The 57,309-nt window shown below is 69.1% G+C and carries 49 protein-coding genes, 2 tRNA genes and 2 pseudogenes (1 of these 53 cut by a window edge); 29 read left to right on the forward strand and 24 right to left on the reverse strand.

What is annotated here, in order from left to right; genetic code table 11:
* On the reverse strand, positions 1–40 hold the start of the coding sequence (locus HKK74_RS21450; RefSeq protein WP_187245047.1) for a hypothetical protein. Its footprint begins 737 nt before the window's first position; only the first 40 of its 777 coding nucleotides appear in the window; the start codon lies at positions 38–40; the stop codon falls past the left edge of the window.
* A gap of 1,234 nt (positions 41–1,274) precedes the next feature.
* Here HKK74_RS21450 and HKK74_RS41520 point away from each other — a divergent pair.
* Positions 1,275–1,571, forward strand: a complete 297-nt coding sequence (locus HKK74_RS41520; RefSeq protein WP_312881657.1) for a tyrosine-type recombinase/integrase — start codon at positions 1,275–1,277, stop codon at positions 1,569–1,571.
* A gap of 71 nt (positions 1,572–1,642) precedes the next feature.
* Here HKK74_RS41520 and HKK74_RS21460 read toward each other — a convergent pair.
* Together HKK74_RS21460 and HKK74_RS21465 are read right to left on the reverse strand one after the other, a co-directional pair.
* Positions 1,643–1,715, reverse strand: a tRNA-Thr gene (locus tag HKK74_RS21460).
* Between the two features lie 59 nt (positions 1,716–1,774).
* Positions 1,775–3,292 carry an alpha/beta hydrolase gene (locus HKK74_RS21465; RefSeq protein WP_312881658.1) on the reverse strand — a complete coding sequence of 506 codons (1,518 nt, stop codon included), beginning with the start codon at positions 3,290–3,292 and terminating at the stop codon, positions 1,775–1,777.
* A 282-nt stretch (positions 3,293–3,574) separates the two neighbouring features.
* Here HKK74_RS21465 and HKK74_RS21470 point away from each other — a divergent pair, with 282 nt between their 5' ends.
* The 3 genes from HKK74_RS21470 (at position 3,575) to HKK74_RS21480 (ending at position 7,037) form a co-directional block, all read left to right on the forward strand.
* Positions 3,575–4,321, forward strand: a complete 747-nt coding sequence (locus HKK74_RS21470; RefSeq protein WP_187245048.1) for a response regulator transcription factor — start codon at positions 3,575–3,577, stop codon at positions 4,319–4,321.
* Positions 4,318–5,700, forward strand: coding sequence for a sensor histidine kinase (locus HKK74_RS21475; protein ID WP_187245049.1), 1,383 nt, complete (start codon positions 4,318–4,320; stop codon positions 5,698–5,700). The genes HKK74_RS21470 and HKK74_RS21475 overlap by 4 nt, the downstream gene beginning before the upstream one ends.
* Positions 5,701–5,822: 122 nt before the next feature.
* A complete protein-coding gene (locus HKK74_RS21480) occupies positions 5,823–7,037 on the forward strand; it encodes an esterase-like activity of phytase family protein (protein ID WP_187245050.1) in 1,215 nt (404 codons plus the stop codon).
* A gap of 27 nt (positions 7,038–7,064) precedes the next feature.
* Here HKK74_RS21480 and HKK74_RS21485 read toward each other — a convergent pair whose 3' ends face one another.
* From HKK74_RS21485 to HKK74_RS21505, 5 genes are all read right to left on the reverse strand, one after another.
* A complete protein-coding gene (locus tag HKK74_RS21485; RefSeq protein WP_187245051.1) occupies positions 7,065–7,772 on the reverse strand; it encodes a hypothetical protein in 708 nt (235 codons plus the stop codon).
* Between the two features lie 88 nt (positions 7,773–7,860).
* On the reverse strand, positions 7,861–9,156 hold the full coding sequence (locus tag HKK74_RS21490; RefSeq protein ID WP_187245052.1) for an ABC transporter permease: 1,296 nt from the start codon (positions 9,154–9,156) through the stop codon (positions 7,861–7,863).
* On the reverse strand, positions 9,153–9,899 hold the full coding sequence (locus HKK74_RS21495; protein ID WP_187245053.1) for an ABC transporter ATP-binding protein: 747 nt from the start codon (positions 9,897–9,899) through the stop codon (positions 9,153–9,155). Before HKK74_RS21495 ends, HKK74_RS21490 begins: the two co-directional genes overlap by 4 nt.
* Positions 9,896–11,131, reverse strand: a complete 1,236-nt coding sequence (locus HKK74_RS21500; RefSeq protein ID WP_187245054.1) for an efflux RND transporter periplasmic adaptor subunit — start codon at positions 11,129–11,131, stop codon at positions 9,896–9,898. The genes HKK74_RS21495 and HKK74_RS21500 overlap by 4 nt, the downstream gene beginning before the upstream one ends.
* Before the next feature lie 163 nt (positions 11,132–11,294).
* Positions 11,295–12,092, reverse strand: coding sequence for a GH12 family glycosyl hydrolase domain-containing protein (locus tag HKK74_RS21505; protein ID WP_187245055.1), 798 nt, complete (start codon positions 12,090–12,092; stop codon positions 11,295–11,297).
* A 508-nt stretch (positions 12,093–12,600) separates the two neighbouring features.
* Here HKK74_RS21505 and HKK74_RS21510 point away from each other — a divergent pair.
* The 3 genes from HKK74_RS21510 (at position 12,601) to HKK74_RS21520 (ending at position 16,219) form a co-directional block, all read left to right on the forward strand.
* Positions 12,601–13,260: a SigE family RNA polymerase sigma factor gene (locus HKK74_RS21510; protein ID WP_187245056.1), complete on the forward strand. Its 660-nt coding sequence runs from the start codon at positions 12,601–12,603 to the stop codon at positions 13,258–13,260.
* A complete protein-coding gene (locus HKK74_RS21515; RefSeq protein WP_222722562.1) occupies positions 13,260–14,033 on the forward strand; it encodes a hypothetical protein in 774 nt (257 codons plus the stop codon). Before HKK74_RS21510 ends, HKK74_RS21515 begins: the two co-directional genes overlap by 1 nt.
* A 131-nt stretch (positions 14,034–14,164) precedes the next feature.
* Entirely contained in the window at positions 14,165–16,219 is a 2,055-nt protein-coding gene (locus HKK74_RS21520; protein ID WP_187245058.1) for a glycosyltransferase family 39 protein, read from the forward strand.
* A gap of 46 nt (positions 16,220–16,265) precedes the next feature.
* Here HKK74_RS21520 and HKK74_RS21525 read toward each other — a convergent pair whose 3' ends face one another.
* Positions 16,266–17,009: an SDR family NAD(P)-dependent oxidoreductase gene (locus HKK74_RS21525; RefSeq protein WP_246491833.1), complete on the reverse strand. Its 744-nt coding sequence runs from the start codon at positions 17,007–17,009 to the stop codon at positions 16,266–16,268.
* Positions 17,006–18,214, reverse strand: a complete 1,209-nt coding sequence (gene kynU / locus HKK74_RS21530; RefSeq protein ID WP_187245060.1) for a kynureninase — start codon at positions 18,212–18,214, stop codon at positions 17,006–17,008. The genes HKK74_RS21525 and kynU overlap by 4 nt, the downstream gene beginning before the upstream one ends.
* 165 nt (positions 18,215–18,379) lie before the next feature.
* Here kynU and HKK74_RS21535 point away from each other — a divergent pair, with 165 nt between their 5' ends.
* The 3 genes from HKK74_RS21535 (at position 18,380) to HKK74_RS21545 (ending at position 20,348) form a co-directional block, all read left to right on the forward strand.
* Positions 18,380–19,156 carry an alpha/beta fold hydrolase gene (locus HKK74_RS21535; RefSeq protein ID WP_187245061.1) on the forward strand — a complete coding sequence of 259 codons (777 nt, stop codon included), beginning with the start codon at positions 18,380–18,382 and terminating at the stop codon, positions 19,154–19,156.
* A 212-nt stretch (positions 19,157–19,368) separates the two neighbouring features.
* Complete coding sequence (locus HKK74_RS21540; RefSeq protein ID WP_187245062.1) at positions 19,369–19,713, forward strand: PadR family transcriptional regulator; 345 nt, start codon at positions 19,369–19,371, stop codon at positions 19,711–19,713.
* Positions 19,714–19,718: 5 nt separating this feature from the next.
* Positions 19,719–20,348, forward strand: a complete 630-nt coding sequence (locus HKK74_RS21545; protein ID WP_187245063.1) for an HAAS signaling domain-containing protein — start codon at positions 19,719–19,721, stop codon at positions 20,346–20,348.
* Positions 20,349–20,412: 64 nt separating this feature from the next.
* Here the strand turns inward: HKK74_RS21545 and HKK74_RS21550 are convergent, their stop codons facing one another.
* From HKK74_RS21550 to topA, 8 genes are all read right to left on the reverse strand, one after another.
* Positions 20,413–21,258 carry a PSP1 domain-containing protein gene (locus HKK74_RS21550; protein ID WP_187245136.1) on the reverse strand — a complete coding sequence of 282 codons (846 nt, stop codon included), beginning with the start codon at positions 21,256–21,258 and terminating at the stop codon, positions 20,413–20,415.
* A 93-nt stretch (positions 21,259–21,351) separates the two neighbouring features.
* The gene (locus HKK74_RS21555) at positions 21,352–22,383 is read right to left on the reverse strand and encodes a WD40 repeat domain-containing protein (protein ID WP_187245064.1); all 1,032 of its coding nucleotides are present in this window, start codon (positions 22,381–22,383) and stop codon (positions 21,352–21,354) included.
* Positions 22,384–22,490: 107 nt separating this feature from the next.
* A complete protein-coding gene (locus tag HKK74_RS21560) occupies positions 22,491–23,354 on the reverse strand; it encodes a fructosamine kinase family protein (RefSeq protein WP_187245065.1) in 864 nt (287 codons plus the stop codon).
* Positions 23,351–23,839 carry a low molecular weight protein-tyrosine-phosphatase gene (locus HKK74_RS21565; RefSeq protein WP_187245066.1) on the reverse strand — a complete coding sequence of 163 codons (489 nt, stop codon included), beginning with the start codon at positions 23,837–23,839 and terminating at the stop codon, positions 23,351–23,353. Before HKK74_RS21565 ends, HKK74_RS21560 begins: the two co-directional genes overlap by 4 nt.
* A gap of 93 nt (positions 23,840–23,932) precedes the next feature.
* Entirely contained in the window at positions 23,933–25,648 is a 1,716-nt protein-coding gene (locus tag HKK74_RS21570; protein ID WP_187245067.1) for a S8 family peptidase, read from the reverse strand.
* A gap of 205 nt (positions 25,649–25,853) precedes the next feature.
* Positions 25,854–27,020 (reverse strand): DNA polymerase III subunit delta', encoded by a 1,167-nt coding sequence (locus tag HKK74_RS21575; protein ID WP_187245068.1) that lies wholly within the window; start codon positions 27,018–27,020, stop codon positions 25,854–25,856.
* A 29-nt stretch (positions 27,021–27,049) separates the two neighbouring features.
* The gene (tmk, locus tag HKK74_RS21580) at positions 27,050–29,092 is read right to left on the reverse strand and encodes a dTMP kinase (RefSeq protein WP_187245069.1); all 2,043 of its coding nucleotides are present in this window, start codon (positions 29,090–29,092) and stop codon (positions 27,050–27,052) included.
* A 27-nt stretch (positions 29,093–29,119) separates the two neighbouring features.
* Positions 29,120–31,819, reverse strand: coding sequence for a type I DNA topoisomerase (topA, locus tag HKK74_RS21585; RefSeq protein ID WP_187245070.1), 2,700 nt, complete (start codon positions 31,817–31,819; stop codon positions 29,120–29,122).
* Positions 31,820–32,035: 216 nt separating this feature from the next.
* On the opposite strand from topA, the gene HKK74_RS39170 reads away from it, so the two are divergent.
* Positions 32,036–32,221 (forward strand): DUF5703 family protein, encoded by a 186-nt coding sequence (locus tag HKK74_RS39170; RefSeq protein ID WP_222720580.1) that lies wholly within the window; start codon positions 32,036–32,038, stop codon positions 32,219–32,221.
* A gap of 234 nt (positions 32,222–32,455) precedes the next feature.
* On the opposite strand, the gene HKK74_RS21590 is transcribed toward HKK74_RS39170, so the two are convergent.
* The 3 genes from HKK74_RS21590 to HKK74_RS21600 all read right to left on the reverse strand — a co-directional run bounded on the left by HKK74_RS21590 (position 32,456) and on the right by HKK74_RS21600 (position 36,852).
* Entirely contained in the window at positions 32,456–34,162 is a 1,707-nt protein-coding gene (locus HKK74_RS21590; RefSeq protein ID WP_187245071.1) for a chaplin family protein, read from the reverse strand.
* Between the two features lie 136 nt (positions 34,163–34,298).
* Positions 34,299–35,351, reverse strand: coding sequence for a hypothetical protein (locus HKK74_RS21595; RefSeq protein WP_187245072.1), 1,053 nt, complete (start codon positions 35,349–35,351; stop codon positions 34,299–34,301).
* 190 nt (positions 35,352–35,541) lie between these two features.
* The gene (locus HKK74_RS21600) at positions 35,542–36,852 is read right to left on the reverse strand and encodes a M20/M25/M40 family metallo-hydrolase (RefSeq protein WP_376771543.1); all 1,311 of its coding nucleotides are present in this window, start codon (positions 36,850–36,852) and stop codon (positions 35,542–35,544) included.
* Positions 36,853–36,983: 131 nt separating this feature from the next.
* Here HKK74_RS21600 and HKK74_RS21605 point away from each other — a divergent pair.
* Positions 36,984–37,069: transfer RNA gene (locus HKK74_RS21605), tRNA-Leu, on the forward strand.
* Here HKK74_RS21605 and HKK74_RS21610 read toward each other — a convergent pair.
* Both HKK74_RS21610 and HKK74_RS42175 read right to left on the reverse strand, forming a co-directional pair.
* Positions 37,034–37,771: a recombinase zinc ribbon domain-containing protein gene (locus tag HKK74_RS21610; RefSeq protein WP_312881662.1), complete on the reverse strand. Its 738-nt coding sequence runs from the start codon at positions 37,769–37,771 to the stop codon at positions 37,034–37,036. The two genes, HKK74_RS21605 and HKK74_RS21610, sit on opposite strands and share 36 nt — an antisense overlap.
* Positions 37,772–38,041, reverse strand: a pseudogene (locus HKK74_RS42175) (recombinase family protein); the annotation flags it as partial.
* 286 nt (positions 38,042–38,327) lie between these two features.
* Here HKK74_RS42175 and HKK74_RS21615 point away from each other — a divergent pair.
* Entirely contained in the window at positions 38,328–39,794 is a 1,467-nt protein-coding gene (locus HKK74_RS21615) for an FAD-dependent oxidoreductase (RefSeq protein ID WP_187245075.1), read from the forward strand.
* A gap of 121 nt (positions 39,795–39,915) precedes the next feature.
* Positions 39,916–40,677 (forward strand): FadR/GntR family transcriptional regulator, encoded by a 762-nt coding sequence (locus tag HKK74_RS21620; RefSeq protein WP_187245076.1) that lies wholly within the window; start codon positions 39,916–39,918, stop codon positions 40,675–40,677.
* A gap of 30 nt (positions 40,678–40,707) precedes the next feature.
* On the opposite strand, the gene HKK74_RS21625 is transcribed toward HKK74_RS21620, so the two are convergent.
* Positions 40,708–42,096, reverse strand: a complete 1,389-nt coding sequence (locus tag HKK74_RS21625) for an SLC13 family permease (RefSeq protein ID WP_187245077.1) — start codon at positions 42,094–42,096, stop codon at positions 40,708–40,710.
* Positions 42,097–42,476: 380 nt separating this feature from the next.
* Here HKK74_RS21625 and HKK74_RS21630 point away from each other — a divergent pair, with 380 nt between their 5' ends.
* From HKK74_RS21630 to HKK74_RS41955, 15 genes and pseudogenes are all read left to right on the forward strand, one after another.
* Positions 42,477–43,265 carry an SDR family NAD(P)-dependent oxidoreductase gene (locus HKK74_RS21630; RefSeq protein WP_187245078.1) on the forward strand — a complete coding sequence of 263 codons (789 nt, stop codon included), beginning with the start codon at positions 42,477–42,479 and terminating at the stop codon, positions 43,263–43,265.
* A 77-nt stretch (positions 43,266–43,342) separates the two neighbouring features.
* Positions 43,343–45,058: a methylmalonyl-CoA mutase family protein gene (locus HKK74_RS21635; protein ID WP_187245079.1), complete on the forward strand. Its 1,716-nt coding sequence runs from the start codon at positions 43,343–43,345 to the stop codon at positions 45,056–45,058.
* Positions 45,055–45,798, forward strand: coding sequence for an enoyl-CoA hydratase/isomerase family protein (locus tag HKK74_RS21640; protein ID WP_187245080.1), 744 nt, complete (start codon positions 45,055–45,057; stop codon positions 45,796–45,798). The genes HKK74_RS21635 and HKK74_RS21640 overlap by 4 nt, the downstream gene beginning before the upstream one ends.
* Positions 45,785–46,216 (forward strand): cobalamin B12-binding domain-containing protein, encoded by a 432-nt coding sequence (locus HKK74_RS21645; protein WP_187245081.1) that lies wholly within the window; start codon positions 45,785–45,787, stop codon positions 46,214–46,216. Before HKK74_RS21640 ends, HKK74_RS21645 begins: the two co-directional genes overlap by 14 nt.
* On the forward strand, positions 46,209–47,420 hold the full coding sequence (locus HKK74_RS21650) for a CaiB/BaiF CoA transferase family protein (protein WP_187245082.1): 1,212 nt from the start codon (positions 46,209–46,211) through the stop codon (positions 47,418–47,420). Before HKK74_RS21645 ends, HKK74_RS21650 begins: the two co-directional genes overlap by 8 nt.
* Positions 47,417–48,010: a cysteine hydrolase family protein gene (locus HKK74_RS21655; RefSeq protein WP_187245083.1), complete on the forward strand. Its 594-nt coding sequence runs from the start codon at positions 47,417–47,419 to the stop codon at positions 48,008–48,010. Before HKK74_RS21650 ends, HKK74_RS21655 begins: the two co-directional genes overlap by 4 nt.
* A gap of 5 nt (positions 48,011–48,015) precedes the next feature.
* Complete coding sequence (locus tag HKK74_RS21660) at positions 48,016–48,777, forward strand: SDR family NAD(P)-dependent oxidoreductase (RefSeq protein ID WP_187245084.1); 762 nt, start codon at positions 48,016–48,018, stop codon at positions 48,775–48,777.
* Between the two features lie 24 nt (positions 48,778–48,801).
* The gene (locus HKK74_RS21665) at positions 48,802–49,767 is read left to right on the forward strand and encodes an NAD-dependent epimerase/dehydratase family protein (RefSeq protein ID WP_187245085.1); all 966 of its coding nucleotides are present in this window, start codon (positions 48,802–48,804) and stop codon (positions 49,765–49,767) included.
* The gene (locus HKK74_RS21670) at positions 49,764–50,555 is read left to right on the forward strand and encodes a crotonase/enoyl-CoA hydratase family protein (protein WP_187245086.1); all 792 of its coding nucleotides are present in this window, start codon (positions 49,764–49,766) and stop codon (positions 50,553–50,555) included. Before HKK74_RS21665 ends, HKK74_RS21670 begins: the two co-directional genes overlap by 4 nt.
* Entirely contained in the window at positions 50,555–51,691 is a 1,137-nt protein-coding gene (locus tag HKK74_RS21675; RefSeq protein ID WP_222722564.1) for an acyl-CoA dehydrogenase family protein, read from the forward strand. The genes HKK74_RS21670 and HKK74_RS21675 overlap by 1 nt, the downstream gene beginning before the upstream one ends.
* Positions 51,688–52,710 carry an acyl-CoA dehydrogenase family protein gene (locus HKK74_RS21680; protein WP_187245088.1) on the forward strand — a complete coding sequence of 341 codons (1,023 nt, stop codon included), beginning with the start codon at positions 51,688–51,690 and terminating at the stop codon, positions 52,708–52,710. The genes HKK74_RS21675 and HKK74_RS21680 overlap by 4 nt, the downstream gene beginning before the upstream one ends.
* A gap of 19 nt (positions 52,711–52,729) precedes the next feature.
* Positions 52,730–53,470 (forward strand): FadR/GntR family transcriptional regulator, encoded by a 741-nt coding sequence (locus HKK74_RS21685; protein ID WP_222722565.1) that lies wholly within the window; start codon positions 52,730–52,732, stop codon positions 53,468–53,470.
* Positions 53,471–53,474: 4 nt separating this feature from the next.
* Entirely contained in the window at positions 53,475–54,398 is a 924-nt protein-coding gene (locus tag HKK74_RS21690; RefSeq protein WP_187245090.1) for an SMP-30/gluconolactonase/LRE family protein, read from the forward strand.
* The gene (gene meaB, locus HKK74_RS21695) at positions 54,388–55,350 is read left to right on the forward strand and encodes a methylmalonyl Co-A mutase-associated GTPase MeaB (protein ID WP_312881659.1); all 963 of its coding nucleotides are present in this window, start codon (positions 54,388–54,390) and stop codon (positions 55,348–55,350) included. The genes HKK74_RS21690 and meaB overlap by 11 nt, the downstream gene beginning before the upstream one ends.
* Positions 55,351–56,105: 755 nt before the next feature.
* Positions 56,106–56,654, forward strand: a pseudogene (locus HKK74_RS41955) (IS701 family transposase); the annotation flags it as partial.
* Between the last annotated feature and the right edge of the window lie 655 nt (positions 56,655–57,309).

The raw sequence follows: 57,309 nt of genomic DNA on the forward strand, positions 1-57,309 counted from the left end.
CCAGGGCCATGAGTAGGACGGCGATGATACGAGCGCGCACGTGCTCTCCCTTGGAGACGGTAGGCGTGTCGGAAAGATCATCTACCGGCGCCCGGCGATCATCTGCGATCTGGCCGGCACTGGACAGCCGAGGATCCCTACTATCGCGGGCATGGGTCGCAACTTGATCCACGCGCTCGTAGAGCGCAGTTTCCCCCGGCCTGATCTTCCCGTCTGCTGTCGTCCCGCGCTGTGCGCTATCGGGCCAAGTCAGGGGCTGTCTCGGTGGAGCTCCCGATGGAAGAACGACCGAGACAGCCCCTGACTTGGTCTGGTAGATCTGTGATCGGGATGGCGGCAGACGGGACGATCAGGCTTCCACCTGGACCTCGGATTTCCCTGCCCTTCGGGAATGATCATCCCGGAGCTGGAGTGCCCCCGCCGGAGGCACCCACGAGATGACGCGGGCTCTGACCACTTCCAGCACCCCCATCCACTCCCCTCATTCGGCTCGGCTCTGGTTTCCGGTCCGGCCCACCTCCGGAGGATCCCCTCGGATGGTGTCGGCTCACCTGGCCCTCCGGTCCGCCGATCCCCTTCTCTGATCTACGACAGGGGACCGACCCTGAAGCGCCTTGGCGCTGGCCGGCCGCGCCCGCTCGCCGCCGGAACGAGCGAGCGAAAGCGGAGCGCGAACCGGCCCGGTTCGTAACCGAGATCCTGCTTAGCTGGACTCCGGCCCACTCGACAACGATCGACCGTGGCTGATCGCGAGCTATCCGCCGATGACATGGATTGCTGGCTGGTCGCAAAGTCCGATGAACTCGGCACGGATACTCTTCGGCAGCTCAGGTCGATCCTCAAACGCGCGGTCGAACGGGCCCAGGCCCGCGACAAGGTCAAGCGCAACGTCGTCCTCCTCTGCGAGGTCCCACAAGGGCGAGAAGGGCTCCCCTCGAAAGCCCTCACGCTCCAGCAGGCCGTGGCAGTTCTGACGGCGGCCGAAGGCACCCCTATGTACGCCTACGTCGTCTCGTCGCTCCTCATCGGCGCACGGACCGAGGAACTTCGAGCACTTACCTGGGCACATGTCGATCTCGACGGCGTGCCCGATGCCGAGCCACCGTCAATCATGGTCTGGCACTCGGTCCGCGCCGGCCGGGACACCAAGACCAAGAAGTCCCGCCGGACGCTGGCGCTGCCCGCACGCTGCGTCGAGGCACTGCACAACCACCGCGAGCTTCAGCAGTCCGAGCGCAAAGCCGCGGGGAAACGCTGGGCAGGATCACGGGCTGGTGTTCGCGTCACGGGTCGGGACCGAGCGCAGCCCGAACAACGTCCTGCGCTCCTTCCGGAGCGTCCTCGCGAAGACCGATCTCGACCCAAAGGAGTGGACACCCCGCGAGATGCGGCACAGCTTCGTCTCGCTGCTTTCGGACTCCGGTGTTCCGCTGGAAGAGATCTCTCGTCTGGTCGGCCACGCCGGCACGATCGTCACGGAGAAGGTCTACCGCAAGCAGATCCGTCCGGTACTGTTGGCCGGCGCCGAGACGATGGATGAGATCTTCGCTGAGCAGGCCACTGATGGATAGTCACTCAGTTGGTCACTCACTCGGCAGCAGAAGGCCCCTCCCGAAAGATCGGAAGGGGCCTTTGAGCTGCGAGCCGCCTATCGGAATCGAACCGATGACCTATTCATTACGAGTGAATCGCTCTGCCGACTGAGCTAAGGCGGCGCGCCGTCCCCGGACAGCGGCAAGAGTCTACCGGGTCCGGGAGGCGTTCCGCGCATGGGTTATCGGCAGACCGTCCCCTGCTGTGGGGCCTGTTCCTTGATCAGGTAGTTCTCGACCGCCCGGCTGATGCAGGGGTTGCCTTGCAGGTAGGCGGTGTGCCCGTCGCCCTCGAGGGTGAGCAACCGGCCGGACGACAGCTCGCTCGCCAGGCCCTCGGCCCACTTGTACGGGGTCGCCGGATCGCGGGTCGTGCCGACCACCACGATCGGGGCGGCTCCCTTCGCGGTCAGTTCCTTGACCTCCTGGGTGGTCTTGGCGGGCCAGTAGGTGCACGGCAGGCTGCCCCACACCACGAACGGGCCGAACCGCGGCGCGATCCTCTTGGCCTGTGCGGCCACCTGCTCGGCCGCCTTGAGATCGGCGGGGTAGGGCTTGTCGACGCAGTTGATCGCCATGTTGGCCTCGGTCTGGTTGGTGTAGCGGCCGTCCTCGCTGCGCTCCACCAGGAGATCGCCGAGCCTGAGGAGCATGCTGCCGTCGCCCTTCATGGCCTGCTTCAGGGCCATCCTCAGCGCCGCCCAGCTCTGCTTGTTGTAGAGGGCCGTGGCGATTCCCAGGGTGGCCAGGGCCTCGGTGACCTGCCGGCCGTCGCCCGTGGTGTTCTTCAGTGGCTTCTGGTCGGCCCGCTGCTGAAGCTCGCTGACCTTCCTGAGCGCCTCGTCCACGCTTCCGGTGCCGAGCGGGCAGTCCGGGCTCTTCACGCAGTCGGCGGCGAAGGCGCGCAACGCGGTCTCGAAGCCCTTGGCCTGCTCGAGGTTGATCTCGTCGGACGACAGCTTCGGGTCGACGGCGCCGTCGAGCACCAGGGCCCGCACGTTCTTGGGGAACTGGTCCGCGTAGAAGGCGCCCAGGTAGCTGCCGTACGAGAAGCCGATGTAGGACAGCCGCTTGTCACCGAGCGCGGCGCGGAGCACGTCCATGTCCCGGGCGGCGTCGAGCGTGCCGATGTACGGGAGCGTCTTGCCGGCTCTGGACTCGCATCCCTGCGCGAAGTGCTTGCCGATCGAGACGAGGTTGTTCTGCTCCTGCTGGTTGTCGGGCGATGAGTCCGTGGCGAAGTATCGGTCGAGATCCTTGGGCTCGAGGCAGCGCACCGGGTCGCTCTCGCCCACGCCACGCGGATCGAACCCGACGAGGTCGAAACGATCGCGCAGGGCCTTGCCGAACGCCTGGCCCGACTCGCGGACGAACTTGACTCCGGAGCCACCCGGGCCGCCCGGGTTGGTCAGCAGCGAGCCGATCCGCTGAGCCTTCTTGTCATGGGCGGGCAGGCGGATCACGGAGATGCTCAACTCGCCGTCACCGGGGTTGCGGTAGTCCTTGGGCACCTTCAGTTTCGCGCACTGAAAGCCGTCCTTACAGTCCGTCCAGGACAACTTCTGTTCGTAGAACTGCCGCAGTTCAGGAGACGACCCGGACGGCGGCGACGCCACCGGCGCGGCACCACCCGATGCGGTGCACGCGCTCGCCGTCATCGCCGCGATCACCGCGACGGCCATCCCACGAAGTGACTTCACCAGACTCCCCCTCAACCGGGCGTGTTCTCTCTGTGATTACACATACTCGTACGGTAGTGTCCGAACATCCAGCCGAATCGCTGACGGACTTTCCAGGTCAACGAGCTGCGAGGCCGACCGGCACCCGCGACCGGCATCCACGGCTGGGGCCCGCACCGTCGGCCTGCCAGGCGAGTGGCGGTTGAGGGCTCCCTCAATAGTTCATGAGACTTGGATGAAAAGCCACCTGACCTCCGGCTGGGTGGGCTGACTGGCCGAATCGCCCGGTTAGCTTGGTATTTCATGGATACCCGGAAGGCCGATGCCTCGGGCGAGCCGGAGCGGCGTGCCCGGATCCTGGTCGTCGACGATGAGCCGGCCGTGCGCGAATCGCTGACCAGCAGCCTGGTGTTCGAGGGCTACGAGGTCGTCGAGGCCGGCGACGGCGTGGCCGCCCTGGAACAGGTCGAGCTCCAGGAGCCGGACCTCATCGTGCTCGACGTGCTCATGCCGCGCATGGACGGCCTGACGGCCTGCCGCCGGTTGCGGGGGCGGGGCCGTACGTCCCCCGTTCTCATGCTGACCGCCCGGGACATGGTCGGTGATCGTGTCACCGGGCTGGACGCCGGCGCGGACGACTACCTGGGCAAGCCGTTCGAGCTGGACGAACTGCTCGCGCGCATCAGGGCGCTGCTGCGGCGCAGCGCGGCGACCCAGGGCATGCCCGATGCCGAGCAGGGCGACGTACTCGCCTTCGGGGACCTGCGGATGAACACCGTGAGCCGGGAGATCATCCGCGCGGGCCGGCGGCTCCAGCTCACCCGTACGGAGTACACGCTGCTGGAGATGCTGCTGCTCCACCCGCGGCAGGTGCTCACCCGGGAGCAGATCCTCCAGACGGTTTGGGGGTTCGAGTTCGAGCCGGCGTCCAACTCCCTCGACGTGTACGTGATGTACCTGCGCCGCAAGACCGAGGTCGACGGGCTGCCCCGCCTGATCCATACGGTGCGCGGGATCGGCTACGTCCTGCGCGCGGCGGCCACGCCATGACCCGCCGGCTGACGCTCCGCGCGCGCCTGACCCTGCTGACGGCGGTGGCCGTCGCGGTCGCGGTGACCTCCTGCGCGGCGGTCAGCTGGTTCCTCACCCGCAACCAGCTCTACCGGCAACTCGACCAGACCCTCGTCAAGACCCCCGCCGGGCGCCCGGACGACATCGCGAACGCGATCCTCAACTGCGGCGGGGGCACCGCTGAGCCCACCCGGCCGAACCCGCTGCGCTACACGGTTCAGCTGGTACGGCCCGACGGCACCCGGTGCGCGCTGCCCAGCTCCCCGCAGTCGCTCGTCGTCACCCGCTCCGACGTCCAGGTCGCGACCGGCGAGCGGGCGGAGGTCTTCCGCAACGGCGTCACCACCGACGGCGTCCCCATGCGCATCCTGACCCGCCGTACGAGGGGCGTGGTCACGATCTCCATAGCGCTTCCCCTGCGCGAGGTGCGGGAGTCGCTGAACAACCTCGCCCTGCTGCTCATCCCTGTCTCGCTGCTCGGTGTGCTCGGCGCCGCGTCGGCCGGGCTGCTGATCGCGCGTGCGGGGCTCCGGCCGGTGGACGAGTTCACCGATGTCGTCGAGCACATCGCCCGTACGGAGGACCTGGACACGTTCATCCCGGTCGACGGCAAGGACGAGATCACCCGGCTGGGCAGCTCGTTCAACACGATGACCCGGGCGCTGGCCGCCTCCAGAGACCGCCAGCGGGCGCTCATCGCGGACGCGGGACACGAGCTGCGCACGCCGCTGACGAGTCTGCGGACCAACATCGACCTGTTGCTGCGCAGCAAGGCGGCCGGACGCGACCTTCCCGCGGACGCCAAGCACCGGTTGCTGGTCAATGTGAAGGCCCAGCTCCATGAGCTGTCGAGCCTGGTCGGTGACCTGCTCGAACTGGCCAGGCCGGCCGAGAACGAGCGGGCGACCGAAGTGGTGGCGCTGCACGAGGTGGTCGGTCACGCGGTCGAACGCGCCAGGTTGCGCGGCCCCGGCCTGCGGGTCGACGCCTCGGTGGAGTCCTGGCAGGTACGGGGCGACGCCGGCCAGCTGGAGCGGGCCGTGATGAACCTGCTCGACAACGCCGTCAAGTTCAGCCCACCCGGTGGGGTGGTCGACGTGCGCCTGCGGAACGGCGAGCTGACCGTACGGGACCACGGGCCGGGCATCGCGCCCGAGGACCTCCCGCACGTCTTCGACCGGTTCTGGCGCTCGCCGTCGGCCCGGAGCCTGCCCGGCTCAGGGCTCGGGCTGTCCATCGTCGCCCTCGTCGTCCGCGAGACCGGGGGGCGGATCTCGCTGGAACCCGCCGGCGGTGGCGGGACGCTCGCCCGGATGCGCCTGCCGGGGACGGCCGGCCGGCGTGCGCCATCGGCCTGACCATCCGCGCCGGCCCCCAGGCAAAAATCGGCCGATATCCGCAGATAACCCTTTGAAGATCCACGCCGTCACGTAATGTCGTGTGCTCCTCCGGTCCGAAGTCCATGCTCGGGAGTCGATCCATGCGAAAGCCCGTCCTCGGTCTGATCATCGCCTGTGGTGTCACCGCCGCCCTCATCGGTTCCGGCAGCGCGTCATCGGCGGCGACTCCACAGGGCGCCGCAGCCGCGGAGAGCGATCCGAACCGGGCGGAACTGACCGGATTCGCGCGACTGCCCGCCGAGTCCTTCGTCCCCGGCAGTGAGCCGTCCGGGTCCGCGCTGGGCACCGAGCCGATCAACGGAGTGCGACCTCCCTTCGCCCATCAGCCGATCCAGGGCTTCAGCGGCGTCATCCGCAACCGGGACGGCTCGTTCGACGCTCTGTCCGACAACGGGTTCGGTGCCAAGGCCAACAGCGCCGACTTCCAGCTGCGCATTCACCGGATCGCGCCGAGGTTCTCGACCGGCCTGATCCAGGTCCGCGGCGGTCTCACCCTCAGCGACCCGAAGGGCTTCGTGCACTTCCCGCTCACCAGGGCCGACCGGGTGCTCACCGGCGCCGACTTCGACCCCGAGTCGATCGTGCGCGCACCTGACGGCACGTACTGGATCGGGGAGGAGTTCGGCCCCTACCTGCTGCACTTCGATCGCGCCGGGCGGCTCCTGCAGAGGCCCATCCCGGTGCCCGGCGTGAAGACGAAGAACAGCCCGGATCTGGTGCCCGGGGAGACGCCCAACCTCGGCAACAGCAAGGGGCTGGAAAGCCTCGCGATCTCCCCGGACGGCTCGAAGCTGTACCCGATGCTCGAGGGGCCGGTCACCGGGGACGATCCGCAGCACCTGCGCCTGTACGAGTTCGACCGCCGCGACGCCGCCTTCACCGGACGCCGCTGGACGTACCGGATGGAGGCCCCCGGCCTCGCCGCCGCCGACCTGGTGGCCGTGGACGAGAACCGGTTCGTGGCGATCGAACGCGACAACCTGCAGGGCGACGCGGCCGCGGTCAAGAAGATCTATCTGGTCGACACGACCGATCAGGACGCGGAAGGTCAGGTCGACAAGTCCGAGGTCGTCGACCTGCTGAACATCGCCAATCCGCACGGACTCGGCGTCCCTGGCGAGACGTTCCGGTTCCCGTTCTTCACCATCGAGGCCGTCGTCGTCCTCGGCGACCGGACTCTCGGCGTGCTGAACGACAACAACTTCCCGATGGACGCCGCCCGGACGCCGGGCAGCGCGGACGCCAACGAGTTCATCACCGTCCGGCTGCCCGAACGCCTGACCTCTCGCCGCTGACCCCTCGTGCCGAGGCGGCGGCCTTCGTCAGGGGGTACCGTCCCCGGCCGGCCGCTGCCGGAGCCCGCCGAACGCACCTCCCTCGGCGATGTTGGTGGCCGTCACGGTGCCGTCCTGACCGGGAGTGCCCTGTACGACGACGGACGATCCACTCTTCACGTCGCGCAGGGCACCGTCCTTCGTCACGCGGACCTTGGTGGATCCGTTCGTCGTGACCTTCACGACCTGGCCGCTCGCGGTCTGGAGGTAGATCGTGTCGCCGCTCACCCGCTGAACCGTGCCGGCGGTCACGCCGCCGCCCGCGGCCGGGCCGCCACCGGGCCGCTGTCCTCCCTGGCCGCCGAAGCCGCCCGGACCCGCCTGGCCGCCGCCGGGGCCACCGGCGCCCGGGCCCGCCTGGCCGCCGGCCTGCCCACGCGCGGCGCCAGCGGCGGCTTCGAACGGCGACCGCGCGGCGGAGTCCTCGCCGCCCCACGTCTTGTTCGCCTGGATGCCGGCGATGAATCCGGCCACCGCCACGAGAGCGGCGCCAAGGCAGAGCGTCAGCCCCGCCGGTCCGGCCCGCCGCGGCCGGGCCGCCAGCTCGGCTTCGAGATCGTCATCGAACGGGGAGGTGGCCAGCACCTCCATGTCCCGCCGGCCGCCCGGCGCTCCGTCCGCCTCGGCACCGGGGTCGGTGACCGCCGGGCGATCGGGCTCCGGCTCGGGCGTCGGCTTGCGCCGCATCGTGCTCACGTCGTCGTACTCCTCGGTCGGGGGCGCGGATAGGGGGCGCCGGTCGGGACTCGGTCGGTCGGGTTCGGTACGGGCCGGGCGGGGCGGATCACTCATGGCGCAGGGCCTCGATGGGGCGAAGGGAGGCCGCTCGGCTCGCGGGATAGCTGCCGAAGAACAGGCCGATCGCGACCGAGACGCCGAGGGCCAGCAGGATCGACGACGGGACGATCACCGGCGTGACCCCGACGATGCTGAACTGGGCGCCGATCACCCCGGCCGCCACGCCGGCCAGCCCGCCCACAAGGCTCAGCACGGTCGCCTCGGCGATGAACTGGCTCAGGATCGCGCCCTTGGGCGCGCCGATCGCCTTGCGGACGCCGATCTCCCGGGTCCGTTCGGTGACCGTCACGAGCATGATGTTGGTGATGCCGATCCCGCCCACCAGCAGGCTGATCGCCGCGACCGCTCCCAGCAGCACGGTGAAGGTCCGGGTCGCCTCTCCGACCGCCGACTGGACACTCGCCTGGTTCATGACCTGAAAGTCGTCGGCCGCCCCGCCGGTGATGTCGTGGCGCTGCTGGAGGATCGCGGTCACCTCGCTCTGGGCGGCGTCGACCACCTCGGAGGCCCTGGCCTCGACCACGATCTGGTCGAGCCCTCCGTACCCCGTCAGGCTCTCCTGTACGGCCGGCAGCGGTGCGATCGCGACGCTGTCGGCGTCCTGGAAGGCGGACGAGGAGGAGCCCGACTCCTCGAGCACGCCGGTGACGATGAACCGGATGCCACCGACGTTGATCTGCTTGCCGAGCGGGTCGACGGTGCCGAAGAGGTCGTCGGCCAGGCTGCTGCCGATCACCACGACCTTGCGCCCGCTGGTCACGTCATCGGCGGTGAACGAGGACCCTCGTGCGATCGACTTGTTCGCCGCCGTGAAATAGGCGGGGTGGGTGCCGACGAACTGGTTGATCGTCGCGCTCGTGCCCACGTACGTGGCGGGCGTGGCCGGGGCGTTCACGACCGGGGACGCGCTCTTCACCGATGGGGCCTCGCCGGTGCCGGTGAGGGCCTGCGCGTCCGCGAGGGTGAGGTCGTGCGCCTGGGTACGGGGGCCGCTGCTCTGCTGCTGCGCCGCGGCTCCGCCGCCGAACCGGCCCGCGCGTCCGCCGAACCCGGCACCGGGCCCGCCGAACCCGCCTCCCGTGGTGGACTTCGTGATCGTCAGCGAGTTGGCGCCCAGCCGCTGGATGCTCTCCTTGATCTGCACTGACGAGCCGTTGCCCACGGCGACCAGCAGGATCACCGCGCCGACCCCGATCAGTATTCCGAGGGTGGTGAGGCCGCTGCGCAGCTTGTTCGCCGCCAGGCCGCGCAGGGCGAACCGCAGCACCTCCACGGCGCTCATTTAGCGCTCTCCGCGAGGCCGTGGCGGGGCGGATGACCGGTGACGGGCACCTGCCGCCGGTCCTCGGCGATCCGGCCGTCCACGAGCCGGATGATCCGCTTGGCGTGTGCGGCGACGTCGGCCTCGTGGGTGATGACCACGATGGTGCGCCCGGCCAGGCTGAGCCGATCCAGGATGTTCAGCACGTCGGCGGTCGACCTGGTGTCGAGGTTGCCGGTCGGCTCGTCGGCCAGCAGCAGAGCCGGCGCCGTCACCAGCGCCCGCGCCACCGCCACGCGCTGCTGCTGCCCGCCCGACAGCTCGTTCGGTTCGTGATCGACGCGGTCCGCCAGCCCGACCTGCTCCAGCGCCGCCAGCGCGCGTCGCCGCCGGGGTTCTCTGCGCACCCCGCCGTACGCCAGCGGCAGCTCGACGTTCGCCAGCGCGGTCATCCTGGGGATCAGGTTGAACGACTGGAAGATGAAGCCGATCCTGCGGTTGCGCAGGATGGAGAGGCGGCGTTCGTCGAGGCGGCCGACATCGATGCCGTCCAGGCGATAGCGGCCCTCTGTCGGCACGTCCAGGCAGCCGAGGATGTTCATCAGCGTCGACTTGCCCGAACCCGACGCCCCCATGATCGCCACATGGTCGCCCCGTTCCACCACCAGCGACACCCCGCGCAGCGCGTGCACGGCCGTGTCGCCGGTGCCGTACACCTTGGTCGCCTCACGTACGTCCAGGACCGGCGGCACGGCGGCGCTCATCCGCGACCCCCGCCGCCGCCGCCGGCACCGCCACCGCCGAGACCGCCGCCGACGCCGCCGGGCGGGCGGCCCCCCTGACGGCCACCGCCGGGGAATCCTCCGCCCGGCTGGAGGCCGCCTCCCGTGCCGCCGGTAGTGATCGGGATGACCACCTCTTCGCCCTCGGCCAGCCCGGATCTGATCTCGGTGCCCTGGGCGCCCGTCACGCCGATCTGGACCCTCTTGGCGACCGGCTCGCCGTTCTCCCGCACCATGACCATGCTCTGGCCGCCCGCCGTCCGTACCGCCGCCGAGGGGACGTACAGCACATTCGAGGCCCGGGCGACGACGATCTCGATACTCGCCGTCTGGCCGAGACGCACCGCCGGCGGGGTTCCGGTCAATGTGATCGTCGCGCCGTACCGTACGACGTTGTCGGTGGTCGTCGGGGCCGGGGCGATCGCGGTGACCTTGCCCTCGGCGGTGACCCCGGTCAGCGCGTCGAACGAGACGGTGGCGGGCTGGCCCGCCTTCAGCTTGGTGGTGTCCGTCTCGGTGAAGCTTCCCTCGATCTGGAGCTTCGTGGTGTCGGCCAACTCGATGAAGCCGGTCCCGGTGGAGGAGCCGGACGACGACCCGGCGGACGACGAGGAGCCCGCACCGTTCGGGTTCCCGGTCGCGCCCGTCGTGTTCGAGCCTCCCGAGGACGTGGTGCCGGAGGCCGACGAACCGCCACCCGATCCGCCCGAGGCACCGCCCACCGTCCCGTTGACGGCCGTGACGGTGCCGGAGAACGGGGCCTTCAACACCGTGCCGTCGACCTGCCGGACCGCGCTGTTGTAGGCGTTCTTCGCCGACACGTAACTGGAATACCCCTGCGGGGTGGACGTGTCCGCGTCCTCGGCCGCTGCCAGGTTCGCCTCGGCCGCAGCGAGGTTCTCCAGCGCCTCCGTCCGGTCGAGCCGGGCGAGCGCCGCTCCCTTTTTGACCTTCTGCCCCACCTTTACGTTGATCTTGGCCACGGTCCCGGATGTCGTGAAGCTCAGCGAGCGGGTCGCGGCGCTCTCGACCGATCCGGAGGCGGTGACCGACTGCTGCACCGTGCCGCGCATGACCTGGGCGGCCCGGGTCGCCGCGTCGGCGCTGCCGCCGTCACCGGCGAGGGCCAGGCAGGCGATGCCGACCCCACCGGCCAGCAAGACGCCCAATGTGCCGTTGAGCAGCACATTGCGACGCCTGTAGTCGAATTTCATGTCAACCGAGGGTGGCGGTCGCCGCTTGGGTAACCGTGATGGCTGCATGAAAGTTCGATGAGATCTTGGGACCGGGACAGAACGCATTGCGGGCCGCGACCTCGCCGGCGCAGCAGGCGATCGTGTGGGCGCGGGCGGACGGTGAGTGGCGGCTCTCAGGACGTCACGCGGTTCCCGCCCTGCGCCGCGGTTCGCGGCCTCCGACGCTCGAGTAGTACGACGTCGTGCTGAGCTGGCCCGAGCCGGTGAAGACGCCGGCGCCCGCCTCGACGCCACTGAGGTACTTCCCCGAGCTAAGTCCCAGGTTGGAGCGGAGGTAGTCGAGGAAGTCCCCGAGGTCGAGGTTGACCGACGAGGTGTTCTCGCTGCGGACGAACGTGTAGACCTGCCAGCCCTTCACGCCCTCGTAGAGGTCCCACGTGGTGTCGTCGACACGTACCGCGCCGATTCTGTTGCCCAGCGGCTGCGTGCCCCCGGAGCGGTAGAGCCAGACCGCGACCTCGTCGGTCGGCGACGAGTCGGCGCCGGGCTTTGCCTCGTCGTGCAGCCACAGGTCGTAGCCGATGGTGAAGCGGCCTGAGGACGGCGGCTGGAATCTCCATGCGCTCTTGACGCTGCGGTCTTCCGACAGCCGGGTCGGCAGCCCGGTGCCCGAGGTCTTCCATCCCCAGCGCCAGCCGAGCACGCTGCCGGTGAAGGACTTGACCGATTCGGGCCGGCCGCTCCAGCTCCAGCTGGTGCCCCAGCCGATCGCCGAACGAGTCCGCCAGTTGTCCCAGACGCACTGCCAACCCTTACCGGCGGCCGCCTCGATGTCGTTGACGAGCCAGTACCTGCCGGTGACGATGGAGCCGCCCGGCGAACACGTGGTGGTCGCCCGCCCTGGCGCCGCAACGGCCAACGGCGCGAGCGCCAAGGGGCCGGCCAGCGCGACGCGGGTCAGGAGCCGACGAAGTCGCATGAGCGCGTCCCCTGCCTGTGAGTGTCGACCGGTGCCCGGTGACGGCGGTGGCCGCCGCGCGCGTGGCGGCCACCGCCGAGCGTCCACCCGGCGTGGTGACGGTGATCTTCTCGAAGATGACGGCCCGCCGGCACGCGGTCCGGCGAAGGCCGATGGCGACGGAAACCTCGCCCACGTCCTCTCACCATACGTTTCGCCAGGCGGCGGGGACAGCCGGACCGCCTGCCCGGGGTGGCGGGCGCGCGGCAGGCCGACACCCGGTCGCGGAGCCGCGCCCCACGGGCCTGACAGAGGCACGTCGCACGTCCACGCGGTCAGAATGTGGGGTTATTGCCAATAAAGTTTGGAAATATCCCGTACTGCGGCATACGCCCTGTGTCCAGCCGAATGCCGCCGCGGAGTACTGCTACGCTCACCCATCCGGTGGCATCGCCGAATCTCCTTGCCTGCCCCCACGGTGCCATCACACGGTGTCACTGCTGGAGACGCCACGCGAGGAGTGCCCCTGGTGAGATCGGACCGCGGTGCCGAGGAGGAGTTCCACCGGTTCTTCGAACGGCACCACCGAGAACTCGCCCGGCTGGCGTATCTGCTCACCGGGGACCCGGACGCCGCCGACGATCTCGCGGCGGACGCGCTGGCGGCGGCCTGGCGCCGCTGGGACCGGGTCGGGTCCGCGGACCAGCCCCTCGCCTACGTACGCAAGATCGTGGTCAATCTGGCCGGCAGCCGCGTTCGCGGGCTGATCCGGGAGCGCAAGAGGCTGAGCGTCGTCAGGGCCATGGCACAGGAACGTATCGAGGCGCCGGACGTGCCCGCCGCGATCGACGTTCGCGCCGCGCTCCAGCGGCTCCCCGCGCGCAAGCGGGCCTGCGTCGTGCTGCGGCACGCCTTCGACCTGTCGGAGCAGGAGACGGCCCGCCTGCTCGGCATCTCGGTCGGCACGGTGAAGAGCCAGACGTCCAAGGGCGTCGCGGAGCTGGAGAGGGTGCTTCGGGCCCAGCATGAGGCGATCGGTGCCGACGGTCGTGTCCCGCCCGTCACGCCCCCGGGCGGGCGGCAACCTTTCGGCCCGCGTGAATCGACTTCATCGGCAGAAGCCTCTTCGTCTTCGAACACCGCGTCTTCGAACACCGCGTCAGGCCCCGGCCACAGAAGGGAGCCATGATGCGTTCCGGCGACAGGACCTCCGAATGGCTGAGCTCTGCCCTGCGCGCAGAAGCCGACCGGCACGAGCCCGACACCGCCCGGATGCGGGCCAGGGTCCAGGCGGCCACAACTCCGCGGGCCCGCTGGACGCCGCTGCGTACGGCCGTGACGTCTCTCGCCGCGGCCGGCACCGTGGCGGCGATCACGATCGCCACCTGGCAGGGCCTGTCGGGGCTCGGACGCGAAGACGCCGGTCACTCCGGACCCGTCGCCGGCGGCTCCGTGCCCTCGTCACCGGCACCGCACACGCCGACCGCGCACACCGGTAAGGGCGGCTCGACGAGCACGTCCGGTATGTCGGCGCCCCAGTCCGGCTCGGACTCCCCGGTGACGCCGCGTTCGTCCGCGAAGCACCGGTTCCTGACGGCGGCGGGAGCGGTCGACCCGAACCCCAACGCCCACTGGACGCAGGAGAACCTCACGCTCGAGACCGAGCGACGGCTCGTCGAACTCACGGTGTCGGTACGGGTCGCCAGGACCGGCGCGGTCAGCTCGACCGGTTCCTGGCTCACCCTTCCCCGCGAGGACTTCGACCTCGCCGTGCGCGAGGAGCCTGACGCGCTCGTCTACGCGTTCGTCCTGAAGCAGGGCCGCTCTGTTCCGCCTGGTGAGTACACCTTCGCGGTTCAGTACGACCACGCACCAGGGGTACGCGACGGCCGGCTGGACTCGTTCAGCGCGACGGCCACCGCCGAGCGCGGTGAGACGGCCATCGTGCGCGGCGGTTTCTGAGTCATCAACGGTTTCTGAGTCAGCGGTTTCTGGGTCAGCGGTTTCTGAGTCAGAGGCCCGGGTCCCGGTTCTCACGAAGCCTTCATCCAGGCGCAAGGAACCTCTGAGTCGCGGAGCCGAGGCTCGACCTCATGACCTCCTCGCCCGCCACGACCTCCCGGCCGCGCTGGGCCCTGCCCGCGCTGGTCGGCCTGCTCGCCGCGACCGCCGCACTGTATTTGTGCGGCTTGAGCGCGTCCGGCTGGGCGAACGCCTTCTACTCGGCAGCCGTGCAAGCGGGCGCCACCAGCTGGAAGGCGTTCTTCTTCGGTTCCTCCGACGCGTCGAACTTCATCACCGTCGACAAGACCCCCGCCGCACTGTGGCCGATGGCGCTGGCCGCCCGGATGTTCGGGTTCGGCCCCTGGAGCGTTCTCGCGCCGCAGGCGCTGATGGGCGTGGCCACCGTCGGCGTTCTGTACGCCACCGTGCGCCGCACCCTCGTCGCTTCGCTCGGGCCGCGTGGCGCGACCGCGGCGGGCCTGCTGGCGGGCGCGGCGCAGGCGCTCACCCCGGTGGCGGCGCTGATGTTCCGCTTCAACAACCCGGACGCGCTGCTCGTACTGCTGCTCACCTTGGGGGCCTACGGGATGGTGCGCGCACAGGAGCGCGGGAGCACCCGCTGGCTGGTGTTCGCCGGGGCCTGCGTGGGCTTCGCCTTCCTCGCCAAGATGCTGCAGGCGTTCCTGGTCGTGCCGCCCTTCGCGCTGGTGTACCTCGTCACGTCGCCCGCCCCGGTGCTCAGAAGGCTGTGGCAACTGGCGCTCGCCGGCATTGCAATGATCGTTTCGGCCGGATGGTGGGTCGCCATCGTCGCCGCGACCCCCGCCTCCTCTCGCCCGTACATCGGAGGCTCACAGCGCGACAGCGTGCTGGAGCTGGCATTCGGCTACAACGGCCTCGGCCGGCTCACCGGAAACGAGGTGGGCGGGCTGGGTAACCTGAACCAGCAGGCCGGCTGGACGCGGCTGTTCGCCAGCGAGCTGGGCGGTCAGATCTCCTGGCTGCTGCCCGCCGCGCTGATCTTGCTCGCGGCGGGGCTGTGGGCGACCCGCTACGCGCCGCGCACCGACCCGATGCGGGCCGCGTTCGGGCTGTGGGGCGGCTGGCTGCTGGTCACCGGCGCGGTGTTCAGTTTCATGCAGGGCATCTTCCACGCCTACTACGCCGTCGCGCTCGCACCGCCGATCGCCGCACTCGCGGGAATGGGCGCCTGCCTGATGTGGCGGCTGCGAGCCGAGCCCGCGGCGTCGACGGTACTGGCGGCGACCTCGGTGGTGACCGCCGTGTGGGCGTACGTGCTGCTCGGCCGCACTCCGAACTGGTACCCATGGCTGCCGTACGTGGTCGGGGTCGGCGGGCTGCTCGCCGGCGCGGGACTGCTCGTCCGTGGCAGGCGCATGGGGCGGGTGCTCGCCGTGGCGGCGGTGGTCGCGGTGGTGGCCTCGCTCTCGGGCCCGGCGGCGTACGCGCTGGACACCGCCGGCACGCCGCACCGGGGGGCGATCCCCTCCGCGGGGCCGGCGGTCCGGGGCGGCTTCGGCAGCGGCGGCATGGGCCGCGACGGCGGAGCCCGCGGACCCGGCAGGGACAGTGGTATGCGCGGCGGCGGCTTCAGCGCCAACAGGGACCAGGGCGCGCAGGGTGGTCAGGGCGGGGCCATGCCCCCGGGCGGCAGTCCCAACGGGGCCGGCCCGATGGGGTTTCCCGCCCGCGGCGGCGCACCCGGTGGCGGGCGGCCCGGTGGCGGCGGGCCGGGTGGCGGCGGACCCGGTGGTCTGCTCGACGCCCCCGCACCGAGCGCCGACCTCACCGCGCTGCTGAAGAGCGGCAGCGGCTCCTACACCTGGGTCGCCGCCGTGCCCCGCTCCAACAACGCCGCCGGCTACCAACTGGCCACCGGCGAGCCGGTGATGGCCCTCGGCGGCTTCAACGGCACCGACCCGGCGCCCACCCTGGCGCAGTTCCAGGCATACGTCGCGGCGGGCAAGGTGCACTACTACATCGACGGGCGCGTCATGGGCGCCGCCCGCCAGTCCGGCGGCAGTGACCAGACCGAACAGATCTCACAGTGGGTGCAGAAGAGCTTCACCTCGACCACCGTGGGCGGCACCGCCGTCTACGACCTCACCAAGCCGGCGTCATGAGCCGCCCCGCGTCCCGCCGGCCCCGGGCCGGCGGGACGCGGGCGTCTCAGCTGCGCAGGTGCGAGGCACCGAACAGGTCGAGGATCGCGCCGCTGGCGAACTCGGCGGCGGGCGAGGCGAAGTAGAGCACCGCCTGGGCGACCTCCTCGGCGGTGGCCACCCGGCCGAACGGGCTCTGCGCGCGGATCTCGTCGCCCTGCGGGCCCGCCATGATGGGGTCCGCCATTCCGGCGTCGACGAAGCCGGGCGCGACCGTGGTCACGGCGATGCCCCGGCCGCCCACCGCTTTGGCGAGCGACTGCCCCATGGCGTTCAGCCCGGCCTTGGCCGCGGCGTAAGCGATCTGGTCAGGCTCGCCCCGTGAGGCGCTGCGCGATGACACGTTGATGATCCGGCCACCGCGGTCGCGCATGTGCTGGACCGCGCAGAAGGCGACGTTGGCCGGGCCGATCAGGTTGATGGAGGTGATGTGCGCCCACGCCCGCTGCCACTCCTCGTACGACACCTCGAGGACGGGGTGCGGACGCTCGACGCCGGCGTTGTTGACGAGCACGTCGAGGCCACCCAGCGCCTTCGCCGCGCCGTCGACCAGCTCGCGGGCCTGCGCGGGATCGGCTATGTCCGCGCCGATCGCGACATGCCCCTCCCCCGGCAGCCCGGCCACCACGCGCTCGGCCTCCGCGCGGCGCGAGGAGTAGTGCACCGCGACGCGGTCGCCGGCCTCGGCGAAGGCGTGCGCGATCGCGGCGCCGATGCCGCCCGAGGCCCCGGTGACGAGTACAGCCCTCAAGTGATCTCCTTCGTGATCGCGTACAGCCGGTCGAACGCGTCCCATACGTCGGCGTAGCGGGTGAACAGCGGGCTCGGGCCGAACCTGATGCGATCCGGCTCCAGATAATCGATGACGACCTGCCGGTCGGCCAGCTCGGCGACCATCCGCCTGGCCTGCGGGTGCTCGAAGGTGACGTGCGCACCGCGCCGCTCCCCGTCAGCGGGCGAGGCGGGCCGAAGCTCGGGCAGCCGGTCGGTGGCGAGCTCGAGGATGAGCTCGGTGAGCCGCAGGCTCTTGGCGCGCACCGCGTCGATCCCCGCCTCGGCGAGCACGTCGATTCCGGGCCGGGCGACGGTCATCGAGATGATCGGCGGGCACCCGCACAGGAACCGCTCGATGCCGGGCACCGGGTCGTACTCGGGCCCCATGGCGAACGGGTCGCGCTGGCCGAACCAGCCCCAGATCGGCTGCCGCAGCGCCTCCTGCAGCTCTCGGCGCACGTACAGGTAGGCGGGGGCGCCGGGGCCTCCGCCGAGGTACTTGTAGGTGCACCCCACCGCCAGGTCGGCGCCGCTGCCGTCGAGGTCGATCGGCACCACCCCGGCCGCGTGGCTGAGGTCCCAGACCATGTACGCGCCCGCGCGGTGGACGAGGTCGTTGACGGCGGCCATGTCCAGCAGCGCACCGGAGCGGTAGCCGACGAGGGAGAGGCTGACGACGGCCACGTCGTCGTCCAGGGCGTCCTGAAGCGCTCGCCGATCGACCCCGGTGTCCGGATGGGAGCGCACCAGGCGCAGCTCGGTGTCGGACCGGGCCGCGATGCCCTCCGCCACGTAGCGATCGGTCGCGAAGTTGCCGTCATCGGTGACGATCACCCGGCGGCCGGGCCTGGCCGTGAGCGCGGCCATGGACAGCTTGTAGAGGTTGACGGTGGTGGAGTCGCAGAACACCACCTGGCCGGGCGCGGCGCCGAGCAGGCCGTCGCCGAGGCGGTCGCCCAGGCGCTGCGCCAGGTCGATCCAGTGCGACCACGAACGTACGAGCCCTCCGGCCCATTCGTCCTCGAGCACCTGGCCGAGCAGTTGCCGGGTCACCTTGAGCGGCCGGGCGAGCGAGCTGTCGTCGAGATAGATCAGACCCGGGTCGGGGATGATGTATCGATCACGGAACGCCGCCAGCGGGTCCCGCTCGTCCATCCGTACGGCCTCGGACCGATCGATCATGTTGAGACTCCTCACGCACAAACCGATGATCGGGCATGCGCGCCGGCTGTGCCAACCCGGCCCCCACCCCAGCCGTGATCTTGCAGTTGTCCGTGGCCAGGGGGATGATCGCGCTCAGAGCCACCCGCCGACATCGCCACCACGCCGCACGCATGGGAGGCCGCAATGCCGAGCGTTTCCGTCGCCGACGCCGAGGTTCACTACCGCGTCACCGGATCCGGGCCGGGGCTCGTGCTGGTGCACGGCACCGCGAGCAGTGGCGAGACGAACTTCGGCCACCTCGTCGACCGGTTCACCGCCGGCCGTACGGTGGTCATGCCGGACTACAGCGGCAGCGGAGAGACCACTGACGGCGGCGGCGACCTGACCGTCGAGGGCCTCGCCGACCAGGTCGTGGGCGCCGCCCGCGCCGCGGTGCCCGGCCCGGTGGATCTGCTCGGCTTCTCACTCGGAGCGGTCGTGGCCGCCGCGACCGCCGCCCGCGAACCCGGCCTCGTCGGCCGACTCGTGCTGCTCTCCGGCTGGCCGCACGGGGACGACGCCCGCCACCGCCTGACGTTCGGGTTGTGGAGGGACGTTCTGCGCGCCGACCCGGAACTGTTCCGGCGGCTGCTGCTGCACCAGGCTCTCAGCCCGCCGTTCGTCAGCGCGCTCGGTGACGAGGGAGTCGCCCTGGCGCTGGGCGCGGTGAACCCCGGGCCCGGCGTCGCCCGCCAGGTGGATCTGGACCTGCGCGCGGACATCACCGGCCTGCTGCCGTCGATCACCGTCCCCACACTCGTGATCGGCCTGACCCGGGACCAGATCGTGCCGGTCGAACGAGCGCGGCTGCTGCACGAGGCCATTCCCGGCAGTCGCTATGCCGAGTTCGACAGCGGCCACCTCGCCCTGTTCGAAAGACCCGACGAACTCGTCGACCTTGTGCAGGACTTCCTAGGCTGACGGAAAGACGCGCAGGAGTCGGCTCACGCGTCAGGAGCGTCGTGCAGCGCCGTGTCGGCCGGGCCCAGAACGAAGCGGGTGAACCGCACCTGGAGCCCGCCGCACCGGGCCCATGGCCATGTCTCGTGCTCGGCCACACCGCATCCTCGGGCACACCGCGCGTCCGGACAGACGACTCGACACTACGTGCGCCGCCAGGTACCTTGTCACGCATGGAACCGGGTGAAGCATGGAACCTTCTCACCCAGATGAGAAGAGGCGCGCTGCCCTACTGCGTGCTGGCGTTGCTGCGCCATGAGCAGCGCTACGGCGTCGAGCTCGTCCGGCTGCTCAGCGAGGTCGACGGCATGGTCACCAGCGAGGGCACCATCTATCCGCTGCTCTCCCGGCTACGCCGCCAGGGGCTGGTGGAGACGACATGGCAGGAGTCCACCGTCGGCCCACCGCGGCGTTACTACCAGCTCACCTCCGACGGGCGCCGAGCACTGGAGGCCTTCGTCGCGGAGTGGAGACGGTTCAGCGACGGTGTGGAGAACTTCATCGGAAAGGCAGGCTGATGGTGATGACGGTTACCGACCCACTGATCGACGAGTACCTCGACCGGCTCGAGACGGCGACGCGCACGCTGCCCTCGGCGCGCCGGGCGGAACTGCTGGCCGAGATCAAAGAGCACATCGAGGTCACGCTGTCCCAGAGTCAGGACGAGGGCGAGGCGACCGTGCGCTCCGTCCTCGACCGTCTGGGCAACCCGGAGGACATCGCCCGCGAGGCGGGCGCCGGCCTCCAGGCGACGGCTCCGGCCGGCGGGCCGGCCGCCTGGCGCGCTGACGGGCAGACCGGCGGGCGGCGCGGCGTGGCGGCCTTCGAACTGGCGACGGTCATCCTTCTGCTGGTCGGCGGCATCGTGCTGCCCGTCCTCGGCTGGGTCATCGGAGCGGTTCTGCTGTGGGCCTCCGCCCGCTGGACACTCCGCGACAAGGTGATCGGTACGCTGGTGTTCCCCGGAGGCCTGGCCGTCCCGGCCTGGTACCTGCTCTTCGCGAGCGGCTCCTCGACCTGCTCGCCGGACGGCACCTGCGAGACGTCGGGGATGCCCTTCGGGCTCACCACGACCCTCACCCTGATCGCCACGGCCGGCTCGATCGCATCGGCCGGATACCTGCTGCACCGGGCGGGCAGCACCGCGACATGAAGCCCGGCTGACACCGCCATACGCCGCCGCCTCACGCCGCCTCACGCCGCCACCGGCTCAGTGCCTACCCGAGGCCGGGCCCGTCATCGGGCCCGGCCTCGCCGCCGTACATCGACTCGTGCTGCTGACGCGGCGAGCACACCGACGCCGACGGGCACGAGCAGCGGCGGGAGCCGACCTTCACGTTGATCCGGTCGCCGGGCACGTTGTAGCCGACGACGGTTCCCTCGCCCTCGGGGGTCTCGACCCTCGAGCCGAGACGCGGCGCGTTGCCCTTGAACTCCTGGTAGAGCGGGTGCTCGTACTTCAGGCAGCACATCAGCCGCCCGCACGCGCCGGCGATGCGCAGCGGGTTGACCGGGAGGTCCTGTTCCTTGGCCATCCGCACCGACACCGGCTCGAAGTCCTTCAGGAAGGTCGCGCAGCACAGATCGCGCCCGCAGGGGCCGATGCCGCCCTGCAGCCGGGCCTCGTCGCGGGGACCGATCTGCCGCAGCTCGACCCTGGCCTTCATGTTCCTGGCCAGATCTCGTACGAGCGCCCGGAAGTCCACGCGGTGCGGGGCGGAGAAGTACACCTTGAAGACGTTCTCGTGGTCGAGATAGTCGACGCCGATCACCTTCATCGGCAGCTCGTGCTTGCGGATCAGGCGCTTGGCGATGCTCCGGCCCTCGGCGCGCCGCCGCCGGTTGGTCTCATCGCGGGTGAGGTTCTCGTCGCCCGCCGGGCCCGCGCAGACCGGAAGCCCGCCGATGTCCTCGGAGACCCACTGGGGTGCCCACACGCACTCGGCGACCTCGGGGCCGCCGTCGGTCGGCACCAGGACCTTGTCGCCGACCTTCGGCGAGTGCGCGCCCGGATCGAGATAGTAGAGCCGCCCGTACCGCGTGAAGCTGACAGCCATCACCATGCCCACGGATCGCTCCTTCCGGCGCGTGCGTGCCCGTCACTCCACCCTATGCGCCACCGCGACGGGCCTCGGTCGCGTGTTGGCCGCGCGACGTCACCATGCGAGGTCTGTGAGGGCCGCATCGCCGTCACCGAGCAGGCCACGGACGTCGCGGGTGGAGTCGGTGTGCACATGGCCGTCGCGGCTGACGGTGAGCAGGTAGCGGCCGGTGCGGTCGGCGATGAGCCGGTAGAGGCCGTCGGACCCGGCGAAGCGCCGCAGTACGCGGGTCTGCCGCCCATCGGCGACGGAGAAGGCGGCGAGGGAGAGTCCGTCGCGGCTGCTCATTCCGGTGACGACCGTCCTGCCGTCGCGGCTGAGGACGGCGGCGGCACTGCCCTTCGGCAGCGAGAGCACCGCGCGGCTGGTGCGCAGGTCACTGGCCGGCTTGGTCGTGTTCAGGATCCGGACCTGGCCGGCCGCCGCCGCGGGCTTCGGTGTCCACACGAACGACAGCGTGTCCCCGGCCCACGACAGACCGCCGAGCCGCCCCCTGGACGAGGTGGTCCAGCTCCGGTGCGCCCCCGAGCCCAGGGAGAGCACGTCGACCCGCGGTCTGGTCCCGCGATAGGTCACATAGCCGATCCGGTCGCCGTCGGCGTTCACCGCCATGTCGGACCAGGCGGCGGAGACACCGGAAATCGCGCGGGGCAGGGTGGTGAACTCGGTCGCGTGCCCGTCGGCGGCGAGGCGCAGCCGGTGGAAGCCGACCCGCTGCCCGCCGAAGCTGGACACGATGAACGTTCCGTCGGGGGCGGCGGCCACCTGGTGGTACCACCGGCCCTTGGGCGGCGGCATGGTCTCGTCCACGATCTTGCCGGTCCGCAGGTTGTGCACGACCACCGCGGTGCCGGGGCTGCGGACGGCGACGACGAAGCGCGGCGCGGACTTCTGCTGCGCGGCGAGCATGGTCCGCTTGGCGGAGTTGTCCTTCTTCGCCGGTCTCCCATCGAACCGGCCGGCCAGTTCGACCATCCCCGCGACCGAGAGGGCGATGACCCCCGCGACCGCAACGGGAGCGACCCATTCCCTCCAGACCGTGCCCAGACCGGACCGTGAGCCTGTGTTCTTGTGCTTAGCGTCCATGGGAATGTCGCCGAACCAACCTCTCCGCACGCGGGGTCGTCACAGGTTTACCTCATGCGCGCCACACATGATCATGTTTTTACCGCTTTGCCGCGTACAACATGCCATCACCTTGTGAGCGCGGCGCGGGCGGCGCTGAGGGCGGCGGAGGTGTAGGAGGCGCCGAACAGCGCGACGTGGACGAGCAGCGGGTGCAACTGGTGCAGCGGCGCCCGCTCGCGCCAGCCGTCCGGCAGCGGTGCCGCCTCGTGGTAGGCCGCGATGATGCGGTCCAGTCGCGGCGCGCCGAACAGCGCGAGCATCGCCAGGTCGGTCTCGCGGTGACCTCCGTGCGCCGCCGGGTCGATCAGGACGCCTCGTCCGCCGGACCAGAGCACGTTGCCCGACCACAGGTCGCCGTGGATCCGGCTGGGCGGCTCGGCCGGTCCGGCGAGCTCGGCGATGCGCCCCATGACCTGCTCGACCAGCCGTACGCCGGACGGGGCGAGATCCCCGGCGGCCAGGCGGAGGAAGGGCTCGATCCGGCGCTCGGCGTACCACTGCGGCCAGGAGTCGCCGGGGGTGTTGTCGAGCGGCAACCGGGCGATGAACCCGGGCCGGTCCGCGCCGTACGACGGCGCCCCGGCGGCGTGCAGGGCGGCGAGTTCCCGGCCGAACCGCTCGGCGGCGGACGGGCCGGGCGCTTCGCCGTCCAGCCACGGCAGGACCAGCGTCCTGTCGTCGACGGCGAGCACGGGCGGCACGATCCCGTCGTCGGCCTCTCCGAGCCAGCGGAGGCCCGCCGCCTCGACCTCGAAGACCGGCGACCTGCGCTCGGTGGCCTTCACGAACACCTCCCGGCCGTCGGTGAGGGTCGCGCGGTGCAGGGTCCACTCGTGGCCGCCGCCGAGATCGACTATCCGATCGACCTCGGCGCCGAGCAGCCGGTTCAGTCGGTTCAGCCGGTTCAGCCGACGCGGGTCGGCGCTCATCGCCGCTCCTTGAGCTCCTCGCGGATCGTCTCGAGCAGACCGGGAACCGCGGCCTCGACCAGCCCGAGAACATGGTCGAAGCCGTCGTCGGCACCGTAGTAGGGGTCGGGCACGTCCAGGTCGTCACCGGCGTCGGGGTCGAACTCCCGCAGCAGGCGGACCTTGGACCGTGCCTGCTCGTCGGGCGCCATGGACCGCAGGGCCCGCAGGTGTCCCTGGTCGAGAGCCACGATCAGGTCGTAGCGGGCGAACCAGAGCGGTTCGAACTGCCGCGCCGAGTGCGCCGAGTGGTAGCCGCCCGCGCTGAGTGCCCGTACGGCCCGATCGTCGGCACCGTCGCCGACATGCCAGCCGCCGGTGCCGGAGCTGTCGACCTCGACGTCCAGCCCTTCCTGCTCCACGTGGTGGCGAAGGACCCACTCGGCGATCGGCGAGCGGCAGATGTTGCCCGTGCAGACGAACGTGACGCGGTAAGGCTCCGGCATGTGCCCCATCCTGCCCGAGCGGTGGCCGGAAAAGCGTACGGCCCCCACCCGAGGGTGGGGGCCGCACATCGAGCGGTGCTTACCGTGCGGGTGTCACTTGACGGCGTTCAGCGCGTCGACGATGCCGCTTCCGTAGAAGCCGTTGCTGCTCTTGCCGCCCTCGCACTTGTGCGTGGTGGTCACCGTGGCGTACGTACCGTCCGCCTGACGCACGTGGCGCACGTAGGTGTACGAGCCGCCGGACGGGCAGGCGTGCTCGGTCGCGGTGGACCGCAGGTAGGCCTCGGTGACCCGCGGGTCGAGGGTGAGGCCGCCGTGCGCCTTGTCCCTCTTGCCGTACTCGCTGATGATCAGCGCTGCGACGCCGACGGCGTGCGGCGAGGCCATCGAGGTGCCCTGGATGGACTGGTAGTAGGCGCACTTGCCATCCGAGCAGTCGCGGATGATGGCGGCGATCTTGGGCGTGCCGTCGGGGTTCAGCTCGCCCCGCTCACGGGCCAGCCGCTCCGGGTAGGCGGCCCAGATGCCCCGGTTGACGTTGGCCTTGCCGTCCGGAGTGTCGTAGGTGTCGCCACCGGGCGCGGCGACCGCGATGTAGCCGTTGCCGAAGCTGGAGTAGTACGACTTGCGGGTGCTGACGCCGGTCGAGGAGACCGGGATGACGCCCTTGCCCTCGGACGGCATCGAGATGCAGCTCGTCGGCACGGTGCGCGTGTAGGCGGCCTCACCGGGCTCGGAGGCGAAGTCCGGGCTGCTGGAGTCGATGAAGGTCTTCGTGTAGTCGGCGGCCTCGTTGCCCGCCGCCGCGATCAGCGTCACGCCGTGGCTACGGGCGTAGTCGAGGGCCCGCTGGGTGGCGTTGATGATGGTCCGCTGCTCGGCCCGGTCGGCCGCCGAGTCCGCGGGGTTGTCCACGCAGTTGAACAGCCACGGGTCGATGTAGTAGCTCATGTTGACCACGTCGATGCCGTTGTCACCGGCGTAGGTCAGCGCGTCGATGGACGGCTGCAGGAAGAAGTAGCCCGAGTCCTGACCGGCCCGCAGGTTGACCAGCGAGACCTTCGGTGCGACTCCCGCCATGCCCAGCCCGTTGCGCGGTGAGGCGATGGTCGACGCCACGTGCGTGCCGTGGTCGTTGTCGTCCACGTCCGCCGGGTCGACGCAGTTGGCGTACTCACAGGGCCCGTCGATCTCGTCGCCGTTGGCGTCGACCGGAATGTCCGTGGTGAAGTTCCGGCTGAGCTTCTTGTTGAAGTTCGGGGCGATGTCGGGGTGCGCCCCCTCGATGCCGGTGTCGATCACGCCGACCAGCACGTCCTTGTTGCCGGGCTGCTTCTTGTACGAGCCCTGCTCGGTCGCGTGGATCTGCTTCATGTCCCACTGCAGGTCCGCGAGCGGCTCGGCGCCCTCCGTCGTGGCGGCCTTCGCCGCGGCCCTGGCGACCTCGCGGCCGGCCTTCTCGACGGCGGCGCGCTTCTCCGCGCCCTTGCCGGTCCTCGGCGCCTGGCCGATCGTGCGGTTGGCGGCGGCGCCGTCGAGCGACCCTTGGCGGCCGGCGGCGGCGATGAACTGCGTGTTCGTCGACTCGACCGTGGCCACGCCGACGGCGGTGTTCTCCTTGACGATGGTGCCGCCGGCGGCCTTGACCGCGGCGCGCGCCTTCTCGAGGGAGGCGCCTTCCTTGTAGAGGACGACGTACTGCGCAGCCTGGCCTGAGGACTGCGGGCTCGCGGGTACCGCTTGCGCGGGTACCGCGATGGCAGCGGTGACCGCCGCCAGGGCGACCGCAGTGATAATGGCGCGCCGCATGCACACCTCCTGGTAAGTCCGAAAAATGTCCCGGATACGGGAACTAACCAGGGGATGCTACTGATGTGTCGCCTGAGAATGACCTAGCGGACATATAACGAAACGATTGCCGTTGTGCAAGTAAGTACGATTTGTCACTATTACTGGTAGGCCCGCGTACGGACCGTAGCGGACGGCCCCGAGCGCTTTCCGCCCAGCGGAACGGTCAGCTCGGCCGCAGGGCCATCGCCATCGCCTCGACCGCCAACAGCGGATTGACGTTGGCCTCCAGCCGCTCACGGCACTGCATGATCGCCTCAAGCCGGCGCAGTGTGGCCTCCGGCGTCCCCTTGGCCGCCATCTCGTGCAGCTCCCGGCCACGGTCGGCGTTGACCAGGTCGACCCCGGAGCCCAGCTGCACGATCAGCACGTCCCGGTAGTACGACGCGAGATCCAGCAGCGCGCGGTCCAGCGAGTCGCGCTTCACCCGGGTCGCGCGGGACTTCTGCCGGTCCTCGAGCTCCTTGAGGACGCCGGCCGTGCCGCGCGGCATCCGGCCCTTGGCGCTCTCGCCGAGCGCCTGCCGCATCGCCGCCGTCTCGGACTCGTTCGGCTCCTCGGTGGTGGCCTTGGCCTCCGCCTCGGCCGCCGCGACCAGTGCCGCCGCCGCGTTGACCGCGGGCCCGAGCCCGGTGAGCCGGGAGGGCACGGTGAGCACGTCGCCGCGCCGCCGCCGCGCTTGCTCGTCGGTCGCCAGCCGCCTGGCGCGGCCGATGTGCCCCTGCGCCGCCCGCGCCGCGGCCTCGGCGAGTTTCTCGTCGACGCCGTCGCGCAGGCGGAGCACATCGGCGACGGCGCCGGCGGACGGCGTACGCAACGTCACCAGGCGGCACCGGGAGCGGATGGTCGTGACCAGATCGTCGGGTGACGGTGCGCACAGCAGCCAGACCGTGCGCGGCGGCGGCTCCTCGATCGCCTTGAGCAGCGCGTTGGCGGCCGCCTCGGTGGCCCGGTCCGCGTCCTCGAAGAGGACGATCTGCCACCGGCCGCCACTGGGCGACGAGGCCGCGCGAAGCACCAGCTCGCGGGTCTCCTTCACGCTGTAGGACAGCCCGGATGGGCGTACGAACTCGACGTCGGCGTGCGTGCCCTGATGCACCTGGTGGCACGCGGCACAGTGCCCACAGCCGGGCATCGCGTCAGTGCACTGCAACGCGGCGGCGAAGGCCCGGGCGGCGACCGAGCGGCCCGACCCGGGCGGCCCGGTGAACAGCCAGGCGTGCGTCATCCCGCCTCCGCCCACGCCGGCCAGCGCCGCTCTGGCAGCGTCAGCGGCGGAACGCAGCCCCGCGACGACCCGCTCCTGCCCCACCAAGTCGTCGTACACCGTCATGCGCCAAGGTTAGACGCTCCCCGTCCCCCTCACGCGTCGGTTATGGCGGGGAAGGTGCTGGTGACGTCCTCGGTGCCCATCGGGATGGGGTCGGGGAGGATCTCCCGGACCCGGTCCTGGATCTGCCGGGTGATGTCCGCCTGCGCCAGGCGGGCGTCGACGACCAGGTAGCGCTGCGGTTCGGCCTCGGCCAGCGCCCGGAAGCCCCGGCGGACCCGCTCGTGGAACTCCTGGGGCTCGGACTCGATGCGGTCGGCCGGGGAGGCGAACCTGCCCAGGCCGACGTCGGACGGCACGTCCAGCAGGATCGTCAGGTCGGCTACGAGCCCGCCGGTGGCCCACTCGTTGATCTGGGCGATCTCGTCGGCGGGCAGGTTCCGGCCGTACCCCTGGTAGGCCAGAGTGGAATCGATGTAACGGTCGGTGATGATGATCGCACCACGCTGCAGCGCGGGCTCGATCACGGTGGCGACGTGGTCGGCGCGGTCGGCCGCGTACAGCAGCGTCTCGGCGCGCGAGGACAGCCCCGCACTCTCCTTGTCCAGCAGGATGGCCCGCAGCCGCATACCGATCTTGGTGGCGCCGGGCTCCTGAGTGGTGACGACGTCGTAGCCGTGGTCGCGCAGCCAGATCGCGGCCAGCCGGGCCTGGGTGGTCTTGCCGGCTCCTTCACCGCCCTCGAACGCGATCAGCATGCCCCGACCGGTCACCGGCCCGGAGTCGGTCTCGGGGGCGTACGGAACGCCGCGCAGCGCGGCGACCACATCCCGGGCGAGCGGGATGCCCCGGCGGTCGTCCATCTGGCGGTACGCGATCACACCGAAGATCATCGCCACGATGGCGGCGATCAGCAGCACGGCGTTGGTGCCGTCGAACCGGTACGTGACCTCGGCGATGTCGAGCCGGTGCGCTCCGATCACGCCGGCCACCAGCGGCACCACCGCGAGGACCAGCAGCAGGACGACGCGCACGAGCGACTGCAGGAACGCGAACGTACGGCCGCGCAGGTCGTCCTCGACCTCCAGGCCGATCAGGGTGTAGCCGGTGACCCAGCCGACCCCGGCGCACGCGCCGAGCAGAGTGGTCAGGAACACCACGACGACCAGGTTCGGGATCAGGGCGATCAGGACCAGGGTGAGCCCGGCACCGACGATCGCCAGGCCGAAGAGCCGGCGGCGGCTGAGGTCGCGCAGCATGCGCGGCCCGAGGAACATGCCGAACGCCATGCCGAGGAACACCGCGCCGAACACCGCGCCGTAGGCGGCGTCGCCGCCCTTGAGCGCCTCGACGTAGACCTTGGCGATGCCGATGACGGCGCCGCCCGCGGCGAAGGCACCGACGATGCCGATGATGAGCCCGCGGACGAGCGGGGTCGAGCCGGCGAACCGCCACCCCTCACCGATCTGCTTCAGCACCGAGGGCACGGACACGTGCTGGGCGCCCCGGGACGGGATGTCCCTCAGCGTGAAGATCGTGATGGCGGAGATCAGGAAGGTGACCGCGTTGATGTACAACGCGAGATCCGCCTGCTGGCTCTGTTCGAAGAATGCCCTCGACACCAGGGCCAGCACGGAGAACAAGGCCGCGGCGACCGGCGCGGAGCCGTACGTCGTCAGCAGGCTGAGCTGGTTGGCCCGCTCCAGCCGGTCTTTGGGGACCAGGTTCGGGACCGTGGCCTCCTTGGCCGGGATCCAGAACAGCGTCACGCATTCGATCAGGAAGGTCGCGATGAACAGCCAGTCGAGGCGGCCCACCAGCGGGATCGACACGAACAGGGCGAATCGCAGTACATCCGCGATCACCATGGTCATCCGGCGATCGAACCGGTCCGCGAAAGCACCGGCGAGCGGGCCCAGCACCACGGCCGGCAGCATCTTGACGATGAGCACGCCGCCGACCGCGTAGGACTGCGCCTGGTAACCGGAGCCCGTGGTGATCGCACTGGCCAGCGCCGTCAGCGCGAGAATGCTCAGCCAGTCGCCCAGGCTGGACAGGGACAAAGCGATCCACAGCCGCCTGAACGATCTGATGGACAGGACCCCGCGAGGTTCGGCCACGCCCGTTCTGCTCATGCTTGTCAGCGTATCGGCGCCGCTGTCCTAGGAACGCGACTTTGCCGTACGACGTTTCGGCGTCGTCTTGGCCTTGCCGCCGCCACCGGACGCGACCTTCTCCCGCCGTTCGGCGAGGAGCGCGGACGCCCGCTCGATGGTGATGGACTCTACCTGGTCTTCCTTACGGAGACTGGCATTGGTCTCACCGTCCGTGACGTACGGCCCGAATCGCCCCTCCTTGACGACCACCGGTTTTCCGGTGGCCGGCTCCACGCCCAGTTCGCGCAACGGCGGCGCGGACGCCGCGCCCCTGCCACGTTGCTTGGGCTGTGCGAACAGTTCCTTGGCCTGCTCCAGCGTGATCGTGAAGAGTTCCTCTTCGCCCTGCAGGGAGCGGCTGTCGGTGCCCTTCTTGACGTACGGCCCGTACCGGCCGTTCTGCGCGGTGACCGGTTCACCGTCGAGTTCGCCCAGCACCCTCGGTAGCGAGAGCAGCTTGAGCGCGTCCTCCAGGGTCACCGTCTCGAGCGACATGCTCTTGAGCAACGACGCGGTCCGCGGCTTGGCCGCGGCCTTCTTGCGCTTCTTGTCGGTGCCCGCGGGCTCCTCGGGGAGGATCTCGGTGACGTACGGCCCGAACCGGCCCGCCTTGGCGACGATCGGGTGCCTGGTCTCGGGGTCCTTGCCGAGTTCGCGGTCGGTGCTCATCTGGTTGAAGAGCTCTTCGGCCTTCTCGGCAGTGAGCTCGTCGGGGGCCAGGTCCTCGGGGATGTTCACCCGCTCGCCGGCGCGATCCAGGTACGGGCCGTAGCGCCCGACCCGGACCATGATGTCGGTGCCCTTGACCGGGAACGAGCTCACTCCCTTGGCGTCGATCTCGTCCAGGTCGCTGACGAGCTCCTTGAGGCCCTCGTCGCCGTCTTCGCCGAAGTAGAACCGGCGCAGCCACAGGACCCGCTCGGCCTCGCCCCGGGCGATGGCGTCGAGGCAGTCCTCCATGCGGGCCGTGAAGTCGTAGTCGACCAGGTGGAAGAAGTGCCGCTCCAGCAGCTGCACCACGGCGAATGCCAGGTACGACGGCACCAGTGCCGTGCCCTTCTTGAACACATAGCCGCGGTCGAGGATCGTGCCCATGATCGACGCGTACGTGGAGGGCCGCCCGATCTCGCGCTCCTCCAGTTCCTTGACCAGGCTCGCCTCGGTGTAGCGGGCCGGCGGCCGCGTGCTGTGCCCCTCGGCGTTGACGGCGGACGCCGTGACCGGATCGTCCTCCTCGAGCTTCGGCAGCCGCCGCTCGCGGTCGTCGCGGTCGGCGTCCGGGTCGTCGAGCCCCTCGACGTACGCCTTGAGAAAGCCGTAGAAGTTGATGACCTTGCCGGAGGCGCCGAACTCGGCCTGCTCACCGGCGGTCGACGTACCCGTGATGCGCACGGACACCGACTGGCCGGTGGCGTCCTTCATCTGGCTGGCGATCGTCCGCTTCCAGATCAGCTCGTACAGCCGGAACTGGTCACTGGAAAGACCGGTCTCACCCGGCGTCCGGAAGGTCTCACCGGCGGGCCTGATCGCCTCGTGCGCCTCCTGCGCGTTCTTGACCTTGGTCTGGTAGACGCGCGGCTTGGCCGGGATGTACTCCGAGCCGTACAGCGCCGCCGCCTGGGACCGGGCCGCCGCGATCGCGGTCTCGGACAGGGTGATGCTGTCGGTCCGCATGTAGGTGATGAAGCCGTTCTCGTACAGCTTCTGCGCCACCGACATCGTGTGCTTGGCCGAGAAGCCCAGCTTGCGGCTGGCCTCCTGCTGCAGCGTGGTCGTACGGAACGGCGGGTACGGCTTGCGGGTGTAGGGCTTGCGCTCGATCGAGGTGACCGCGAACGGCCGGCCGGTCAGCCGATCGGCGAGGCCCCGGGCCGACTCCTCGTCGAGGTGCCGAAGATCACCCCGCAGGACGCCTTGGGCGGTGAAGTCCCGCCCCTGGGCGATGCGCTTGCCGTCGACCGAGACGAGGCGCGCCTGGAAGTCCCGCGGCTCGTCGCCCTTGTCGCCGTCTCGGGCGGGGGCGATGAACTGCCCGAGGATGTCCCAGTAACCGGCCGAGACGAAGGCGATGCGCTCGCGTTCCCGCTCGACGACCAGCCTGGTGGCGACGGACTGCACCCGGCCGGCCGACAGCTTCGGCATGACCTTCTTCCACAGGACCGGGCTGACCTCGTAGCCGTACAGGCGGTCGAGGATGCGCCGGGTCTCCTGGGCGTCCACGAGGCGCAGGTTGAGGTCTCTCGGGGCCTGTACGGCCGCCCTGATGGCATCACGGGTGATCTCATGGAAGACCATCCGGCGCACCGGGACCTTCGGCCGCAGCACCTCGCGCAGGTGCCAGGCGATCGCTTCGCCCTCGCGGTCCTCGTCGGTCGCGAGGAAGAGCTCGTCGGCGTCCTGGAGCAGCTTCTTGAGCTTGGCGACCTGCTGCTTCTTGTCGGCGTTGATCACGTAGAGCGGTTCGAAATCATGATCGACGTCAACGCCGAGCTTGGCCCACGGCTCGCCCTTGTACTTCGGCGGAATGTCGGCAGCCCTCGACGGCAGGTCCCGGATGTGACCGATGCTGGACTCCACGACGTAGTTCGCGCCGAGGTAGCCCGCGATCGTCTTCGCCTTCGCGGGCGACTCGACGATCACCAGTCGGATGCCGCCGGTACCAGGGCCATCCTGGCCCCGCTTGGCTGCGCCGTTCTTGGCTGGCACGGTCGCTCGAACCTCGCTGTCCTGTTTCTCGCTTCGCCGCTTACCGGACGCTTCGGCGCCGCCCGGTCCTCTCAACGTGGAATGACGGTACTCCCGTCCCCGGGAGTTCCCGTCGCCGCAGACCCCCGCCAGGATGACATGCCGCCGGGACCAGTGTGGAACAGGACCTTGCGGCAGGTTCCCCCCATCACGCTCTCCCAAGTCATAATGTCGGTAATGGTGGAGTACACCTATCTCATCTTGCGACTGCCGCGTGGTACCTCGAGAGACGCCGCCCGGCGGCTGATGACCGAGCACGCGGAGTACGGCGGGTGGGAACTCGACCGACTGCGGCTCTACCCCGACGGTAGCCGCCGAATCCAACTTCGGCGAAAAGTCATCCGGCAAACACGGACGTTGTGATCTTTACCGCGGTGAATAGTTGAATGCTCAAACCAAATGCGCCGCGCCGCTGAAATGCCGGGTCACAAGGGTACTTCGACCGTGAACAGGATCGTGCGTGAACAGGGCTTTGCCCGTCCCGGGCCGCGCCCCCGGAACGGGCAAAGCGTCTCTCTTCACCTGCGGAAGGTGGGCGGCCCCGAAGGCCGCACACCACCCTTCACGGGCGAAGCGTCTGGGTCACCCCGCTGTGGCCTACCGGCGGCCGAAGCGGATGCGACGGGTGAGTGCCATCACCGCGGCCGCGGCGACCAGCATCGCGCCGAGTGCCACGATGTAGGCCGATCCCCCGGTGACCCCGCCGGTGAGCAGATCGTCGGCGGCCATCGGGATCAGCCCGGTGACCGGCCGCTGCGTCCGGTGGAGCTCATCGGTGACTCCACCGACCTGCGCCGCATCGACCTTGCCGACCTTTCCGACGGCCGGGGGCTCGGGCAGGTCATGGGGCGGGATCGGCAGAGCCCGGGAGCGCGCGTCGCCCGGTACGACCGGCGGGCGGACGGGGAGCGGGTTGGCGGGCAACAACCCGGGAACGGTGCCGTCCTCCGCGACGGGGCCCCTGCGCTCCTGCGCCGGCAGTGCCGTCGCCAGCTGCTCGGCCGCCAGCTGCTCGGTCGTCAGCTGCTCGGTCGGCACGGGGAGCCTCGACAGGCCGCCCGGCGCCTTGACGGGCAGCTCGGACAGCACCGGCGGCCGCACCGGCAGGTTGGGCGGAATCGTCGGATCGTCGATGGGCAGAGCGGTCTGCGCGGCGGAGTAGGTGACCGGCTTCCCGGCCGGCCCCTGCTCGGGCAGTTCGGGCAGTTCGGGCAGTTCGGGCAGGGCGGGCAGCGCGGCACCGTGGGTCAGCGGGAGCGCCTTCGCCTGGTCCGGCAGAACCGGCAGTGCCCTGGTCACGGTCGCGTTGTGGGACGTGCGACGGCCGGGCTCATAGCCCTCGTTCCCGTAGCCCTCGTTCCCGTAGCCGTCGTGCCCGCCGTGCCCGCCATGTCCCCCGGCACCACCGGTGCAGCCGGCGATCGCGTCACCGAGCACCGCGGCCGCGTTGCCACAGACGTTCACCGGCACCTGGATCGGCAGGTCGATCTGGTTGCCACCGCCGATGCTGTGCAGGCCTGAGGTACTTCCGCCGGGCGTACGGCCGGTCCCGGTGGGCTTGACGGAGGCACCGCCCTCGCAGCCGGCCAGTGCGTTGCCGATCGCGTTGCCGCAGACGTTCACCGGAATGCTGACCGGCGCGAACACCTGGGTGCCGCCCAGTACCGACCCGACGCCGGAGGTGCGCCGATCACCGCCACGGGTCCCGCCGCCGTCACCGACCACCTTCGCGCCGCCCTCGCACGCGGCCAGGGCATCGCCCAGAACCGCGACGGCGTTGCCACAGGCGTTCACCGGAATGCTGATCGGCGCGAACACCTGGTTGCCGCCCAAGATCGAGCGCCGGCCGGAGGTCCGCTGATCGCCGCCGCGGTGGCCTGTGCCCCGGTCTCCGACGACCTTCGCACCGCCCTCGCATCCCGCGAGCGCCTCGCCGACGACCGCGACCGCATTGCCGCAGGCGTTGATCGGCGCCTTGACCGGCGCGTTGATCTGGTTTCCGCCGCCGACGCTGTGCCGGCCGGAGGTCCTCCGGTCCCGCGAATCGTCACCGGATTCGCGATCGACGACCTTCGCGCCGCCCTTGGAGTGCGAGACGGCGTCGCCGACGACGGCGACGGAGTTGCCGCTCACGTTGATCGGCAGTGAGACGGGTGCGTTGATCTGGTTGCCGCCGAGCAGGCTGGATTCGCCACTTGTGGTGTCGGCGAAGGCGCCGAGAGGGGAGATGGCGCCGGTGCCCACGGCGACGAAGCTTGCGGTGAACAGAGCGGCACGTGCCGTGCCCTTGGTCCACATACGCATGGATGCTCCTGAGTCTGAATGGAAGGTTGTTATGCGAAATAGGCGTGTGAAGGGTTCTTCTGGGATGTCCGCATATGACGCGCCGCCGAGGGACGGCACGTCCCGGCCCCGGCCTTCTCCAGGGCCGAGGCTTCGGTCAGTCAGGCGAGCAGGACGGCTCATTCGTCGCAGAGTGGACGGCCGGACCGATGAGGAACGGCGGCGGTGCCGGCAGGCGCCACGGCCGTGCCACGGCCCCGGGTCCGCCGAGATGGGCGAGTCCTACGCCCGCCAAGACGGGGCCGGCCGCCGGGCGCAGCACATGCGCGGGTGCCGCGAAGACGAAAGGCTGCGGATGTTCCACGGCGGGGACGGGTGCCGGGTGCGACAAGGCCGCGCCGAAGGTCCCTCGATCGCCCTTGGACGCCCCCGACACGGCGAACGGCTCAGGTGCTCGCACCTCGGCCCGATCGCCTGATCCGGCATCCGCACCAAGGCGCTGCCGTGGAGTCCAAGAGAGATCGACGCCCGTGCCATCCGGCCACCACGGTCCGGCCGACGCGAGGTCGGTCACGGAGGCCCAGGCCATGCCCGGCACGTCGAGGACCGCCGGCAGGTGGACGGGGAGAGCGCGCTGCGCCTCACGCAGAGAATCCGCGAGGCCACCGCTCACCTTGCGCAGCGAAGACGCACCCGGCACCGAGGTATCCGGCGTGACCGGTGATGTCATCGTGGACCGAACCGGGGAAATCACTGGGGACGCCGTCGCCCGGGTCGCGAGGAGCGGTACGAGAGCGATCTCCGGGCCCGTACCGAGGCGGCGGACGGAATACCCCGCCGCCCGGCGCCCGGCCGCCTTCGACGTGGTCATCGCGGCGGCCGTGTCCGGCACGCCGACCACTTCCTGCACCCGAGTGACCGTAGCCACCGCGGCCATCTGCGGCACGGCGGTCGTAGCGGGCACCGCCGGCACGGTGCCCGGCCCCGTGTGGCCCGGCACCGTGTGGCCCGGCACCGTGTGCGGCGTGCCGGAGGCGGGCCCGGCCGACGTGCCGGCATGCGCCGGCCCGGCGGTGCCGAGCAGCCATCCGGCCACCATGATCCCGGCGACCACGAGCAGGCGGCGAACGACCGGGTCACGAGCCCACGCGGGCAAGACGAACCGCAGCCGGACGGTCGCCGTCCGTATCCGCTTCGGCTCGCGCGCCACGGGCCCTCCTCGGCCGTTGCCACCTTCCGGCACAGGCCCTGTGGACGACGCTCGAGGCGCTCGGCCGGCCTGCGGGGAGCGTAAAGCCGCTCCCTACGGATGGTGACCGTAGCACCACGCTCCGCAGCGGTGTCGGCAATTCAAAGATTGCCGAGGCAAAATCCGATGGGCGATCTAGAAAGGGACGGGACTAGGCGCGATCAAGGAACTCGTCGAGGACCCGGACGCCGAACCGCAATCCGTCTACCGGCACCCTTTCGTCGATGCCATGGAACATTCCGGAAAAGTCCAAATCTGGGGGGAGACGCAGCGGAGCGAAGCCGAAGCACCGCATGCCCAGCCGGGCGAACGCCTTGGCATCGGTGCCGGCGGACAGGCAGTAGGGCACCGGCAAAGCGCCCGCGTCCTGCGAGGTCAGCGCCTCTTCCATGGCCGTCACGAGGGCACCCGCGTAATCGGTCTCGATGGCGCTGTCATGGTGCACGAAATCGCGTACGACGTCCGGGCCGAGAAGCTCGTCCACCGTGGTGAAGAACTCGTCCTCGTACCCGGGCAGGAATCGCCCGTCGACCTGCGCCCTCGCCTCCTGGGGAATGACGTTCACCTTGTAACCGGCGTCCAGCACCGTCGGATTCAGGGTGTTCCTCAGAGTGGCCCCGATCATGCGCGCCAGCGGGCCGAGTTCCACGAGCGACTTCTCCGGATCGTCGGGATCGAATTCCACCCCGTACGCCTCGCAGGCCCGCTCGAGGAACGCCCGTACCGTCTTGGTCAGCCGGATCGGGAACTCGTGCGCGCCCAGCCGGCCCACGGCCGACGACAGCGCCGTGATCGCGTTGTCACGGTGGACCATCGAGCCGTGCCCCGCCGTGCCCCGGGCCGAGAGCCGCATCCAGGCGATGCCCTTCTCGGCGGTCTCGATCAGGTACAGCCGCCGGTCGCCCGGGACCGTGAGGCTGAAGCCTCCGACCTCCCCCACCGCCTCCGTACAGCCCTCGAACAGCTCCGCGTGCTCGTCCACCAGCCACTGCGCGCCCCACTTACCGCCGGCCTCCTCGTCGGCGGTGAACGCCAGGACCACGTCGCGCGGCGGCCTGCGGCCCTCTCTCAGCCGCTGCCGCACGACCGCGAGGATCATCGCGTCCATGTCCTTCATGTCGACGGCGCCGCGTCCCCACACGCAGCCGTCGGCGATCTCGGCGGCGAACGGGTCGCGCGTCCAGTCGTCCTTCTGCGCCGGTACGACGTCGAGGTGGCCGTGCAGGAGCAGCGCATCACGGGAGGGATCCTCGCCCTCGATCCGCGCGACGACGCTCGTACGCTTGGGGTGGGACTCCAGGATCGTGGGTTCGAGGCCGACGTCGACGAGCTTCTCGGCGACGTACTCCGCGGCCGCGCGCTCACCGGGACCGGAGTGATCGCCGGGATTGCTGGTATCGATGCGGATGAGCTCTTGGCACAGCTCGACGACCTCGTCCTCTGCGCTCGGCTGAACGATCACTATCTCCCCTTGCGCCTGCGGGTTAACGTGGGTACGTATCAACCCCATCGTGCCGCGCGCTCGACTTCGCCGCGAGTCGGGAGCTTTGGTATGGTGATGCGGCCGCGACGCGCTGACGCGCACGCGGCAGGGTCCGGGTGGCGGAATAGGCAGACGCGCTAGCTTGAGGTGCTAGTGCCCTTCACGGGGCATGGGGGTTCAAGTCCCCCCTCGGACACGAACCATTTTCCCACGCCGTGCGGGTATCGAGGTGAGCCTCGGCCCGCACTGTCTGTTCTGCGGGATGGTAGGTCAGGCGCAGGCCGAGCTTGGTGTACAGGTCGGCCTTGCGTGCGGGGTCGGCGGTGGCGATGGCTTGTGTGTGGTCGCCGAGCTGGTTGACCAGGTTCGTGATCTGATCGTGGGTCAGGTGGATCTGCCGTGGGGTTTGGCGTAGTTGGGCTTCAGCAGCGGCGCGCTGCTGTTGGATCTCGGTGATCCATCTTGCGATGACGGCCGGGTCGGTGTCCTCGTCCAGGGCATCGAGAGCGGCGCGGTAGCGGGCGAGTTTACGGTCGCATTCAGCGATGGCGTGACGTGCTAGGGCCGAGGTGGTGTCCTCGCCGTCTCCGCCTTGGGCGGCTGCGATGGCTGCGATGGTCTCGGTTCGGCGATGGGGGGCGAAGTAGCGGCCCACCCAGCGATCTAGGGCGGGGAGTAGGACGTCCTCGCGCAGGTAGACGTTGCGGGGGTGTTGAACCCGGTTGGCCAGTGCGTATTCCTCGGGGAACCGGCACCGGTAGTAGGCGGCGCCGTGATTACGCTGGCCCTGCATCCGGCGGTTACAGATCCCGCAGTACAGAACGCCACGCAGCACGTACGGGTGGCGGTGGCGATGCGGTTTGTGACTGGTGCGCCCGCGGCCTCGCGCGGCCAGCATCTGTTGCGCAGCGGTGAAGGTCTCCTCGTCGATGATCTGCGGGTTGACGATCTCGCTCGACCATACCCAGGTGTCCTGGGGGTTCCAGGTCATCTTGGTTTCGTGTCCGAGGGTGACGTCGTGGACGTCGATGAGGATTTCGCGTTTACGCTGTTTGTTCCAGACCTGCCGGCCGGTGTATCGCGGGTTGGTCAAGATGACCCGTATTGCGCTCTTGGACCTGCTTCCGGGGGAGGTTGAGGTCGACGGGTTCTGGCGCCCGCGCAGGCCGTTCTCACGGCTGGCCGTTGCGACGTACCCCGATCGCTTCCGCTACCTCGGACAGGTTGATCGGCGTGATCCGAAGCTGTCTGACGTGATGCGGCAGATGGCAGAGGGCCCCCTTCGACCTCGACCAGAAGGAGTGGCTGCTAGGGCGGACCGCGCGAGCGGTCCTGCGGTGGGGATGAGGACTGGCGATCGATGCGGCAACTGGGAACGGACGGGATAGGGATTTTTCGTGGTGAATGACTCAGCCGGCAAGGCGATGCGTGCCTCGACAGCGGGGGACGCGGCAGTGGAGTCAGCTGACGTGGTTGTCGTCGGGTTCGGCGGATCGGGTGCCGCGGCGGCGATCGAGGCTCACGATGCGGGGGCCACGGTAGTCATCCTCGAGAAGCAGCCTCGGGCCGACCATTGGCCGTCGACCGCGTTGCTGGCGGGCGGGATCATGTACGCCGACGACTCGCGCCAGGCGGGTGACTATCTCCAGCGGTGCGCGGGCGACGTGATCCCCGCGGAGGTCTCGACCACCTGGGCCGAGGAGATCGTGCACATCCACGAGTGGCTCGGCTCCGTGGCGCCTGATGTCTACCGCCTCGGCCCGGCGTATGCGTCCGCGGAGTATCCGCACTTTCCTGGTGCTGCGTCGATTCGGTCCTCTCACGGCGAGGGCCTGGTCGATGGGGAGTGGAAGCGCGCCAGCGGTGAGGCTCTCTTCGAGGCATTGAGGTCGGCAGTAGAGGCTCGCGGAATTCCGGTGCACTATGGAGCGCGCGCCGCGCGTCTGCTGACTGAGGCGGGGGCAGTCGTCGGCGTAGAGCTGGATCCAGCCACTGGCGGGCGGGTGCTGGCGCGCCGCGGGGTGGTCCTCGCGACCGGGGGCTTCGGGTTCGACGCCGAGATGAGGCGCCAGTACCTCACTGGCGGCGCCGACGTGCACATCTATGGCAGTGCGACCGCGACCGGCGACGGCATCCGGATGGCACAGGCGGTAGGAGCAGACCTGTGGCACATGTCCGCGATTTCGGGGCGCGGGGTGGGCCACTTCGAGCTCGACGACGACACAGCGTTGAACACGATCATGCTCCTGGACCTGGCATGGCTTGGGGATGCTCGACCGTACGGCTACGTCATCACCGATGGCGGGGGACGACGATTCGCAGACGAGTCGGGCCAGGCCGAGCTCTCCCACTCCTTCTACTATCACCTCCTCCAGTTCGACCCCGACCGCGGCGAGTTCTCCCGTATCCCGTGTTACTGGTTCTTCGATCACAAGCGGGTGGCAGCCGGGCCGCTCACGATCCCGGGCTACGGGAACGCGAAGCAGGTTGGCTACACGTGGAGCTCTGACAACGTCGAGGAGATCCGGCGCGGATGGGTCGTCCGAGCGGACACCTGGGAGGAGCTCGCGACCGAGGTCGGCATCACCGATCCGGCGACCCTGGTCGGCGAGATCAAGCGTTACAACGCGGCATGCAGCGCGGGTGGAGATGCGTTCCGTGATGACGAAACCCTGACGCCTCTCGATGAGCCCCCGTTCTACTGCGTAAGGCTGTGGCCCGGCGGCACTAACACCACGGGCGGCCCCCGTCGCAACGAGCACGGCCAGATCGTCCACGTGTTCGGTCACTCCATCCAGGGCCTGTTCGGCAGTGGCGAGATGGGCCAGATGATGGGGGACCTGTACCCCGGTCAGTACGCCTACTACGCCGAGGTGCTCTGCAGCGGCCGGATCGCGGGCCGCAGCGCGGCAAGCCTCTGAACAGGGCGGACTGCAGGCTCGGGTGCCCGGCAGGGTACGACGCCGTCGGCGCGTCCGGTCTCGCGTGTCGTCCGAACTCAATATGTGAATAATATATGTGGGTAAGAGGAACAGGAGGCCCATGAACAGCGACAACGGCGCGTTCACGTCGCCGAGAGATAGCCGGACGCGAGGTCAGAAGCTGGGTGAGCGGGTCGCCAGGGAGATCGTCGATGTCATCGTGAGCAACCAGATGACGTCTGGCACCCGACTCCCCATCGAATCGGTGCTCCAGGAACAGCTCGGCGTCGGGAAGAACACCCTGCGAGAAGCCCTGCGGATCCTCGAGGCATGGGGGGTCGTCGAGATCAGGCGGGGGCGCAACGGTGGGCCCACGGTGCGTAATCCTCGTCCAGAGGATCTCCGGGAAGCGCTGACGGTGCAGCTGCTTTTCGCATCGGCCACGCTCGATGACGTCATCGAGGCCCGTTGCTGTGTGGAGCCGCAGAGCGCGATGCTGGCTGCCGAGCGGATGACCAACAAGGAAATGAGCAAGCTGCGAGACTCGGTCCAACGTATGCGTGACCAAGCCGACGATCAGGCGGCGTTCCTTGAGGAGAACCAGTTCTTCCACTGGCAGATTGCGGCTTCTACGGGCAACGTTGTGATGCAGGCTTTCCTCGACACGCTCAAGTCCGTGTTGGATGGGACTTCACGCGGCGTCCAGTACAAGCCGGCGCGACGTTTGGCGGTCGCAGATGCCCACGAGTGCATCGTCGAGGCGATCGCGGCCAGAGACCCACACCGAGCTCGGCGAGAGATGGAGGCACATCTCCGGGAGGCGGGACGCTTCTGGCAGAAGTCCGGTGAACTGTCCGGTCGTCCTGTGCCGTGGGGCTTCTGAGCGGCGCCACGGCACAGGACAGGACGGTCCTCACCCGATGACGAGCGCGGGCACGATGAGGAGCCCGACCGTGACGGCGGGGCCGATCACCACCAACGAGAATCCCCACCGGGCCAGGTTCTTGGTCAGGCGCGGCCGGTCGTCCGGGTTGGGCGTGGTCGCGATCATCATGGCGCCGCTTGACGAGAACGGGCAGTTGTCCACAATGGATACGCAGATCGCGATCGCGCAGATGACGGCCCAACCGGGCAGTCCGCCCTCCATGACCAGCGGCACAGCGAGCGGTACCAACAGCGCCATCATGGCCAGCGTGGAAGCGAACGTGGAGACGAGTCCGGCGATGACGCACAGAACGAAGATCGCGAGGAGGGGCCATGACATGCTGGCCGCCCAGTCCCCAAGCATGTCGATGGTTCCCACGTTCTGGAGTACGCCGACGTAGGTGATGATGCCCCCCACCAGGAGGATCGTCGACCAGTCGATCTTTGCTGCGCCCTCTTTGGCCGACGAGGGGTCGATCAGGATCAGGAGTGAGCCCAGGCCGAAGGCGAGGACGCCGATGTCGGGGCTCACGTCGAACAGGTTGGCCACGACGACGGTGACGATGAGTGCCACCAGGCTGACGAGGGTCACTACCTGGATGAACGACATCGGACCGGCCGGCCTGCTCTCCTCGTGGTCCGCGCCGCGCGGACCGGAGGGCTTCGCGCTGGCCGAAGGCGGCCCGCCGACCGGTGCGATGCTGTCGGTGCTCCCGAGTGTGCGCGCGCTGACAAGTTCGTGGCTCTCACTGTGCATTGTCTGCTCGACCACGTCGTCGGCCCGTGCTCCACGGCGGTTCCACAGGATGTAGGCGGCCGCGAGTAGTAGGAGGTTGGCCGCGAGGGCGATGCTGAAGAGAACGAGCGAGTTGAGCGTGATGCCCGCCGTTTTCGCGGTGCCCGCGACGATGATGCCGAAGGTGCTGGTGGGGGCGAACCCGCCGGCACTCATGCCGGTGCCGACCGCGATGCCCATCAGGACGCGCTCGATGTCCTGCTTGTCGGCAAGGTTCATCGCGAGCGGGATCAGCACCAGAGCGGCCCCGGGGTTCCCCATTGATGCGAGCAGTACTGCCATGGCGCAGAAGGTCAACGGCATGAGCGAGCGGCGGTGGCCGACGCGACGCACCACCAGATTGATCAGCCGGTCGACGGTGCCGTTGGCCTGGGCCACTCCGAAGTAGAACGTCACTCCGGCGAGCAGGATCATCAGGTCGATGGGGAAGCCGGCGAGGACGTCGTCGATCGGCACTCCGGCGAGCCAGACTCCCACGGCGGCGGCGACGGCGATGAGCAGGATCCCGACGTTGACCCGCCGGTAAATCCCGATCGCGAATACCGCGATGCAGATGAGCAAGGCCCCGACTTCTAGGGACACAGCATCTCCAATCCTCTGTCCGGTCGCCTGGGCAGCGGCGTACGTCGCTCTGCGAACGAGAGCGGGGCCTCGACGCGCCGATGACCCGTGTCTCAGTGAGCGGCGAGGAACCTGTGGCTGCCGGACCGGGTGGGCGCCGAGCGATTAAAATTATGTAAATTATCGCCAGAAACGTATGGCACACATCACACGGTGTCAACCCTGCGATTTGGCGCTCGGATCCGCGGAGGGTTGGGTTGAAACTAGGGGTAACTTATGTACAGTAAGCCTGTGAACGAGATCACTGTGAGTAGCACTCGGCATCGGTCGATGCCTGCGAGCGCGACGACGGGGGTGGCTGTCCGAATCGGGCGTCTGGTGCTGTGCCGGCGAGGCGTCGCGTGAGCGCCGCCGTCGTTGAGTCGCAAGCCCGCCCGCGTACCGCTCTGGTGACCGGGGCGGGGCGGAACACTGGGCGCGCGATCGCGCTCCGCCTTGCCCGCGATGGCTTCGACGTTGCTGTGAACGTGCGGAAAGATCGTGCAGCGGCGGAGGAGGTCGCGGCCGAGATCGAGTCGCTCGGCCGTCGTTCCCACGTCGCCGTCGCCAATCTGGGGGACCCAGAGGCCGTGCATCGGATGGTGTCGGAGCTGCGTAGTGAGCTCAGCGCCCCCGGTGTCGTCGTGCTGTCGGCTGCGACCCGGTCCAGCGCCACCTTCCTTGAGCTGTCGGCGCGCGAGTGGCGCGAGACGCTCGATGTAACCCTCGACGGCGCCTTCTACTGCTTGAAGGCATGCGTGGAGGACATGATTGCTGACGGATTCGGCCGCATCGTCGCCATCAGTGGAGACGGCCCGCACCAGGGTATGCGTGGCCACACGCATGTCGGCGCGGCGAAGCTTGGTCTCGAGGGTCTCATTCGCGGGGTGGCGGTCGAGCTCGGTGGCTTGGGGGTGACGGCGAATATCGTCTCGCCCGGCATTGTGGACACGGTCCGCGTACGCCGCTCGGAGGAGCACGCCCGTCGCCTCAAAGAGGAGATCGACAGGGTCTTGTCGAACTCTCCCCTCGGTAGGGCGGTATCCGTCGACGAGATCGCCGAGGCGGTCTCGTTCCTCTGTCGGCCCTCGAGCGGGGCGGTCAACGCCCAGACCCTGCACGTCAACGGCGGTGCGTACTGCGGCTACTGATGCACCACAAGGTTGACGGGTTGATCCGAATAATATAGATATAATATCCAGATTTATCGAGAGGTGGGGGAGGCACGGTGAGTGAGGAGTTGCGCGAGGCGTTGGAGCGTTGGGCGAATACGACGTACCCCAAGGCCGCCAAGAGAATCGGAGCCCCCGCGGAGCCGTCCTCGCCGCCGGGGACGCCGCTGGACCTGGGGGGCCACGACTTTCTGCGCGATGTCGGACTGCCGGGGGAGTACCCCTTCACCGCGTGGAACTACCCGACCCGCTCTCCATTCGAGCACGGCGACGGACCCTCGCTGAAGCGTGCTGGCCGCTACTCCGGCTACGGCACGGCGGACGACTCCCGAGTCTACTTCGAGGACATGGCGGCCCGCGGCCTCCGCCTCGGTGGCCCGAACGTGGCGTCCGACCTTCCCTCGCAGCTCGGCTGGGACTCGGATGCTCCCGAGGCTGCCGGCGAGGTCGGGCGGGTCGGCGTGGCGGTCGACTCGTTGCGTGATTTCGAGACGCTCTACGCCCCCTTTGTCGGCGAGGACAACATCGACAGTATCTCGACCAACTGGACGATCAACGCGCCGGCGGCGATCTACCTCGCCTTCTACTGCGCCCTCGCGGACAAGCGGGGCCTGAAGAGGTCGACGCTGCGCTGCACGCCGCAGAACGACATCCTCAAGGAGTTCATCGCTCGCGGCCTCTACGTCTTCCCGGTGGCACCGAGCATGCGGCTGGTCGGCGACACCATCGAGTGGGTCACCAACGAGATGCCCCGGTCGAATGCGATCAGCATCTGCGCCGAGCACATCCGCTACGCAGGTGGCAGCACGGCCGACTCGATCGCGTTCGCGTTCGCGAACGCGGAGGCCTATGTTGAACTCGGCCTCGAGCGGGGCCTTGACATCGACCAGTTCGTGCAGCGCTTCAGCTATCGCGGTTTCGGTGACTCCACCCTGGACTTCTACCGGGGCATCGCCACGCCGCGGGCGTCGCGTCGGATCTGGGCGCGCATCATGCGGGAGAAGTACGGCGCCAAGCAGGACAAGACCTGCCTGCTCCGTGGAGGCGAGCACGCCTGGGGCAACGCGTACCTGCGCATGACCACCCAGCGGCCGGTCAACAACATCGTGCGCCAGACCCTGGAAGCGCTGATCTTCGGTCTCGCCAGCGGGCAGCACACTGGGAGCATTCCCTTCGACGAGCCGCTCGGGCTGGGGCACAGCATCGAAGCCCAGCAGATCCGCCGCGACCTCGAGCGGATACTGCACTATGAGGCCCGGATCACCGATCACCTCGACCCGTTCGCCGGCTCGTACGTCATCGAGCGGCTCACCGACGAGATCGAGTCTGAGATCATGGAGGCGCTGCAGCGGGTCCGCGACCTCGGCGGCGCGGGCGAAGCAGTGGACTCCGGCTACTACAGGCGGGCCATTGGCGACACGGCCTGGGAGTCGCAGCAGCGCCTCGAGGCTGGGGAGGACGTCTGGGTCGGGGTCAACAAATTTACCGATGACAGCGAGATTGACGTCGCGATCCAGCGGACCTCCGAGTACGACTCCGACAAGCTGCAATCCGCGGAGGAGCGCCAGGTGGCGAATCTCCGTGACCTCCGTCGGGAGCGCGAGGACCGCCGGGTCACGGAGTCCCTGACGGTGCTGGAGAAGGCGGCGCGCGACGAGCGGACCAACCTGATGCCTGCACTCATCCAGTGCGCGCACTCGTACGCGACCATCGGCGAGATGTGCGGTGTCCTCCGCGAGGTTTTCGGTGAGGCGGAGATCCCGCAGTCATGAGCGAGCCGGCACGTATCGATCGTGAGCGGGACGACGGCTCGCGGGTCCTCACTCTGTGGCTCGTCAACCGCGACCGGGCGAATGCGCTTAGCCAGGGGATGCTCACGACTATCGCGGACACACTCGACTCGATTGATGACGAGGTCGGGGTCATCGTGCTGCGTGGCGCGGCCGGACGATTCAGTTCGGGGGTGGACCTCTCCCAAGGAACCAGCTCGGCGAAGGACGGATCCGTCCAGGGAGTGCTGGACCGGGCCATCGAGGCCATCCGCACCTGTCCGGTGCCCGTGGTGGCTCTCATCGAGCGCCACTGCATCGGCGCGGCGGTCGAGGTGGCGGTCAACTGCGACCTGCGAGTCGCCGTACGCCCGGCGCGGTTCGAGATCCCGGCCATCCGCATCGGCAGGGTTTATCGGTCCGCCGGGTACGAGGCCCTGCTCCGCAGGCTTTCGCCGACCGCGGTGAGACGACTGCTGCTTCTGGGTGAGCGTCTGAGCGCCGAGGACGCGCTGGCCGCGGGTTTGGTCGACCGCCTGTACGACACGGCGGAGGAGGCCCTCGAGACCATCGCGGGGCATCTCCTCGAGCTGCCCCGCGAGACCTTCCACGCCCAGAAGCTTGCGCTCGACGCTGCGCTCGAGTCGCGCTCGCTGAGCGCGGAGCAACACCGGGCCATTTCCGATCTCCGGCGGCATGGAGCCGCGATACCGACAGGAGAGGATCCCCGTGACCAGCATTAAGGCGATCGTGACCAAGGCCGGTCTCGATGCGCACGAACGAGGTGTCCACGTCGTCTCACGGGGGCTGCGTGACGCCGGGTTCGAGGTTGTCCTACTCGGTCTGCGGACATCGCCGCAGACCGTCGCCAAGGTCGCGGTCCAGGAGGACTGCAACGTCGTTGGAGTCAGCAGCCTGGCCGGCGGTCATCTGAACTATGCGAAGAAGTTGCGCGAGGCGCTCGACGCCGAGGGCGTCGACCCTGTCGTCGTCTTCGGTGGCGTCATCCCGGACGAGGACAACGCGGCGTTGCAGGCGCTGGGTGTTCAGGCGATCTTCCAGGCCGGCTCGATGGTGACCGACATGGCTGAACAGATCAGAGAACTGTGCAACGCCCGCGACGCCGGGGTGCACGTGGACACGGAGGGCACGAATGGATAGGACCACCCCGCTTCCGCTCCAGGGAGTGACCGTCCTCGACCTGTCGTGGCACCTGGCGGGCCCCTACTGCTCCATGATTCTGGCGGATCTCGGAGCGCGGGTGATCAAGGTCGAACGTCCCGGCGCCAACGGCGGCTACGACCCGGGCGGGGTCGCCCGGCACCAGTACAAGGGCGAGGACGTCCACTACATCGCGCTGAACCGCAACAAGCGGAGCATCATCCTCGACCTCAAGGACCCCGAGGACCATGCAGCGTTCCTCACCATGGTCGGGAAGAGCGATGTCGTCTTCAACAACTTCCGACCCGGCACCATGGACAGGCTCGGGCTGGGCTTCGACGCCCTCAGGGCGGCCAACCCGAGCATCATCTTCGCGTCGCTGAGCGCCTTCGGTAATACCGGCCCGGAACGGATGCGTCCCGGCGTCGACCTGGTCGTCCAGGCCGAGTCAGCCGGCATGAGCATGACCGGCGAGCCGGGGCAGCCCCCGGTGCGTGCCGGGCTGCCGATCGCCGACCTCGCGGGCGGCATGTGGACCGCGATCGCGATCCTCGCGGCGCTGCGCGACCGTGACCAGAACGGAGGCGGCGCCAAGGAGATCGACACGAGCCTCTTCGACTCGCATCTGGCCATGATCCCCTACTTCACGGCTTACCACACGATCAACGGCTTCACCCCCGGCCCGCAGGGATCGGGTGGCCACAGCCCGACGTACGGCGCCTTTCGGACCAGCGATGACCGCTACGTCGCGCTCGCGGTCATCGACCAGAAGCCGTGGAAGTTGCTCTGCGAGGCGCTCGAAACGCCGGAGCTGCTCGCCGACGAGCGGTTCGCGAACGCCAAGTCGCGCATCGACCACACTCCCGAGCTGCGCGCGCTGGTGCAGAAGGTTGTCGAGAAGCGGACAGCCGACGAATGGATGCAGCGCTTCCTCGAGCTCGGTGTTCCCGCCGGCCGGGTCAACGAGCTCGGCGAGACACTCCAGAAGCCGCAGGTCAAGGCCCGAGGAATGCTCGTGGACATCGAGCACGTGCTGGGCGGCACCATCCAGCTCCTCGGCACGCCGGTGCACATGACGGGCTACCAGCCGACGTTCGTCTCCCCTCCTCTCATCGGCCAGCACACCGACGAGGTGCTGAAGGAGTTCGGAATCGAACGCGCCAACCCGACCCACGCGGGCGCTGACTCGGAGGGAGCGCTGTGAGCGCGCTTGACCCCAACAACTCGGTCGTCGTCCTGCTGGACTGTATGGAGGGCGTGGCGGGCGGCAACCTGCCTGACGCCGCGGACCGGGAGCGGTTCGTGACTGCTGTCAGCGCCCTGGTCGACACTGCTGCAGGGGCCGGTGTCCCGGTCGTCCGGGTCGATGTCGAGTTCCGGCCTGGCCACGTCGAGGTAGCGGCGAGTAACTCGTATTTCTCCGGTGTGAAGGCCGCCGGCCGGCTGGAGGCGGGCTCCAACGCCACCTTGGTGATGAAGGAGCTGGAGCCGGTCATCGGCGGCGCCGTCCGTGTGGTGAAGAAGCGGATTGGCGGCTTCGCCGGAAGCGACCTCGAGATGGTCCTCCGGGGCCTCGACCGTCGGCACCTCGTGCTCGGTGGCCTGATCACCCGAGGTGCGGTGTTGTCGACGGCCACCGAGGCCGCCGACCGCGACTACGCCGTCACCGTGGCATCCGACGCGTGCCACGACCCCGACCCCACCGTTCACCAAATGCTCCTCGAGTCCGTGCTGTCCATTCGGGGCAAGGTCTGCACCGTCGCGGAGCTGAAGGAAGAGCGGGTGACCCGGTGAACCGGATGGAGGGAAAGGCCGCGCTCGTCATCGGGGCGGCCGGCGAGATCGGCGCCGCCATCGCACGTGAGATGGCGCGGGAGGGCGCCAAGGTTGCGGTGGTCGACATCGAGCGGGCCGGGGCCGAGGCCACCGCCGCCGCCATCAAGGAGGACCACGGCGAGGCCGCCGCGTGGGGCCTGGACATCACGGTCGAGGCCGACGTCGAGACTGTCTTGCAGGAGGTGGTCAAGCAGTTTGGTGAGATCGACGCGCTTGTCAACTGTGCCGGCATCACCGGGTCGCACGCCCACGCTCACGAGGCCACCGAGGCCGACTTCGACCGTATCTTCAACATCAACGTGAAGGGCGTTTGGCTCGTCACGAAGTACGCCATTGCCTCGATGCTCCGCTCAGGTGGAGGCAGCATCGTCAACGTTTCGTCCATCATGGGCCTGGTTGGCGGCTCGTCGCTGCCGCAGTACCACGCGACCAAGGGCGCCGTGCGGCTGATGACCAAGGCTGACGCGATCAGCTACGCGAGCCGTGGCATCCGGGTGAATTCAGTCCACCCCGGCCCCATCCAGACTTCCCTCAGCGTCGCGGCTGCCAAGAGCGACCCGCTGGGCGAGGAGGAGTACATGCGTCGGCTGCTCTCCAACGTCCCGCTCGGGCACCGGGGTGAGCCCGACGACGTCGCCCATGGCGTGGTCTACCTCGCCAGCGACGAGGCCAAGTTCGTCACCGGCGCGGAGCTGGTGATCGACGGTGGCTACACCGCCCGCTGACGCCCGAGACAGAAGGACATCACCATGGGTATCAACGCTTGCGTCATCGGCGGCGGCAGCATGATCGGTTCCCACCTCGTCGACCAGCTCGTCGCCGACAGTGAGGTCGACACGGTCACGATCATCGACGCCGTCTTCGCGCCCGACACTCAAGCGAACCTGGCCAAGGCCGTCGAGTCGCCCAAGGTCACCGTGCACGAGGGCGACATCCGCAACTACGACCAGCTCCGCTCCCTGATGCAGGGCACCGACGAGGTCTACCACCTCGCTGGCGTCATGTCTCTCGACGGCCTCGGCAAGGAGCGGTGGATGTGGGAGGTCAACGCTGACGGCTGCTTCAACGTTCTCGAGGCAGCCCGCGACCTCGGCGTACGCCGGGTGGTGGCGTCGAGTTCGGCGGCGGTGTACGGCGAGATACCTGGCGACTCCCTCTTCGAGGAGAGCGGCTACCCCCGCCCGCGCACTGTGTACGGCGCGACCAAGGTCGCCACCGAGGCGCTCTGTATCGCCTACGACGGCTCGATGGGACTCGAGACGAATGTGCTGCGCTACGGCATCGTCTACGGGCCCCGCCTCCACCGACGTGCGAAGTCGTCGCTGCTCGTGAGTGACATCATCGACGCCTTTCTCCGCGACGAGCAGCCGATCATCCAAGGCGACGGCAGCGAGGAAATGGAGTGGGTCTACGTCGGTGACGTGGCCCGAGCGAACATCGCGGCGATGCGCTCGGAGTGCTCCGGCGAGGTGTTCAACGTCGGTACGGGACGCTCGAACTCGACCCGCGAACTCGTCGAGATCGCCAAGCGGATCACCGGGAGCACTCAGGAGCCGAAGTACGTGAAGCCAGAGACGCCGCACAAGTTCACTCAGAACATCATGTCTGCGACCAAGGCGGAGAAGCGGCTGGGCTTCGTCGCGGAGACGCCGCTCGAGGTCGGCATCGGCCACCAGATCGAGTTTCAGCGAGCCCGGCTGGAGCCGACCCGATGACCGGCCATGCCCCGCTGACCGTCAGTCGGCTCGGGGGCGGAATCGAGCTGTGGACCCTCGATCGTGCCGAGACCCGCAACCCGATCTCGGACACCGAAATGGTGACCGCGATCGTGTCGGCGGTGGACCGTGTCACCGGCGACCTCGAGGTGGGCGCGGTCATCCTCACTGGCGCCGGGACGGCGTTCTCGGCCGGTGGAGACGTCAAGGCGATGCAAGACCGGCGTGGCCTCTTCGGCCAGCCGCCCGCGGGGCAGCGGGTCGGCTACCAACAGGGGATCCAGCGAATCACCCGCGCCATGGTCGAGTGCGACGTTCCGGTCATCGCCGCCGTCAACGGCCCGGCCATCGGGGCCGGCTGCGACCTCGCGCTGATGTGCGACCTGCGGGTGGCGAGCACGACCGCCACCTTCGCAGAGAGCTTCGTCCGGCTGGGCCTGATCCCCGGCGACGGTGGTGCCTGGTTGCTGCCCCGCATCGTGGGGCACGCGAAGGCCGCTGAGCTTGCGCTCACCGGCCGGCGCATCGACGCCGCGACGGCGGAGGCGTACGGCATGGTGTCGCAGGTCGTCGAGCCCAATCAGCTGCTTCCCGCAGCCCAGGCCCTGGCCGCCGAGATCGCGGAGCTGCCGCGCGAGGCGGTCCGCATGACCAAGGCGCTGCTGCGGCGGTCCGGTGACCTCGGGCTCAACGACATGCTCGAGCTGTCCTCGGCGATGCAGCCACTCTGCCACGCGACCGCCGAGCACCAGGAGCTCGTGGCTGCTTTCGGGGCGAGGAGTCGATGATGGACCAGACCTCGAGGCCAGTCACCACGAGCGAAATCAACTCCCTACGCCGTGAGGTGCGCGGCTTCCTGGCGGCCTTCCGCCGCGAGGGACGTTTCACCCCGACGGTCGACTGCTGGGTGCGGGGCTGGGACGACGAGTTCAGCAAGGAGCTCGGCCGACGAGGCTACCTGGCGATGACCGTGCCGACGGCGTACGGCGGACAGGGGCGCACCCACCTCGAGCGGTTCGTGGTGACGGAAGAGCTGCTTGCGGCCGGTGCCCCTGTCGCCGCGCACTGGATCGCCGACCGACAGGTCGCACCGTCGCTGCTAGCGCATGGGACCGAGGAGCAAAAGCGCGAGTACCTACCGCGGATTGCCGCTGGTGAGTGCTACTTCGGCATCGGGATGTCGGAACCGGACTCGGGCTCCGATCTGGCCAGCGTGCGCACCAAGGGAGTCAAAGTCGACGGCGGCTACCGGATCACAGGCTCAAAGGTCTGGACCTCTGGTGCGCACCGCGCCGAGGCGTTCTTCGTCCTCACCCGGACCACTCCGCTCGGCGACGGTGGCAAGCACGAGGGTCTGAGCCAGTTCATCGTTCCCCTGGACTCGCCCGGCGTCGAGGTGCGACCGATCGTATCCGCTGACGGTCTCCACCACTTCAACGAGGTCTTCCTGGACGAGGTCTTCGTCGCTGACTCGGCCGTGCTCGGTCGCATCGGCGATGGCTGGAAGCAGGTCACCTCTGAGCTCTCCTTCGAGCGGAGCGGACCGGAACGGTTCATGTCGACGTACGTGTTGCTGGAGTCGCTGATCGCCGAAGGGCGCGTACAGGAGCACGGCTCTCGCCAGCTCGGCAGGATCGCATCACGCCTTGCCGCGCTGCACACGCTGTCGTTCGGGGTCGCCCAGCGGCTGCACCGAGGCGGGCCCGCGGATACCGACGCCGCTCTGGTGAAGCTGCTGGGCACCGAGTTCGAAGGCGACGTGGTGGCGTGGGCTGCCGACGAGATGGATGGTCAGGCACACGACCCGATGGGGTTCATCGGGCAGCAGCTGCGCATCGCGCAGGTCCAGCGCGCGGGCTTCACACTCAGGGGAGGCACCTCGGAGGTTCTCCGTGGTGTCGTGACACGGGGGTTGACAGTATGAGCCCGGATTCGCTCACCGCGGAGAACCGCGACCTGCGGTCGATGGCGGATGCGCTCTTCACCGCTGCCATTGACCGCGAGGCCACCAGGAGTGGTGACTTCGATGCCGACCTGTGGGAAGAGCTCCACGCGGTAGGGCTCGCCGACCTCACCGCGCCGGCGTCCGTTGGCGGCAGCGACGCCACCTGGCGACAGGCGGCGCTCGTCCTCGACAGTGCTGCCCGGCACGGCATCCAGGTCCCGGTCGCCGAGCATGACCTGCTCGCTGGCTGGCTGCTGCGCACGATCGGCGACCCCGACGGCTCCTCCCGGACGGACACCTTCGGGCTCTCGAACGACGGCGCGTCGTGCGTCCTGCCGTGGGCCGACGTGGCTGAGACCGCCGTCATCCTCCGCGAGCAGAACGGGGAGTGGCATTACGCCCGGCTCCGCTTGCACAGCGACGACGCGCCCCCCGCCGTCGCGTTCGGCGGTGTGACGTGGAGCAGGCTGTCGGAGCTCGAGGCAGTGAACTGGAAGCCGGTGGGCAGCCCGGGCGTGGCTGACGCGGTCATCCGGCGCGGGGCGGCGGTCCGGTCGATACAGGTCGCCGGTGCGATGGACGGCATGAACTCCTTGACGGTGGAACATGCCATGATGCGGCGGCAGTTCGGGCAGCCGCTGAGGAAGTTCCAGGCGGTGCAGCGTCTGCTCGCCGACGTGGCCGCACACTCGGCACTTGCTGGGACGGCCGTGGCCCGGCTGGTCGACGCGCTCGAGCAGGACGCGGTCACCGACGCGGATGTGGCCGTGGCCAAGTCGTGCGTCGGGCGTTCCGCCGAGGTGCTGGTGCGCGCCTCTCATCAGGTGCACGGCGCGATCGGCACCACCCAGGAGCACCGGCTCCACCGCTTCAGCGGCGCAATCTACGCCTGGTCGCGAGACTTCGGCGGAGCAGCGACCTGGGAACGCAAGCTCGCCGAGCACCTCTCGGGGCCCGAGGCGGCCCAAGACCTCTGGCGCCTCGTGACGGGGGTCTGAGCACGTGGCACTTGAGGGCGTGGACTTCAGCGCTGGCGAGGACATGCGCCCCCAGAAGCTTCCCAAGAGGATCGCGCGGCGGATCGTCGAGCACATCATCTCCCACGACCTCGGGCCCGGCACGCGGCTTCCGGTCGAGGCCGAGCTCGGCGAGACGCTGGGGGTGGGCAAGAACACCCTGAGAGAGGCGATGCGTCTGCTGGAGAGCTGGGGGGTGATCACCATCCGGCAGGGCCGTAACGGCGGGCCCGTCGTACGCTCTCCGCAACCTCGCGACGTGCGGGAGGCGTTGACCGTCCAACTGCTGTTCTCGTCGGCATCGCTGCAGGGCGTCTACGAGGCCCGATGTTGCATCGAGCCGCACAGCGCCATGATGGCGGCTGGCCGGCTGCCCGACACCGGCATTCAGGAGCTGCGGAGCTCGGTGGCTCGGATGCGCGACTTCGTCGATGACACGCCGGTGTTCCTCGCCGAGAACCGGCGCTTCCACGAGCTGATTGCGGCCGCGACCGGAAACGTGGTCATGCAGGCCTTCATCGACACGTTGAAGGCCGTCTTCGACGGTTCCTCCGCAGGCGTGAACTACTCGCGTGGCGTGCGTCTGGCAGTGGCCGACGCCCACGAGCGGATCACTGACGCCGTCGCGTCGCGCGATACGGCCCGCGCGGCCCGCGAGATGGAAATCCATCTTCGGGAGGCGGGGGACTATTGGGGCAAGCAGGGGCGGATCCGCCTGGGTTACGTCACATGGGAGGGATGAACAGATGGCGACGGTATGTCCGGCTGAGCTGATCGGGGTCGACGCAACCCTGGACCGCGTCGCGACCGGATTCGTGTTCACCGAGGGGCCGGTGTGGGTCCCTGCCTCCGGCAGCCTGTTGTTCTCGGACCTGCGCGGGTCGAAACGTTACCGATGGGATCCGGTCGCGGGCGTCTCCGTGGTGTGCGAGGAGACCAACAAGGGCAACGGCATGGTCCTGGGCGCCGACGGCCGGCTCGTCGTGTGCGAGCACGTCACCTCGATGGTGGTTGCCATGGACGCCGATGGCACCGGCCGGGGGCGCGAGGTGCTGGCCTCCCACTACCAGGGCATGGAGCTGAACAGCCCTAACGACGTGACCCTCGGCCCCGACGGGATGCTGTGGTTCACCGATCCCCCTGCCGGCCGGCGCAACGACGTGTCGGGGCTGCGGCGTGACCCGGAGCTGGACTTCCAGGCGGTCTTCCGGCTCGACCCCGAGAGCGGGCCGGAGCCTATGGCCGACGGGTTCGAGCTGTGCAACGGCCTCGCCTTTGCCCCGGACGGGTCAAGGCTCTACGTCACAGACACCTACGCGGCCAAGATTTGGATGTACCTGGTGACCGCGGACGGTCGTCTAGGCGCTCGTGAGCAGTTCTGCGACCTCGGGCCGCTCGACATGGAGGTCGGTTGGGGCGACGGGGTGCGGTGCGACGAGCACGGCAACGTCTGGTCGACCGGGCCTCATGGCATCTGGGTGCTCGACCCGCAGGGCGTGCGGCTCGGGCTGGTCGAGGTTCCTGAGCCCGCCGCCAACCTCACCTGGGGGGGCGATGACGGCCACACGCTGTTCGTCACTGCGTCGACGAGCCTGTACGCCGTACGCACGGAGGTCGCTGGGCACCGACCGGCGGTGCGCGATGACGGAGGCGTTAAAGGTGTTCGATGACCGAGACGTCGCGCAGTCGTTGGCGGAGCGTGCCCGGCAGGGCGACATACGCGCGGTGGCCCGCCTGCTCACGATCGCGGAGCAGGACCCGGCTTCGCTCGAGGGTGTGGCCGGGCTGAGGGAGATCCCGTCCGACGCCCAGGTCATCGGGATCACCGGCCCGCCGGGGGCCGGAAAGTCTACGCTGATCGGGGCGTTGGTCACCGAGCTGCGGACGCACGACCACCGCATCGGTGTGCTCGCCGTCGATCCCTCGTCTCCGCTGACGGCCGGAGCGCTGCTCGGCGATCGCATCCGCATGCAGAGCCACGCCCACGACGACGGTGTCTTCATCCGCTCGCTGGCGTCGCGTGGACAACTCGGTGGAGTCTCGGCCGTGACCCCGCTGGCGATCCGGATCCTCCTGGCGACGGGTCACCACCGGGTGGTCGTCGAGACCGTGGGAGTCGGCCAGAGCGAGGTCGAGATCGCCCAGCTCGCCGACACGACGGTGGTCGTCATGGCCCCAGGGCTGGGAGACGGGGTGCAGGCGGGCAAGGCCGGTCTGATGGAGGTCGCGGACATCTACGTCGTGAACAAGGCCGACCGCGACGGAGCCACTGAGGTGCGACGGCAGCTGCAGTCGATGATCTCGTGGGGGCGGGCCAGAGGGCCGGGCGACTGGCGCAGGCCGATCGTGATGACGACGTCCACCACGGGCGACGGCGTCGAGGCCCTGGCCGACGAGGCGCGGCGTCACCACGTCTGGCTGCGAGCCAGTGGATCCACGGAGCGGCGTACGGCGCGTGCCATGGCCGAGCTGGAGGCCGCGATGCTCCAACCCGTGAGCGCCCGCTTGGCGACGGCGCGGGCGGACGGGACCTACGACGCGCTGATCACCGAGATCGTGGCCGGCCAGCTGGATGGCTGGACGGCGGCCAAGGCCTTGCGTGACGACGCCTCCATGCACTGAACGGCGCGGAGGACATGTTCGCCATGGTGCCTCGTATCAGGTTCCCGGCTTCTCGGAACCGGTGATTCGTCGGGCGGCCACACAGTTGGGCGTGCATCTCGGGATGTATCGCACAGCGGAACGTGAACAGCTGTGTACAGAGCATCCTGATGGAGCTCGACTTCACTCACAGACGCTGAGAGCGCCAGCTGGATATCACGGCGACCTCTCCTTTCGGGAACCTGATTGCCGAGCGTTGATGTAGGTCTTATCGGCGTCGCGGTGCGGAAAGAAGTGAGCCGCCAGTCCTAGTACTACATGCCTAGATCTCGGTGGGTGATCGAACGATTCCTCCACGTGATCACACCGGGTGGTGTAACGGTATCTGCATGCCTGACTCGCGAGAGTTGGCCAACGCGGTAACGGTGGCGGAGCTGGCCAAGTGGAAGTTGGAATTCGAGACGGTGTGCGGCCGGTTCGAGGGACGGTGGTACCGGACGGAGTCGCGTGAGCATTTCCGGCAGTATCTGCGGGGATTGCTGGCACCACTGGCGCGCAAGAATTCCTGGACGATTTCGGAGGGACACTGGGACGGATCGACAACTGTCAGATCGGAGTGTTTCTGGCCTACGCCAACACTGCCGGAGACCGGGTACTCATCGACCGGGAACTCTATATGCCCGAACGCTCCTGGTGTGCCGACACCGCCCGGCGGGCCGAGGCCGCCGTCCCTAAGGGCCTGACATTCATGACCCGCCCGCAGCAGGTCATGGGCAATGATCGACCGGACGGTCGAGGCAGGGGTGCCGTTCGCGTGGTTCGCCGCGGACGAGGAGTTCGGCCAAAACCACAAACTGCGCCGCCATCTGGAAGAACAACAGATCGCCTATTGCATGGCCGTGCCCAGGAACACCACCGTCACCACTGGCAGCGTCTCCACGGCGACCGCCGATCCCGCCATCGTCGAGGCCATCGCCAAACGACTGAAACCCAACGATTGGCAGCGCCGGGCTTGCGGGATCGGATCAAAAGGCTTCCGGGTCTACGACTGGGCCGTGATCAAGACCCCGATACCAGGGCACCAGTACATGTTCCGGCGAAACATCACCAACGACGAACTCGCCTACTTCCATTGCTACAACCCGCGCGGCGAAGGGCCATCCGAACTGGTCCGGGTCATCGGCGCCCGCTGGCCGATCGAGGAATGTTTCGAGGCCGCCAAGCAGGAAGCCGGATTGGCGCATTACCAGTTCCGCCTCTACCACGCCTGGTACCGCCACATCACCCTGGCGATGCTGGCCATGGCCTTTCTTGCCGTGCTCCGCCACACCACCAAAAAGGGGACCCACTCCCTGTGGACAACCAGCGGCGACCGGCAGCACACACCGGGCACGCCAGAAACAACCAACACAAACCACCGAGCGGGCACACCGGCAGCCGGTCCGGCGCCTGATCACCTTGTCTGTTGGAGAGATCCGGCACCTGTTCAACCTGATCAACAAAGATGATCAAGCCCTTGACCTGGGACTTCACTGGTCGACCCTCCGCCGCGCACACCAAGCCGAAACACGCAGGCACCACTTCAGGCGGCACCTGCGCCTCCAGGTCATCCAGATCCCTGTACAAAGGCCGGGCCGCCAACAAGTTCGGCATCCTGACCGGGCAGATCGTCGCCATCGACACCCCGCAGATGAGACTCTCGCCGCGGAACTGTCGGAAGCCGGGCTCGAATCCCATCCGACCGTACCTGAAGGAGTCCAGGCGTGGCGATCCCCCGACCTGCCGTGACGGCGCCGTCCGCAGGACACAAGCCCGGTGCAACGCTAGGGGGAAGCGATGAAGTACGACATGATTGTGGTCGGCGGTGGTCCGACAGGGCTGAGCGCCGCGCTCGTGTTCGGACGGCAGCGCCGCAAGATCCTGTTCGTCGATGCTGCAGGGAGCGCAATGCCCCGGCGGCCGAGATGCATATGCACCTGA

Origin of the sequence: Actinomadura alba, assembly GCF_014323705.1 — a bacterium.
Classification (GTDB): Bacteria; Actinomycetota; Actinomycetes; order Streptosporangiales; family Streptosporangiaceae; genus Actinomadura_C; species Actinomadura_C alba.

What these genes read in the sequence shown, in the direction of transcription:
- HKK74_RS21490 (WP_187245052.1), bottom strand. Translation starts at nt 9,156, where the DNA reads ATGAGCGCCGTGGAGGTGCTGCGGTTCGCCCTGCGCGGCCTGGCGGCG.
- HKK74_RS21620 (WP_187245076.1), top strand. Translation starts at nt 39,916, where the DNA reads ATGAACAGCGACAACGGCGCGTTCACGTCGCCGAGAGATAGCCGGACG.
- HKK74_RS21560 (WP_187245065.1), bottom strand. Translation starts at nt 23,354, where the DNA reads ATGAGCGCCGACCCGCGTCGGCTGAACCGGCTGAACCGACTGAACCGG.
- HKK74_RS21515 (WP_222722562.1), top strand. Translation starts at nt 13,260, where the DNA reads ATGCGTTCCGGCGACAGGACCTCCGAATGGCTGAGCTCTGCCCTGCGC.
- HKK74_RS21670 (WP_187245086.1), top strand. Translation starts at nt 49,764, where the DNA reads ATGACCGGCCATGCCCCGCTGACCGTCAGTCGGCTCGGGGGCGGAATC.
- HKK74_RS21555 (WP_187245064.1), bottom strand. Translation starts at nt 22,383, where the DNA reads ATGGACGCTAAGCACAAGAACACAGGCTCACGGTCCGGTCTGGGCACG.
- HKK74_RS21470 (WP_187245048.1), top strand. Translation starts at nt 3,575, where the DNA reads ATGGATACCCGGAAGGCCGATGCCTCGGGCGAGCCGGAGCGGCGTGCC.
- HKK74_RS21675 (WP_222722564.1), top strand. Translation starts at nt 50,555, where the DNA reads ATGGACCAGACCTCGAGGCCAGTCACCACGAGCGAAATCAACTCCCTA.
- HKK74_RS21520 (WP_187245058.1), top strand. Translation starts at nt 14,165, where the DNA reads ATGACCTCCTCGCCCGCCACGACCTCCCGGCCGCGCTGGGCCCTGCCC.
- HKK74_RS21505 (WP_187245055.1), bottom strand. Translation starts at nt 12,092, where the DNA reads ATGCGACTTCGTCGGCTCCTGACCCGCGTCGCGCTGGCCGGCCCCTTG.
- HKK74_RS21475 (WP_187245049.1), top strand. Translation starts at nt 4,318, where the DNA reads ATGACCCGCCGGCTGACGCTCCGCGCGCGCCTGACCCTGCTGACGGCG.
- HKK74_RS21545 (WP_187245063.1), top strand. Translation starts at nt 19,719, where the DNA reads ATGACGGTTACCGACCCACTGATCGACGAGTACCTCGACCGGCTCGAG.
- HKK74_RS21540 (WP_187245062.1), top strand. Translation starts at nt 19,369, where the DNA reads ATGGAACCGGGTGAAGCATGGAACCTTCTCACCCAGATGAGAAGAGGC.
- HKK74_RS21590 (WP_187245071.1), bottom strand. Translation starts at nt 34,162, where the DNA reads ATGCGTATGTGGACCAAGGGCACGGCACGTGCCGCTCTGTTCACCGCA.
- HKK74_RS21495 (WP_187245053.1), bottom strand. Translation starts at nt 9,899, where the DNA reads ATGAGCGCCGCCGTGCCGCCGGTCCTGGACGTACGTGAGGCGACCAAG.
- HKK74_RS21680 (WP_187245088.1), top strand. Translation starts at nt 51,688, where the DNA reads ATGAGCCCGGATTCGCTCACCGCGGAGAACCGCGACCTGCGGTCGATG.
- HKK74_RS21570 (WP_187245067.1), bottom strand. Translation starts at nt 25,648, where the DNA reads ATGCGGCGCGCCATTATCACTGCGGTCGCCCTGGCGGCGGTCACCGCT.
- HKK74_RS21480 (WP_187245050.1), top strand. Translation starts at nt 5,823, where the DNA reads ATGCGAAAGCCCGTCCTCGGTCTGATCATCGCCTGTGGTGTCACCGCC.
- HKK74_RS21500 (WP_187245054.1), bottom strand. Translation starts at nt 11,131, where the DNA reads ATGAAATTCGACTACAGGCGTCGCAATGTGCTGCTCAACGGCACATTG.
- HKK74_RS21575 (WP_187245068.1), bottom strand. Translation starts at nt 27,020, where the DNA reads ATGACGGTGTACGACGACTTGGTGGGGCAGGAGCGGGTCGTCGCGGGG.
- HKK74_RS39170 (WP_222720580.1), top strand. Translation starts at nt 32,036, where the DNA reads ATGGTGGAGTACACCTATCTCATCTTGCGACTGCCGCGTGGTACCTCG.
- HKK74_RS21650 (WP_187245082.1), top strand. Translation starts at nt 46,209, where the DNA reads ATGGATAGGACCACCCCGCTTCCGCTCCAGGGAGTGACCGTCCTCGAC.
- tmk (WP_187245069.1), bottom strand. Translation starts at nt 29,092, where the DNA reads ATGAGCAGAACGGGCGTGGCCGAACCTCGCGGGGTCCTGTCCATCAGA.
- HKK74_RS21690 (WP_187245090.1), top strand. Translation starts at nt 53,475, where the DNA reads ATGGCGACGGTATGTCCGGCTGAGCTGATCGGGGTCGACGCAACCCTG.
- HKK74_RS21550 (WP_187245136.1), bottom strand. Translation starts at nt 21,258, where the DNA reads ATGGTGATGGCTGTCAGCTTCACGCGGTACGGGCGGCTCTACTATCTC.
- HKK74_RS21665 (WP_187245085.1), top strand. Translation starts at nt 48,802, where the DNA reads ATGGGTATCAACGCTTGCGTCATCGGCGGCGGCAGCATGATCGGTTCC.
- HKK74_RS21640 (WP_187245080.1), top strand. Translation starts at nt 45,055, where the DNA reads ATGAGCGAGCCGGCACGTATCGATCGTGAGCGGGACGACGGCTCGCGG.
- HKK74_RS21565 (WP_187245066.1), bottom strand. Translation starts at nt 23,839, where the DNA reads ATGCCGGAGCCTTACCGCGTCACGTTCGTCTGCACGGGCAACATCTGC.
- HKK74_RS21535 (WP_187245061.1), top strand. Translation starts at nt 18,380, where the DNA reads ATGCCGAGCGTTTCCGTCGCCGACGCCGAGGTTCACTACCGCGTCACC.
- kynU (WP_187245060.1), bottom strand. Translation starts at nt 18,214, where the DNA reads ATGATCGATCGGTCCGAGGCCGTACGGATGGACGAGCGGGACCCGCTG.
- HKK74_RS21610 (WP_312881662.1), bottom strand. Translation starts at nt 37,771, where the DNA reads ATGCTGGCCGCGCGAGGCCGCGGGCGCACCAGTCACAAACCGCATCGC.
- HKK74_RS21660 (WP_187245084.1), top strand. Translation starts at nt 48,016, where the DNA reads ATGGAGGGAAAGGCCGCGCTCGTCATCGGGGCGGCCGGCGAGATCGGC.